The organism is Streptomyces sp. NPDC003077 (assembly GCF_040611095.1).
Classification (GTDB): Bacteria; Actinomycetota; Actinomycetes; order Streptomycetales; family Streptomycetaceae; genus Streptomyces.
In genome coordinates this window covers 115,344-157,863 of sequence record NZ_JBEXNM010000010.1, presented here as the reverse complement: position 1 = coordinate 157,863, position 42,520 = coordinate 115,344, and the positions used below count along the sequence as shown (strand labels likewise).

Here is a 42,520-nt window from a genome sequence, read left to right as displayed (position 1 = left end):
GCGTCGGAGGGTCAGGCGCGTCGGAGGGTCAGGCGCGTCGGAGGGTCAGGCGCGTCGGAGGATCAGGCGCGTCGGAGGGTCAGGCGCGTCGGAGGATCAGGCGCGTCGGAGGGTCAGGCGCGTCGGAGGGTCAGGCGCGTCGGAGGGTGGCCCGCCGGGGGCCTGGGCGGTGGCCACTCCTCCGGTGCCCGGCCCCTTCCGGTGGCCCGCTCACGCGGGGCGGAGCGCCGCCGCGAGTTGCGGGACGCTGAAGACGGCCAGGACGGCGCCGAGTTCGATCCAGCGGTATTTGGCCCGGATGATCGCGCTGGTGTTCCGCAGGGAGGCCAGGAGCGGGGCCGCCGGGTCGTGAGCGGCCCGTTCGAAGGCGAGCAGCAGGCGGTCCGCGCGCCGTACCCGCGCCACGTGTTCGAAGTAGCCGGGGCCGTCCCCGTCCTGCCGGCGCCCCCGGCGACGGCGCGGGGCGATGGCACAGACGAAGCAGACGATGGCCAGAAACGCGGTCAGCACCGCGCTCCACCACAGGAGGTCCGGCCCGCCCCACGGTGACGCCGTACGCCCGGAGGCCGGGGCGCGCGTCACCGTGAGGAAGGTGCCGAGCGCCGCGCCCATGAATCCCAGCAGCACGGCGGCCTTCGTGTCGGCACGGGTCAGTTCCGTGGTGTTGGCGGCGGCGACGCGCTCCATGAGCGCCAGGGGGTCGGCGACCGGTGAGTCGGGAGGGCGGCGGTCCTCATGTGCGGTGGGGGCGGGAGGGCCGCCCGCCGCCACGTGAGGCGGAGGGCTTCTGACGAGGAGGCCCAGAAGATGGCCCGGCGCCGCCGTCCGATGCCTCATGACGGCCACCCCGCGCCGCCGCCCGGGGCCTCGCCGCCGGCCTCCTGGTAGGGGGCGCTCCCTTCGTACGCGGTCTCGCCTGCCCCGTGCACGGTGGGCTGGGGCGGGACACGGCGTCCGAGGGCCACGAGGCGGTCCCGCAGCATTTCCGAGAGTTCCACCCGCTCGGGGTCCGTCAGCCTGCCGAGCAGGCCGGCCACCTGGTCCTGCCAGCTGGCCTCCCCTCGGACGAGGGACTGGTGGTTCACCGACCAGTCCAGTACCTGGCTCACCTGGTCGGGATGGCGCAGCAGCCAGAGGGCCGCCAGTGAGGCGGGCCCGCCGCGTACCGCCTGGAGGCAGAACTCGTACTCCCGGCGGCGCTCGGGGGTCCAGGAGAAGGGCAGGTCGGCGTCCGCGCCCTGGCCCAGCCGCAGTACGTCCCCCGCCTCGCGCGCGCTGACATCCGTGACCCGGTAGGTCAGGCCCGACGCCTCCAGCCGCTGCGGCGCGGACAGGTGGAGCATGACTTCGGGCGCGCCGAAGCCGCGGCCCTCCGTGGCGCCGGCCTCGTCGAGGTGGCGCAGCTGCCGGTCGAGGGCGTGACGCACCACGTCCCAGCCGTTCGCCGTGCCCGTCCGCACGACGCGTACGGGGTCGTGCACCCACCACAGGACTCGCACGTCCACCGGTTCGGTGCCGTACACAGTGGGCAGTTCGACGCCGCGCGTGCCCGACTGTTCACCCATCCGGACGTGGAACGCGGCCTCGTACCCGGCCGGCAGCCTGGTTCCCTTCTCGGCGCCCTCCGGTCCGCCGGCCCCGTCGAAGTCCGCTTCGGAAAGGGGATCGGTGGAGTGACGGCGCCGGGTCCCGAGGACGTGGTAGCCGCCGCTGCGGTCCCGCAGTACCAGGGCGCGGTCCCGCCGACCGGACCAGTGCTGCTTCAGGATCTCGCGCCACGGGGCGTGCGGGGCGGAGACATAGACGGGGGGAGGGGTGCCGGTGGTCATGACGTCCTCTCGTAAGCGGCCGGGTCGCCGTGGGTGGCCGAAGGGGGCGGAACCGTCTCGCCCCGCCGCCAGGTGTCCAGCGCGCTGCGGGCGATGTACCGGCCCACCAGGTCCGGGTTCTCGTCGCGGTCGATCGCGACGAACAGTCCGAGGACGCCGGGCCCCAAGGGGTGGGCGAGGACGGTGAGAAGCGACTCGACGGCCGCCCGCTGCCGTTCGTCCCAGGTGGCCGAACGGCACCACGCGAGGAGGGAGTCGCGGGTCGCCGCGAACGTCTCCTCGTCGTCGAGGGTCCGGCGGATGAGATCGACGATCTGTCCGGCCGTGTCCCCGCCGCCGGTCAGTTCGCCCTGGAACCATGTGGCGTCCCAAAGGAGCCTCGGGAAGACGGTCAGCGCGAGCCGCGCGTGGCCCCCTTCGCGCCCGGCCCAGTCCACCAGGTGCCGGAAGACGAGCGACCGCCTCCCCGCGCTGAACAGGTCCCGCAGGGCCGAGCGCACCGCCCGCTCCACCGTCGTGTGCCGTTCGGTGTCCAGCCCGAAGGCCAGCCGGCGCAGCAGCTCCATCGCGAGGTCGGGCCGGGACAGTCCGAACTCGGTCCCACAGGTGTACGCGACGGTCGAGCGCAGCCGCTCGTCGGCCGCGTGGCTCCAGACGCGCAGGCGCTCCTTGACCTCCGAGGCCAGCACCGGATCGGCCGCCGCCACGCCCAGCGCCTGTGCCGCGATGGTTCTGCTGGTCCAGCGCTCCGACCCGGCGAGCGCCGTGATGTGCTGCAGCGCCCGGCGCCCGCCGCCCCACCCGGCGGCCATGCCCATCACGCGGCCCACGCGCTGGGTGAGGTCCTTCTGGTTGGCAACCTCGTCCATCCAGGTCGTCAGCACGTCGGACAGCCGCCCGTACTCCCGCCACACGTACCGCAGTACGGCCTCCGCCTGCCGGTGCCGCGTGAACCACACCGCCTCCACCGCGTAGGCGTACCCGGCCCCCGTCCGGATCTCCCTGGGCGCGCGCCGCGCGCGTACGGTGTGCAGGAGGTCGTCCAGTGACCGGCGGAAGACGAACGCGGGGTTGGGGCGCGGCGCCTCCCGCCGCCCGCCTCCGCCCCCGCCATCCTGATCGGCGGGGTCGCCGCCCTGGGGGAGGACGGAGTGCAGGCGCCCGTCCGCCAGTTCCAGCAGGCGGTCGGCCTCTTCCCTGACGATGCGGTGGTCCAGGCCCTCGAAGACGCAGGCCGCCAGGAGGAAGGCCAGGCCGTCCGCGTCGTCGTGGAGCTTCGTCAGCAGGTCCGGCACCTCCCCCTCGGCCAGGAAGCTCAGGCGGTCGCGGATATCGGACAGGCCCGTCCCGTCGTCCCCCGAGGCCGCGATGGCAGCGACCAGTTCGGCGACCTCGGCCGGGACCAGTTCGGGGACCAGGAGGTCGTCCAGCAGCCCGGGTTCCAGTCCGGCGAGCAACCGGTCCCGCTCGGCCGGGTCCGGCACCGTCGCGGCGAAGCGGGCGTCGAACACCGCGTGCGGGGACGGTGGCTCGCACCGCACGGGCTCCACGTGGAGGTCGCGTCCCAGCCGCCGGACGAGTTCCGGGTCGTCCGGGAGCACGATCACCATGCGGGCGTCGGCTTCGTGCAGCAGGCGCCGCAGGTTCCCGACGGCTCCCGGATTCAGCGGGTACGGCGGGAGCAGCCCGTCCACCAGGTAACCCCGGGCCTCCCCACGGCCCGGGCGCCAGGAGGCGAGGTCCGGCCCGCTGCTGTCGAGCGCCCTCAGTTCGAGGCTGTCGCCGCTGTGGCGGTACAGCAGGTTCAGGGCCGCCGTCCGGCGCCCGGTGCCCGGCGCGCCGGTGAGGAACAGCACCCTGGAGTCGAGTGCCGTCAGCGCGGCGGGGAACCACTCGGGCTCGGCGAACCCGAACCGCGCGTCCACGATCTCCATGGCGGGGATGGGCCCTTCGTGCGCCTCCACCCGCCGGTCGCCGGGGCCACCCGCGGGACCCTGGTTCCGTACGTGCTGGCCGCCCAGTACGGCCCCGGTGTTGATGTTGCCGTGGGGGGCGTAGATGACGTGGTGCCGTTGCCATCCGCCGGTCCCGGGGCCTTCGGCCCAGTCGTCGAAGTCGGGGTCGTCGAAGCCGTCGGCATCGGTCGCGCCTTGTCCGGCGGCGTCGGCGGATCCGGCGCTGTCTTTCCCGGTGCTGTCTTTCCCGGTGCTGTCTTCCCCTGCGCTGTCTTCCCCTGCGCTGTCTTTCCCGGCCCTGTCTCTCCCTGCGCCGCCGTCACCGCCGTGCGCCGAGCCGTTCCCCCGCCCTTCCGCCTCCGCGCTCTCACCGGCCGACGTACCAGCGGTGTTCCCGGCCTCCTTCCGGGGGTCCGCCCCGGCGGCCACCCCCACCGGTGGCGCGGTGCCGTGTTTCTGCCGCGCCCCCTCCGGCCCCGCCGTCGGCCGCGGACGCTCCGCTCCCGCGCTCACCGGGCACCCGTGTTCTTGTCGCCATGGACCGTGTCGCCCAGATTTCCATGGACCGTGCCCACCTTGTGGCCGCCCACGTGGTCGCCGGCGATGTCCATGTGATCACCGGCGACGTCGATGTTGCTGACGCTCTGGCCGCCGTGCACGGTGCCGGTGTTCACGTTGCCCCGGTCGGCCCGGTTCGTCACCGAGTGCCGCACGGATCGCCGGCCCTCCCGCTCCGGTGCATCGGCGCGTTGCGCACCCTGGGGTTCGTGGTCGTCCATCACCCGATCCCCGAGGATGCGGCGGTCGTACAGGTTCCCCGAGGGAGCCGGTACGTACAGCCACGCCCGCTGTTCGAAGGGCTTGCCCTCCACCGTCGCCGGGACCTCGATGAAGTGATCGCTGTGCCGCCCGGTGTACCCGCCCGCCACCACGTCCTGATAGCAGCGGTCGGAGAGGACGGCCGCCACCTGGGTGATGTTCTCGCTGGACGCCGCCAGCATCGCCTTGACCGGGCGCGAGTCGAGCAGCCGGTGGGTGTCGTTGCGCGGGGTGCCGTTGCCGTCGCCGTCGTCCCCCGCGACGGGCAGCGGCCCGATGTTCAGGCTGACCCGGAGCCGGATGCGAACGGCCCCCAGGGAGTGCACGTTGAACTCCATGAGGACGTCCTGCAGCGTTCCGAGCCAGGGGTGGACGACGAACGGCATCATCGCCGGGTCGAACCCGAACACGTAACCGTCGCCCGTGGCGTTGGGGAACCGCCGCTCCCGCCACACCTCCGCGATACCGGCGCGCTCGAACGAGGTCTCCAGGAGCTGCGGGATCGCCCGGCTGATGACGCCGTGCTCGATGGCGGAGTGACCGGTGAAGTCCTTCGCGTCGACCGCCACGATGCCCTGATAGGGCGGGAGGGGCCGGCTTCGGACGTGGGCGACGGGGGCGTTGGCGGCGGTGCGCTGGTGGTGTTCCGGAATCGTGGGCATGCTGCTTCCCTCGCGGAGTCGTGGTCCGGCCGCGTGGAGCCGGGTACGACGGGGCATCGCCGTACCCTTCGAGGCTCGCGTCGGCACGCGCATCGGTGTGCTCGCCCAGTGCGCATGACGCGTGACGCCCGTCACACCTTTTCCATGGCAACCCGCTCGCTTCAGCGCCCGGGCGGCACCGTCACCCGCCCAGGGCCGTGGCCGCCGCCCGGCGCAGGGCGGGCAGGTCGTTGATGACGATGCGCAGGCGCCGGGCGTGGACCCGGCAGGACTCCAGCTCGGCCAGCTTCGCGGTGACGGTGTTCCGGGAGGTCCGCAGGTGCTGGGCGAGTTCGTCGCGCGTCAGGGCCAGTTCGAGCGGCCCGGTGGGGCAGGTGCCCGGTCGGCTGGAGAGGTCGGCGAGCCGCACCAGGGTCGCCGCGAGGCGGGGCAGGACGTCGCCTCCGCGCCGGGCCTGGTCGGACTCGCGCAGCCGGGCCAGGGCATACCGCACCAGCACGGGTGAGAGATCGTGCGCGGCGATGAACCGCGCGAAGTCGGCCTTGCTCATCACCCCGACCTTGCACCGCGCGAGCGTCTCCACACTCGCCAGCCGCCCGCCCCCGGCCAGCACCGCCACCTCCCCCAGCAACTCCCCCGGCCCCCGGAAGGCGAGCAGGTTCCTCTTGCCGTCGCGTTCGGTCCGCACCACCTTGGCGACGCCGCTGAGCACGGCCAGAACGTGGGTCCCAGGCTCGTCCTGCCGCAGCAGCAACGTGCCGGGCGGGTGCCAGCGTTCGTGCGACTGCCGCACCAGTTCCGCCCACACGTCCTCTCCCGCGAGCGCGCGCAGCGTCCGGTCCGCCGGTTCCGGCACCTGCTCGGTGCGGTGGTCGTGATTGCTCATGCGATGAGCTTAGGAATTCCCTTTTCTCGTGGACGGCGCTGTGGGCGGGGCGGTTGGCCTTTCGTCCGGGGGACGTTCAGGAGGGGCATGTTCCGGAGGGGGATGTTCCGGAGGGGGATGTTGTCGAGGAGGAGAGGTGCGGAGACGGTCGGGATGGGAAAGGCGGTGAAGTGGGGCTTGGTGCCGTTCATTCGGGGTGAACGGCTTGTGGGGGTCATGAAGCATTCCTTGGCCAGAATGGGAGTGGGGACCGGCCCCTGCCTGGGGTGGACGGCTTGTGTGGTGGGTCGTTCGCCGATTGTGGTTGGCGCACCGCGCTCGGGGCGGTTTCGGCTCGTCACTTCTCGCCGGCGTTCGGCTGACCGGATGACGGCCCCACGGCGCGGGAACGGGCCTGATGGAGGCGCACTTTGGTGCGGTTGCCGCAGCGGGTCATCGAGCACCAGCGGCGGTTGCGGGCGGGTGAGCGGTCCACGAAGCGCAGGGCGCATCGGTCGGAACCGCAGACGCGGACGCGTCGTATCTCCGCGGAGAGCAGCAGCTCGATCGCGTCCTGGGCCAGGAGGGCGAGGCCGGCCGTTGGGTCGGTGGGGGTGTGCACCGCGCGGATCGGGGACAGTCGGCCGTCGATGAGGGCCAGTTGCGGCGCTGGGTGGGAGACCGTCGCCGATGCCGCGTTGATCACGGCGATGTCGACGGGCCTCGGCGGCTCGCCGTTCGCGACGGTCAGCACCGAGCGGTCGATGGCCTCCCGAAGGCTCACGGCCGCGCGCAGCACGAACTCCGGCGTTCCATAGGTACGCGTCTCCTTCGTGCGTGTTCCTTTCGTACGCGTTCCCTTCGTACGCGTTCCCTCCGCACGTGCCTCCTTCGTACGTGCTTCCTCCGTACGCGTCCCCACCGTGCACGCGCTGTCGGTGAGGAGGCCGGCGTCGTGCAGCCAGCGCGGCACGTCGTCCGGCTCGTGGAGTGTCTCGCGGGGCTCTTTCCAGCGGTCGCGAAGGGTGTTGACGAAATCCAGGCACACGCGTCCGCCGTACCAGACCCAGTCATCATCCACCGCCATGAGCCCATTGTTCCCCGGGCGGCGAACAACTAACCTCCTCAGACGGTTAGTTGCCGGACGAGGAGGGGAAGTCACGATGAGCACAGCTGTGGCCACCGGCGTGGCCGAGGTCAACGGCATTCGTCTGCACTACACGCGTGCGGGTTCGGGGCCACTGCTGGTCCTCCTGCACGGGTGGCCGCAGACCAGCCTGTGCTGGCGTCCGGTGATGGGACGGCTCGCGGCCACGCACACCGTCGTCGCCCCCGACCTGCGGGGTTACGGGCTCACCGACAAGCCCACCAGTGGCTATGACAAGCGCCAGATGGCGGCGGACATCGCCGAACTCGTCCGGGAGCTCGGGTTCGAGCGGGCGGCGGTGGTCGGGCACGACCGGGGCGGGCGCGTCGCGCACCGCTGGGCCCTGGACCGTCCCGACCAGGTCGAGAAGCTCGTCGTCCTGGACATCGTCCCGACCCGGGAGATGTTCCGCCGGCTCGACGCCTCCGTGGCGTCCGGCTACTGGCACTGGCTCTTCCACGCCCAGCCCGACCTGCCCGAGCTGCTGGTCGGCGGCAACATCCGCGCCTACCTGGAGTTCTTCTTCGAACGCTGGACGCACAACCGGCACGGCCTGGCGCCGGACGCCGTCGACGCCTACGTCCGCGCCTTCTCCCGCCCCGGCGCCCTGCGCGCGGGCTTCGACGACTACCGGGCCCAGGAGCAAGACCTCGCCCTCGACGAGGAGGACGCCGCCGCGGGCCGCCGCCTGACCATGCCCGTCCTGGCCCTGTGGGGCTCGTCCGGCCTGCCCGCCCGGCTGCCCACCCTGGAGATCTGGCGGCAGTACGCCGAGGACGTCGACGGCGCCGAGATCCCCGAGTGCGGGCACTTCATCCCCGAGGAGCGTCCTGACGCCCTCGTCGCTCACCTGCGGAAGTTCCTCGGGTAGGCGGGCGGAGAGGTTCAGAGGGCGGCAGGAAACGGTCAGGAGGCGGCAGGGACGGTCAACGGGGCGCCCGAAGGGGCCCGGAAGAGGTCAGGCCGACGGTGATCGGAAGAGGTCAGGCCGAGGGGACGGCCCGGCCGGCCGGCGGGGCCGCTGCGAGGAGTGCCTCTTCCGCTTCCGCGGCGTCCCCCACCCGGTTCACCGCCGACAGCACCGCCCGCGCGGCAGCCGTCAGCACCGACGGGTGCAGGCCGACGCCCCAGCAGGGACGGCCGCCGTCCACGCGGCACTGGAGGTACGCCGCCGCCGGGCCGTCGTTTCCGGGGGTCGTCGCGTGTTCGCGGTACTCCAGGATTTCGACGTGCACCCCTACCGCGGCGAGCGCCCGTGTGAAGGCGGTCAGCGGTCCGGGACCGCTGCCTTCGGACTCGACCGGGCGCCCGTCGAGCAGGAACCGGCCGGAGAAGCGGTGCGTTTCCGGGGCCTCCGAGAGATCCGGGGTTTCTGAGGCAATCGGGGTCTGTGAGGCATTCGGGGAATCCGAGGTATTCGGCGTCTCCGGGTCCTTCGGCGTCTCCGGGTCCTTCGGCGTCTCCGGGGCATCCGGGGTCTTCGGGTCCTTCGGGGCCTCCAGGACCGGTTCCGCTGTCGGCAGCGGACCGGCTCCCGTCATCGTCCCGTTCCCCCACCGCGCGTCCAGCAGGGCGAGCCGTCCGCTCCGGTCCACGTACTCCGTGCGGAAGAGGTCCCACAGGTGCGCCGCGGTGATCTCGGCGCCGCTGGAGTCGGTGGCGTGCTGCACGGTGCGGGAGAACTCACGCTGGAGCGGGGCGGGCAGGTCCAAGCCGTATTCGGTCTGGAGCAGGTAGGCGATACCGCCCTTTCCGGACTGGCTGTTGACGCGGATGACCGCCTCGTAGTCCCGCCCGAGGTCGGCCGGGTCCACGGGCAGGTACGGGACCGACCAGGGCGCCTCGCTCTCGGGGACGCCCAGTTCGGCCGCGCGGCGCGCGTGATGGGCGAAGCCCTTCTTGATGGCGTCCTGGTGGGTGCCGGAAAACGCGGTGTGCACCAAGTCTCCGGCGTACGGGTGGCGCGGGTGGACGGGGATGCGGTTGCAGTGTTCGACGGTGCGCCGGATCTCGTCGAGCGCCGAAAAGTCGATCATCGGGTCGACGCCTTGCGCGTGCAGGTTGAGCGCGAGGGTGACCAGGTCGACGTTGCCGGTGCGCTCGCCGTTGCCGAACAGGCAGCCCTCCACGCGCTGCGCCCCCGCCAGGACGGCGAGTTCGGCGCAGGCGACGCCGGTGCCGCGGTCGTTGTGCGGGTGGACGGAGAGGATCACGCCGTCCCGGCGGTCGAGGTGGCGGTGCATGTACTCGATCTGGTCCGCGTACACGTCCGGTGTGGCGATCTCCACCGTCGCCGGGAGGTTGTGGATGACCGGGCGCTCCGGGGACGCGTCCCACAGGGCGGACAGGCCGTTGCAGATCTCCAGGACGAAGTCGGGTTCGGTGAGGTTGAAGACCTCGGGTGAGAACTCGAAGCGGATGTCGGCCTCCGGCTGCCGTTCCGCCAGCCGCGCCAGGTCCTCGGCGGCCTCGGTAATCATCGCGTGCACCTGCCGGCGGTCGCGGCCGAGGACGACGTCCCGCCAGGTGGGGGCGGTGGCCGTGTAGAGGTGGACGACGGCGCGCGGCAGCCCCTCGATGGAGGCGAAGGTGCGCTCGATCAGGTCGCGGCGCGCCGGCGTGAAGACCACGATCGTCACGTCGTCGGGGACGAGGTCCCCTTCCGCCAGTTCACGGACGAAGGTGAAGTCCGTGAGGCTGGCCGACGGGTAACCGACCTCGATCTCCTTGTAGCCCATGGCGACCAGGAGGCGGAACATGCGGCGCTTGCGGGCCGGGTCCATCGGTTCAGCCAGCGCCTGGTTGCCGTCCCGCAGGTCGACGGGCACCCACAGCGGGGCGTGCGTGACACGCTTGCCGGGCCAGGTGCGGTCGGTCAGCGGCACCTCGACGCGGTCGTACGCGGAGCGGTAGCGGTACGAGGGCATGGCGCTCGGCCGCTGGCGGTTCCAGTGCGGCTGGGAGGCGGGGATGGGGCCGGCGGGAGTGCGGAAGGTTGCGTAGGGGGCGCTTGGGTGTGTGGCGGGGCGGGCGTTCTCGTGTGCGCCGGGGGCTTGCGCGGGTTGCGGGGCTTGCGGGGCAGGCGCGTGCCCCGTCGCTTCGGGTGCTTGCGGGGCATGAACGCGCTCGGTCGCCTCGGAAGCGTGCCCGGTGGCTTCGGGAGCGTGCCCGGCCCGCGCGGCGGGGGCGGTGCCCTGCGCGGGGGCGTCTTGGGGAGTCGGCGCGGTGGGGGAGACAGGGGGGATGGCTGACGTGGTCACAGCGTGGGTGTCCCTCTCGCGGGTGCGGTTGGACGACCGGCAGCACGGAACCCCGCGGCGGGGTGCCGATCGCGTCAGGCCCCGCCGCGGCGACCGAGAAGAAGCACCGCCCACGACGACATGGCCGGTAACATAGCCGCGAACAACTCCTCAGACAACCTGACAGGTGACAAAGATGTCGCTCGCCCCGCTCCACCGCAGTCCTTTGGTCGACCAGGCCGTCGAACGGCTCCGGGCGCAGATCAGCGCGGGGCACTGGCCCGTCGGCAGCAAACTGCCCGGCGAAACCACCCTCGCGAAGGAACTCGGCGTGGGGCGCTCCACCGTCCGCGAGGCGCTGCGCGCCCTGGCCGGCGCCGGCCTCGTGCGGTCGCGCCAGGGGTCGGGCGTCACGGTCGTCGCCACCGAGCCCGACGAGGACTGGCCCACCCGTTTGCGCCGCGCCGAGGTCGTCGACCTCTACGAGGTCCGGCAGATGATCGAGGTGCAGGCCGCCCGCGCGGCAGCGCTGCGCCGCACGGACGCCGACCTGGCCGCCATGGACGAGGCACTGGCCAAACGGCGCGCGGCGGCCGGTGACACGGACGACGCGGCGTTCGTGGACGCCGACATCGCCCTGCACGCCGCCGTCGTGGCCGCCGCCCGCAACCCCGTACTGGCCGACCTGTTCGCCACCTTCGTCCCCGTCCTGCGACGCGGCCTGATCGACCTGCTGGCACTGACCGGCGAGCGGGCCCGAACCCCCGACCTGGGCGACTCCGCCCACGCCGACCTGGTGGAAGCCGTGCGCCGCGGCGACCCGGACGGGGCGGCCGAAGTCATCGCCACCGAACTCGGCGAGACGGTGCGCCGACTACGGGTCGGGAGGGAATGAAGGGCCAGGGGGAACGAAGGAGGGAGTGATGGGTCGGGAGGCGGCAAAAGCGGCGGGGCCGGACCCGGTGAGCGCGCGGTTGCGTCTTGGGGACAGGGCCGCTCCGGCGTATCCGTCCCCCGGCCGTCGGCCGGCAGGTGCCACCACGCGGCAGGGGGCGCTTACCCGGCGCGAGGTAGTCACCCGCCGTCGCGCCCCTGTCCGCCACGGGGACATCCCGGCGCGTCCCCTTCCACGGGGTGCGCGGCTACCCCTTGCCGTCTCCGGATCGCCCGCAGCCGATCGGTGAGGCCACGCGCAGCCGATCGGTGAGGCCGCACGCGGTCGGCCGGTGAGGCGGTGCGTGGTCGATCGGTGAGGCCGTCCGTGGGCGGCCGGAGGTCGCAGGGCCCCAGGGCCGGTTCCGGCCGGTGCGGGTGCCGCGCCGGCGGGGCGTGCCGGTGGGGGCGTGCCGGTGGCGTCCCGCCCAGGGTGTACTGCGTGCCTCCTGTGCTGCCCAGCTCCCGGAAAAAAACTTTCCGCGCACCGGCAACCCCCACCATCGCCGCACGTCGTCACAGGTGAGGGCGCCATCAGGAGGCGCCACCCGCCGAACGTGGAGTTGCCACCGTGACATCACGCACTTCCCCCGCCTCGTCTTCGTCCGCGTACGCCGCCGACGCCCACGGCGCCGGCACGGCGTCCGGGCCCCGGGCCCGCGCCGGCCGGATGCGCGCCGCGGCGACCGCCGGGCTGCTGGCGGCGCTCGCCCTTCCGGCGCTGGCGGCGGCCGGTCCGGCGTACGCGGACGGGTCGCCCGACGGCACCCGGTACGTCGCCGCCGGCAGCACCGCCCTGTCGGACGGCCCGGCGGCGGCGTCGACCGCCCCGCCCAGCGACCACCGTCCGTCGCCCGAGCCCAGCGCCCCGGGCGGCGCGCAGCCCACCGCCAAGCCGCAGCCCTCCGTCTCCGTCCCCGGCGACCACCGTCCGTCGCCCGTGCCCAGCGTCCCGGGCGGCGCGCAGCCCACCGCGAAGCCCGTGCCCTCCGTCTCCGTTCCCGGCGATCAGCAGCCGGCGCCCGTTCCCTCCGTCTCCGTCCCCGGCGACCAGCAGCCGGCGCCCGTTCCCAGCACCCCCGGCGGCGCGCAGCCCGCCCCGGCGAAGGACGAGCTGGCCCACACCGGGGCGTCCACCACCACGGTCGTCCTCGGCGCCGGTGCCGCCGCGCTGATCGCCGCGGGTGCCGGGGCGCTCTACACGGTCCGCCGCCGCGCCCAGCGCTGACGCCCCACCGTCCGCTCCGGTCCCGGGAATCCATGGATCATCTGGCCGCCCTGCCCAGCGCCCCGGCACGGTTCGCCGTGCCGGGGCCTTGGCGTGCGCTGTGGCGACGCCTGTCGCGCGGCGCGCACCCCGCTCCCCGCCCGTCGCGACTCCTCACACCCGCTCGCGAACCGGCGCACGAGCCCGGACGCGGACCGGGATATGAACCGGCGTACACATCCGCGTACGAACCGGCGTACGGGCCCGCGCGCACATCCACGTACGCGCCCGCGCCCGCCCACCCGGACACGGCACCGGCATCCCATGGCCCCCTCTGGGACCACTGGGCCCACCGTCGCTCCGCCGCGTACGACTCCCCGTCGGCCTACGGGCCCACCCCGACCCACGGGCCCGCCCCGGCCTACGGGGCCACCCCGACGTACGTAGGGGGCATCGATCCGCCCACCGCGTCCTCGGCGTCCGACCCCCGGCCGACGATCAGCGAGCTCTACCACGCGCACCGCCTCACCATGGTCCGGCTGGCCGTCCTGCTCGTGGACGACCGGGCGACCGCGGAGGACGTCGTGCAGGACGCGTTCGCCGCGCTCTACAAGCGCCACGGCGAGCGGCTCGACGAGGTCGACAACGCGCTCGCCTACCTGCGCACCGCCGTCGTCAACGCCGCCCGCTCGGTGCTGCGGCGCCGGCGCACCGCCCGCGACTACGTCCCTCCGTACGAGGCGGACGCGCCCTCCGCGGAGGAACGCATCGTCCTGGACGAGGAACACCGCGAAGTCCTGGCCGCCCTCGGCCAGCTGACCACCCGCCGCCGCGAGGTGCTCGTCCTGCGCTACTGGGGCAACCTGACCGAGGCGCAGATCGCGGTCACGCTCGGCATCAGCCGCGGTTCGGTGAAGTCCCTGGCCAGCCGTGCCCTGGACGCCCTGGAGAAGATCTTGGAAGGCCGGTCGTGAACACCCCCGAAGCACCGGGCCCCGCAAACCCGGCCGACGGTCCCCACCCCTACGGGTACGGGGCGGCGGCCGACGGCGCCTCGCCCGCCGAACGGCCCGTCGAGGTCCGGCTGCGCCGCGCCTTCCAGGCCCGCACGGACCTGATCGACATCCGCGACCTGCGCCCGGCCGCACCACCCGGCAGCGGGCCGCGCCGCGGGGTGCGGCTGCGCGAGGCGCTGCGCCGGTGGACGCGCCCCCGTTTCACGCTGCCGCTCGCCGTCGCAGCGGCAGCCGCGGCGGCCTTCGGCTACCTGGCGCAGCTTCCGGACGACGCACCGGCCCAGCGGGAGCCGGCCGCGCCGCCCCACTCGGTGTCGCCGTCCCCCTCCCCCTCTCCGACGCGCACGCCGGAGCACTCCCCTTTCCCCTCGCCCTCCCGTCCGGGGCCTCCGGCCACCCGCTCCTCGGAGCCCCCGCGCACCACGCTGCCGGGCGCCGTCCCGACCACACCGCCCACCCTGCCCTCCACCAACACGCGGCCTCCGGTCCCGACGCACGAACCGTTCGCGTCCCCCACCCTCCCCGGTCCGAACGGCCTGCCGACCGCGCTCCCCACACCGGACGCGAGCGTCGCCGCCCGCCCCCGGCACACCACGTCGCCGAACGGCTGAGAAGGGGGCCCTGCCGGATGCTCTGCCCTGCCACTCGCCTGGCCCGGGGCAGGGCCAAGACCCGGGCCGGGGCCAGAGCTGGGGCCAAGGTCTCCGGTAGGGGCTTCTCCACTTCCCCCAATAAGGAGCAGGCCGCTCCTCTCCTCGTAAAGGACGTGCCGCCCCCGTAAGGGGAGCACCCCGTAAGGGGAGCACCCCGTAAGGGGAGCACTACGCGACACCGCGCCGAGCCCAACGCACGTGCCCGCAGCGGAGCACTCCAGGGCCCACGGCAAGGCGCCCCGGGGCCCACGGCGCGGCTCTCGTGACCTCGTCGGCCCCGTTCCACCCCGCCCCTCCCCAAATGCCGCCATTTGTCACCTACGGACTCCTGTGGCATGGCTGCGCCCGGAGCCGCTCGCCCGGTAGGCTTTCCGTGTGATCTTCAAGCGCATCGGAAATGGGCGGCCGTACCCTGACCACGGCCGGGAGAGCACCCGCCAGTGGGCGGATGTCGCCCCTCGCCCGGTACGCCTTGACCAGTTGGTGACCACCAAGCAGCAGCTCGATCTGGAGACGCTGCTCGCGGAGGACTCGACGTTCTACGGCGACCTCTTCGCGCATGTCGTGAAGTGGCAGGGCGATCTCTACCTGGAGGATGGGCTGCACCGCGCCGTGCGTGCCGCGCTGCAACAGCGCCAGGTACTGCACGCCCGCGTCCTGGAACTGGGTTGACCGCTCCGGACACCCACGCACGCCGCGACCGGGGCGCACGCATGCCACCACCAGGTCGCACGCACGCCACGGCCGGGTCGCACGGACACCGCGACAGACACCACAGACAGCGCGGTGGGTCCCACAGGCGTCCCCCAATCCCCACAGGCATCACGCCCGGCCTCGCGCACACCCCACCCGGCACTGCGGCTGACGCGATGTCAGCCCTCGTGAAGCGGTACCAGCGCGCATATTGGCCCTTTTGGGTCGGGTCTCGCGCCACGCGTTGATCGTTTAGTAGGCATGGCCCCCAGCCCGCACTACGCTGCGGCCATGAGCATGCTGACGCCCCCGGGCATGGGCGGTAAGAAGTACCGCGTCACGGGCGACAGGTATCCGCGGCTGCGCCGTCCCCGCCACCGTCGGCGGATCGTCCTCGCGATCGTCGGCGCCGTCTGCGCGCTCGCCCTGGCCGGTTGGGGCACCCTTCAGCTCATCGACGTCTTCGACGGCAAGGAAAGCGCTCCCCGCGCGTCCCACAAGAAGGAGTGCCGCCAGGTCGCGGGCGGGAACGCCGCCCGCCCCGCCACCGTCCGGCCGCTGCCCCGGCCCGCCGACATCACCGTCAACGTCCTCAACGCCACGCCGCGCGGCGGTCTCGCCAAGGCGACGGCGGACGAGCTGCGCAAACGCGGTTTCAAGGTCGGCAAGGTGGGGAACGCCCCGGCCGCCCTCGACAAGAAGGTCAAGGGCACCGGCGTCCTGCTCGGCCCGGCGGCGGCCCGCGAGGGCGCGCTGAAGGTCCTGGGCACCCAGCTCGCGGGCGCCGAGCCCCGGACCGACGGCCATGCGGGCGCCGACATCGATCTGATCATCGGCGACACCTTCAAGGAACTGGTCAAGCGCCCGGACGCCGACAAGGCCCTGGCCGCCCTGAACCGCCCCGCGTCCCCCGCCCCCAGCCCGACGTGCTGAGCCCACTGCCGCGCCGTCGCTGAAGTTCCCGGGAAGCCTCGACGCTCCGAAAACACTCCGAAAAACGCTCCGAAAAACGCTTTGCAGAACGCTTCGAAGAGCGCTCGGAAGCAATCCCCGAGCCACCACGCCCCGGGGCCCTCAAAGACCGGCGTTCAGCGCTCCTCAGAGACCGGCGTTCACCCCGCCCCGCGTCGTCACCGAAGCCCCAGAAGGAGCTCAACGCCACAGAAGCCCCGGGACACCGCGTCCCGGGGCTCCTCGGAGGCCGACGCTCAGCCCGCCGTCCCGTACATCCGGTCGCCCGCGTCGCCCAGGCCGGGGACGATGTAGCGGGCCTCGTTCAGGCGCTCGTCCACGGAGGCGGTGACCACGGTCACCGGCGCCCCGCCGAGTTCGCGCTCCATGACGGCCACGCCCTCCGGCGCGGCGAGCAGGCAGATCACGGTCACGTCGTCCGCGCCCCGCCCGATCAGCTCGCGCACCGCCGCGACCAGCGTGCCGCCGGTGGCGAGCATCGGGTCGACGACGTAGACCTGCCGGCCGGAGAGGTCTTCCGGCATGCGCGTGGCGTACGTCTGGGCCTCGTACGTCTCTTCGTTGCGGACCATGCCCATGAAGCCGACCTCGGCGGTGGGCAGCAGCCGCACCATGCCGTCCAGCATGCCCAGACCGGCCCGCAGGATCGGGACGACCAGGGGGCGGGGGTGGGACAGGCGGACACCGGTGGTCGTCGTCACCGGGGTCTCGATGTCGACCTGCTCGGTGCGCACATCGCGGGTGGCCTCGTAGGCGAGCAGGGTCACCAGCTCGTCGGCGAGCCGCCGGAACGTGGGGGAGTCGGTGCGCTTGTCGCGCAGCGTAGTGAGTTTGTGCGCCACCAGCGGGTGGTCGACGACGTGAATCCGCATGACATCGACAGTAACCGAGCCCGGAACCCCCGGCTCCCGGCGGCGCCCTCCCGCCACGGTGGTATCAAAACAGCGGCCGGGGGAAGGTGATCCCTGACGCCCGGTCGGCCGAATCGGTGACGGGCGGTGACCCTCGGCCCGAGGCGGTGTGAAGCGGTGCCCGATCGGAACGACGCTAACAGCCCCGACGACCCGAACGGCCGGCCCGGCCGGAAGGCCCCCGGCCCCCCGAAGCCCCCCACCGGCCAGGACGGCCCCCGCACGCGGAAACGCCCCAACGCCCGTGGGACGACGGCCGACCGGAACACCGCGGACGACCGGGGCCCCACCCGGAAGCGGGCCGCCCCGGCCGACGCGGACGACGCCCCGAGCGGCGGCGAGAGCGACGCGGCCCGGCGCCGGCGACGCGCCCAGTTCCTCCGCGAGCTGAGCGAGGCCAAGGCGCTGCGCGACCGGGTGCAGCCGCGGCGGGCACGGGCCGCGCGTATGCGACAGGCCATGCGAATGCGGACGTTCCGCTGGTAGCGGACGTTCCGCTGGTAGCAGAAAGCCACTTCCGCCCCCTCCGTCACAACGGACATGAGCGACATCTCTCACAACGTCCGCACGACGCAGCGCCGAAGACCCCGCGCGAAGGCGTTGTTTCTGCCACGATTCCGATGGGCGGGGACCTACGGCGCCGCAACCGCCGTCCCGCCCGGCCCGGCACGCCTATGACCAGTGGGAGAGTCACGGTGTACTTCGCCGCACTGCTCGCGCGCACCGAAGACGGGTGGGAAGCGAGCGACACAGAGCTCGACGATGTGGAAACCCTGACCGATCTGGCCGATCTGGCCCGAGAGGCGGCGGTGGACGACGACACGGTGGTGGCGTTCATCGAGCAGGAAGGCACATGGTTCGGCGTCGTCCGCGTGGACGGCGAAGACGATCCGCGCATCTTCATCTCGAACGCCGCAGCCGCAGCCCGCAGCTCGTACGGTGCCATGCTGACCGACGAACTGCTCGGCCGCGACGAGGACGGCACGGACGACCTCGACACCCTCGACCTGGACGGCACGGAGGACGGCGAACCCACGGCGGCGGACGGAACCCCGCCCGGCTACCCAGCCGCGGCCGACACCGACACGCCGGCCGCCCCGCCCCACGGACCGCTCGGCGACGCCGGGCTCCTCGCCGACCTCGGGATCGACCAGAGGGAGCTGCTGTCCCTGGACAGCGACGCGCTGACCCAGATCGCCGAAGCCCTCGGATGCACGGAGGTCCTCGAAGCGGTGAGGTGACGCGCGTCCCGATGCGGGGGGCTCCTTCGGCACCGGGGCCGTCCTCGGCGCGACGGGCTTCCCGGCGGGCGCTGGGGCCGTCCCGACGCGACGGGCCTTCCCGGCGGGCGCCGGGGCCGCCCCGACACGGGGGAGACCTTCCCGGCAGGCACCGGGAGGCTGTCTCCCACACCGGGGGCCGTCTCCGACACCGGGAGGCTTCACCAGGGCCGGGAGACCTTCACCAGGACTGGGAGACCATCCCCGACGTAGGAAGGCCATCCCCGACGCAGGGAGATCGTCCCGGCACCGGAAACCCTTCCCCGACACTGGGAGGCATGACCGCCCCCCTCCCCCATCCTGATCCCGATCCCGACCCCCTCATCCCCCCTCCGGCGCCCGACCCGCTGCGCGATCCCTGGACCGCACCGATGCGGCGGGCGCTGGGAGAGGCCGCGCGCGCCCCCGAGACCGGTGACGTCCCGGTGGGCGCCGTCGTGCTGTCCGCGGACGGAACGGTCCTGGGCACCGGCCACAACGAACGGGAGGCCACCGGAGACCCCACCGCACACGCCGAGGTCCTGGCCCTGCGCGCCGCCGCCCGCACCACCGGCGAATGGCGCCTGACGGGCTGCACCCTCGTCGTCACCCTCGAACCCTGCACGATGTGCGCGGGCGCCATCGTCCTCTCCCGCGTGGACCGCGTCGTCTACGGCGCCTACGACGAGAAGGCCGGCGCCGTCGGCTCCCTCTGGGACGTCGTACGCGACCGGCGCCTCAACCACCGCCCGGAAGTGATCACCGGCGTCCTGGCCGAGGAGTGCGCGGAACTGCTGACGCGGTTCTTCCGGGGGCGGTGAGAGCGGGTGCGGGATCTGCGGCTCCCCCAGCCCCGACCTTCCCGCAAGCCGCAGCACCCCGGCTCTCCAAGAACATCCTGGCCGTCCGTCCGCCCTGCTCAAGACGATCACCCGCCCGCGCACCCCGCCCGCCGATCGAACCGATTTCGGCGCACGGCCCCCAGTGGGCTAAGCTCTGTCTCGGTAGCGTGTCCGAGCGGCCGAAGGAGCACGCCTCGAAAGCGTGTGAGGGGGCAACTCCTCCGTGGGTTCAAATCCCACCGCTACCGCTTCCAACACCCCTCCGATCTGCGGAAACGCGATCGGAGGGGTGTTTTGCGTGGTGCGCGCGCAGCTCGGCGGTGTCGCACGTGCAGCACGCGTGACCCGGCTGGACGCCGCGCCCCCCCGGGCACGCGGGGCATCGAACGGTCTCCTCGGTGGGATCCGGTCCCGCAGATCCCACCGGGACTTCCCGCCCGGCGGCCGTCCGCTACCGCCGCCAACCGCTAGAGCAGCCGCAACACCGGCCGGGTGTCCGGCATGCCCAGCAGTTCCCTGACCCGCGAGGGCTTCCAGGCCAGTTCGTGGGCCAGTTCTCGAATCGTGAGCCCTGTATCGGATGCGGCAAGTTCGAATGCCCGTCGCAGCATCACCGGCTGCTCGCCCGGATACCCCCGTACGGGCTCCGGCGCGAACCCGGGCTGCGTACTCAGTGCTCGCAGTCGCTGGTAGGCGCGGCTTATAGTCGCGTCGGACACAAGACCGAACTCGCGGTAGCGGTAGATCAAAGAACTCACCGACACCCCCCACGTCTGAGAGAGCACCGCAAGCCGCGAGAGATCTATGCGTTCAGGAAGCAACGGCCGCAGGGACTTCTGCGGTGTCAGGAACTCCGCGGCAAACGCGTCGGCCTCGCGCTCCTGCCTGCTGTCACCGGTGGAAGACGAGTGCAGCACCAGATGCCCCAGTTCATGCGCGGCGCTGAACCGGTACCGCAGCACGTCGTCGGCCCGGTTAGGGGTCAGCACCACCATGGGGCGCAGAAGCCCGGCGCTGGAGAACGCGTCCACCTTGGCGGCAGCGTGATCGGCCCCGGATGGGGCAACGACGACGAGCCCATGTGATTCCAACCGCCGGGCGAGGTGCTTGACCGGACCGTCACCCAAGTTCCAGAAGCGCCTCAGCTCACGAGCCGCGCCCACGGGGTCCGCCGGAAGATCCACTCCGGGGTGGACTTCCCCGCCGGTGAATCCGGGCAGGTTGACCAAGGGTAGTTGTACTCGCTTCTCCAGTGCGTGGGTCAATTCCCACAACTGCTCCACGAACCCGAGGGCCCGTTCCCGTTGGGCCCCGAGGTGGAGCGAAGAACACGAAAGTGCGCCATTGACACATCGAGCTTGCCCATCGGACGCCCGGCAAGGAAAAAGCTCGTCAGCTACGACAACCGACTACTCGATGCCGCTCGGGCAATTGGAAATCCTGTTACAATCCACAGGGCCAACCCTGGAGATCCATATCCGCCATCACCCAATGGAATCACTTGGAAAGAAGCCTTCCGGAAACGCATGAATTCCGGGCTCAACAGAGACGCCCAAGGCAATCCTGTACCTCCCACAGGGCTCACAGAACGTCCGCCACATACACATGTGTCAAAACGTAAGAGGAAGAGCGGATGCCAGAAAAAGAGTTGACCGCGATCGAGCACCTCTGGGAGCACTACCAGCTTCCGGAGCTCGACGGGCTGCACTTCCCTGACGGACGATCATATGAAGTCGCCCTCTGCTCCGATGCAGCGAGCGGGATTGCTATCGGGGAAGCATTCGACCTCGAAGAGGTACTGACGGAGGACCCGGATTGGGTGACTGACATCGGAAAGATCCGGTCGGCCCCCCTGCCGGATGGAGGTGCACTCTGGGCAGGCGAGGGAATATCTCACGGCTCATACGGATTCTGTGTGCGGCTGCACGCCGATGGTTCCTTGGCGTGGGTTCTCTTCTTTGAGGATTCCAACCCTTTCACCGAAATTCAGGCTTCGGCTAACTCCGCAGTATTCCTTTCCACTTCCGGAGTGTCGATCACTGTTGACATCAACGATCCGCTGCACTCCTGACCTTCGTGAGCTGCCTCATTTCTCGATCCAATAAGACGACAAAGGATCCAGCAATATCGAATCGGCATGATTTGTCCGGTTCTTAGGGAAACCCGCAGGTGATAAGCGTCATCCTGACGGGTTCAAATCCCACCGCTACCGCTTCCAACACCCCTCCGATCTGCGGAAACGCGATCGGAGGGGTGTTTTGCGTGGTGCGCGCGCAGCTCGGCGGTGTCGCACGTGCAGCACGCGTGACCCGGCTGGACGCCGCGCCCCCGGGCACGCGGGGCATCGCACGGTCTCCTCGGTGGGATCCGGTCCCGCAGATCCCACCGAGACTTCCCGCCCGGCGAACTGTCCGATACCGCCGCCAACCAACTGGGGAGCGCTTCGGCTCAGCGTCGTCGGCCGCGTAGTGGATCATGAGTGCCTGCCCGTATTCGCCCGAGTATGACCAGGACCTGTCGTGCCACCCATCCTGTTCCGCCCCGACGTCACCGCTTCCGATCGCGAGGCGGTGGAAGCCCTGCCGCCGGAGCGCGTTCCCCCGCACGGCGAGTCGGCTCCGCCGCGGCCCGACTGGGCGCCCCAGCCCTGGGGCCTGGGAGGGCGAGTGCTGGTCAATGGCACTCTCACCGTCTTCGTGGGTATCGGCACGGCTCTGATCGTGCTCGCGTGCTTGCTCTTTGTCTGGTGGCCGTGGTGGGCGGCGCTGATACCGGCTCTGGTGCTCGGTGGCTTCGGTGGTGCCTTCGTCCTCCCGGTCATCGAGAAGCTGCTCTTTCCTCGCCGTAACGAGCCGGCCAACGTACGGGATTACCGCAACTGGGAAACGGCGGTGCGCTTGTGCGACGCCTTCGTTGTCACCGATCGGCTCCGGGCGGACTTCCGGGATCTGGTCCGCCGGGCGGACGACAGCGTCCACGAGGTCCTGGCCTCGCAGGCGCATGCCCGAGGGCTGCTCGACACGGCACGTGACGCGACCGAGCTCCCGGAAAGGGTCTGGCGGATCGCCTTCGACCTGGCCGCGCTGCAGAAGCCCATGGATCTCCTGGCGGACGCGGAACGCGATGTGTCCAGCGCGGAAGGCCGTGCCGCGCTCCGGCAGCGCCGGAAGCCGCTGGGCGAGGCTCATCGCGGCCTCGTCGCACGCGTCGAGGTGCTGGAGGCCTACGCGCGACGGGTACGCGAAGTGGATACGGCGCTCGCCGAATCCGAGGCACTCGCTCGCTTGGGAGCCGACAACAGCGGCGTGGACGCGCTGAGCCGAATCGCCGGCAGCGCCGCCGCGTATCCGCGCGAAGCGGACGCCGGCCGCGACATGGACAGCCAGGCGGCTCTGAACGGAGCCCTGGAGGCCGCACGCGCGGCGGCGCGGGGGCTGGGCTGATCTCCGAGGGCGTATTCAGGGCCGCCCGGTGCGTCGGACAAATGCTGCGTCTACTGAGCGTGTTCCCCGCGCCCGGAGGCGGCGTCGCCACGTTGCGGCACACGCGATCCGGACGGGCGCTGTGTCCCTTGCGGACTCGGACCTTCGCACCGTCTCCTCCGTGGGATCGATCCGAGCCCGAAGATCTCGCAGGAGCCCCCGCCCGACAGCCGTCAGCCGTCAGCCGACAGTCGTCAGCCCAAAGGCACCCCAGGGTTCCGCCGGTGACCGGCACCGGGGCCGGGAGTCCGTCAGCGTGTCGGGCCGGTGACTTCCTGGGTGCCGAGGACGGCGAGCAGGTCGAGAAGGTCGGCGCTGTCGGTGCCGACCGCGGGGGTGAACCAGAGCAGCCGCTGCCGGCCGTCCTCGCTGAACAGGTTGAGGCAGTTGACCTCGATCAGGCCGAGGGTGGGGTGGAGGAGGCGTTTGCGGTCGTCGCGTCGGAATGCCACGTCGTGGTCGGCCCACAGGGCGGCGAATTCGGGTGAGGTGTCGAGCAGCTCGCTGATCATCGTGCGGGCTTCGGTGTCCTTGGCGTCCCGTCTGGCGGCGGCTGCCCGCAGGTCGGCGACGAAGGCCCGGGACTGGCCCGCGTGGTCGGCTTCGGGATACAGCCGCCGGGCCTCGGGGTCGGTGAACCACCGGTGGATGAAGCTGGCCCGGGCGCCCCGGAGGCCGGAGTGGTCCCCGAGCAGTGCCACCGCCAGTGGGTTCTGTACGAGGGTGACGTGCAGGTCGGTGATCACCTGTGCGGGTGTCGAGGTCAGGCGGGTGAGCAGGTCGAGCATGCCGGGGTGGACGTGCGAGGCGGGTCCGCCCTGCGCGGGCACCGGGCGGTCGGCCAGGCGGTAGAGGTAGTCGCGCTCGTCGGCGGTCAGGCGCAGGGCCCGCGCCAGCGCGGCGATCATCTGCTCGGAGGGCTGGGAGCCGGCGCCGCGTTCGAGTTCGTTGTAGTAGTCCACCGAGGCGCCGGCGAGCTGGGCGACCTCGTCGCGGCGCAGCCCCGGCACACGGCGGCGGGGCCCGTGGGGAAGCCCCACATCGGCCGGGCGGATGCGTGCCCGTCGCGAGCGGAGGAAGGCCCCCAGCTCGGTGTATCTCACAGAACCCATGCCCGCCATTCTGCGTTCGGCCGGGCCGCCGACACAGGGGATGGCGTCCCCTGGTTCCGTCGGCCGGTGCCGCGCATCGTGGGGACATGACCACCAACCACCCCACTTCCAGTCCTTCTCCGGCGGCCGGGCGGGTCGCCGTCGTGACCGGCGGATCACGCGGTATCGGCCGGGCGGTCTCCCTCAAGCTCGCCCAGGACGGGCTGGCCGTCGTGGTGAACTACGCCCGCGACGCGGCTGCCGCCGAGGAGACGGTGGCGGCGGTCACCGCCGTCGGCGGGCGGGCCGTCAGCGTGCGGGCAGACGTGGCGGACGAGCAGGCGGTCGCCGCCTTGTTCGACCAGGCGGAGCGCGAGTTCGGCGGCGTGGACGTCGTCGTGAACTGCGCCGGCCGACTCGCTCTGTCGCCGATCGCCGACCTCGACCTGGCGGTGCTCGACGCCGTGTACCGCACCAACATCCGCGGCACCTTCGCCGTCGCCCAGCAGGCCGCCCGGCGGCTGCGCTCCGGAGGCTCGTTCGTGGGGTTCTCGACCTCCGTGGTCGGCACCCGGTTCCCCGCCTACGGTGCGTACGCGGCGAGCAAGGCGGCCGTCGAGTCGCTCACGCTCATCCTCGCCCGCGAGCTGCGCGGGCGGGACATCACCGTGAACACCGTCGCCCCCGGCCCCACCGCCACGGACCTGTTCCTCGAAGGCAAGACGCCCGAGCAGATCGACCAGCTCGCGAAGACCCCGCCCCTGGAGCGCCTCGGCACCCCGGAAGACATCGCCCAGGTGGTCGCCTTCCTCGCCAGTCCGGCGGGGCACTGGGTGAACGGGCAGGTGCTGCGGGCCAACGGGGGGATGGTGTGAGGGAGTGAGGGAGTGAGGGCGCTTCCGGACGTCGTGGGGGTAGCGGCACGTCCGGCGGCTCCTCAACTCGGTCCCTGACTCGTCATCAGCCGACGAACGCCCTGCGGCCACGCATTCCCGACGCGCACTTCCGACCGCACTTCCGACCGCACTTACGCGTACGGAAGCGATCCACTCATCAAGGAGAAACAGCCCATGCCTTTCGCCCACTTCAAGGTTCCCGCGGGCACCGTCACGGCCGAGGACAAGAAGAAGATCGTCGAGCGCACCACCGACCTGTACGCGGAGATCTACGGCGAGCGGGCCCGCCCCACCACCGTCGTACTGATCGACGAGGTCGCCGACGGCGGCTGGGGCGTCGCCGGGAACGTCCTGACGGCCGCCATGCTCAACGGTGACGCCTGACCTCACCTCTGTCGGGGGACGGGGAACGCCCAGCATCCGAGCCGCCGGGGCACGTCTCACCGTGGCCGCGTCCGCGCGAGCCGAGGGCCGTCCCGTAGGGGGTGGGCATCCGGCGTGACGTGACCGGCCCCGGCGACCTGGCGTGCCCGTGTGCCGGTCGCATGGCTGCCATCGGTCCTGGCGTGCCGGCCGCATGGCTGCCATCGGTTGCGCGGCCTGGATCGCCGGCCGCCGTGAGCGCGCCACGCCCGCCTAGAAACCTGCCACGCCCGCCTTGAAACCTGCCGCTTTACGCGAACCGACCCGGCCTCTCGCCGCGCGACAAGCGACCGGGTCGCCGGGACGCCGGGACGCTCGGACGGGCCGAACGGGCGTGGCCGGGGTCGGGGCGCCTGGTGTGCGGGGCTCGTTCGCGCGGGAAAGGCCGGGTGGTGGGGCGCGTCTCAGGGGCGCGTCTCAGGGGCGCTCGGGGCGCTTCAGTCGTCGGTCCGGGTGGCGTTCCACCTGTTCGTGGAGCTGCGGCCCTGCAGCGTCAGCGGGGATTCGGTGACGCCCGTTTCCTTCGGGCCCACGACCAGGGAGTAGTTCTTCCAGGGGACGAGGTGGTAGGTCCCGTTGCCGGCCTTCCTGAAGAGCCAGTACTGGCCCTGGTTGCCCCTGCTGGGGTCGCAGGTCTTCTGCCGCAGTTCGGCGCCCATGACGGACTTGCCGACGGTCACGCACAGGGTGCCGTTGGTGTGGGAACGGATCTGATACACCGCCACGGCCTGGTCATTGATCGTCCACTTGCCGCGCGCCGACACCAGGTCCCAGGACCGCTCGCCGGTCGCGTTGCCTCCGTAGGCGGTGACGGGAGCGCCGTCCTCCTCGGACCACTCGTACGGGATCATGTTCTTGGTGGGGTCGCCGGCCAGGCTGAACTCGTAGGCGCCCTCGTCCGGTTCCGCGTAGTTCGGGTGCCGGGCCGTCTCGACCTGCTGGGCGTTGCCGCCGGGGTCCTCCTCGGCGATGGCCGGTGCGGCGGTGGCCGCCGACGCGGCCAACAGCGCGGTGGCTATCAGCACGCTGGTGCGGCGGGTCGCCCTGCGGGCGGTGCGGTGTTCCATGGCTCTGCTCCTGGGCTGGCACGGGGCCCGGCCTTTCCGGGCCTGTTCCCACGCTCCCTCCCGGACCGGCGGGGCGCTCGGACGCCAGGGCCATACAGGTGAGGTACCTGGTCAACGGCTCGTGGGAATCGGCGGGTTGGCGTGTGCCGTTGGCCGGGTTCCGGTAGGCGGGGCGCGTCGGGCGCCGGGCGGGCGACGAGGCGTTCGGGCGGTTCGGCGTACGGGTTTCGGTCCGCCCGCCCGTGCGCTCGTTGTCCGCCCGGCACCGTCCGCCTGGCACCGTTCGCTCGTCGTCCGCCCGTCCGTCCGCTCGCCGCCCGTCCGTCCGCTCATCGCCCGTCGGTCCGCTGGGCAGCGCGCCGCCGGTCCGGCCGCTCCCGCGTTCCGGCTGGTCAGGCGGTGGATTCGGCCCCATGCAGGGCGGATGACCGGGCCGTCACCGAGCGCACCGCTTCCCTCGCTTGGCGTAACGAGCCATGCGGGAGCCCCATCGCCTCCGCAGCGTGGAGATGGGTCGGCGTACCGGCCGATCCGTCTCAGCTCTCCTTGAGGAGGCAGCCATGCAGCACCGCATCACCCGGTCCCGGGGACGCCGCGCGGGCGTTCTCATCGCGGCGGCCGTCGCCGCCGCCACCGCGGCCACCGCCGCACCCGCCACCGCGGCCACGGGGGACCACCCTGGCTACGGAGCCCCGGAGGAAGGCCAGTACCAACTGGAACTCACCCACCACTCCGGGGTCATCCTGGCCGTGGACGGCTTCGGCACGACGAGTGGTTACGGCATCCAGTTCGACGGCGCGGTCGTGAACGACAAGGACCGGTACTGGAAGATACAAGAAGCGCCCAAGCCGAAGACCGTCGACGGCAAGGCGGTGCACGTCTACCAGATCAGTTCCGTGCCGAGCGACGACATGTGTGTGGTGCCCCAGACGGACAACACACACCTGTGGCAGAAGCCCTGCAACGCCAACTTCAAGAACACCTCGCAACTGTGGGCGTTCAAGAAGAGCCAGACCAGTCAGGGGAGCTACCGCATCGTGCCGATCGACGACCGGGGCCGGGTGATCGGCCCCGAGGTACCCTCCGCCACCGATACCTGGGCGACGCTGCAGGGCCCGGGGCGGCTGGCGGACATCACCCTCACCGCCCGCGAGAGCTGACTCCCGCCCCGGACGATCAAGCCTCCCGCCCGCGCCCTCCTGTCCGGGACGGGAGGCCGCCGCGTCCCCCGGCACACCGGGCCCGTCCGGCCAACCGCCATGACCGGCCCGGCCTCCCATGGACCACGCGTCACCGTCGCCCACCCCTGTGTCCCCGCCACCGCCGTTCATCCCCCTGTATGCCGGGTCGGCACGGTTTCCGCCCCGGCCTCGGCGGTGCCCGTCCTGGAGGAGCGCCCCCGAGGTGACGCGTACGACGAAAGGACAGAGCGATGTCCCCGAACACGAAGCGGCGCACCGGCGCCATAGGTGCCCTCTTGGCCACCGGTGCCGGTCTGGCGCTCGGGCTGATGCCCCAGACGGCCACCGCCGGACCCCTGCCCCGAGTGGCGTCCGGCGGCTGGCACCAGTCCAGCGGCAACCGGGTCGCCGCCGTCTCCGTCGCCGCCGGCGCCGAGCAGCGGCGAGGCGACACCTGCTATGCCGAGGGCCCGGATTCGTACTACGCCGGGCCGAGCACCGGCGATCTCCGTATCGGTCGTCTGAACCCTGGGGAAGGGGTGGAAGTGGGGAAGAGGCTGGAGCAGGAGGACGGGGAGTGGGCCCGGTTCCGGTTCCTGGACCGTGAGGGGGCCGGGTGGGTCCAGTCGGAGCATCTGTACTGCTCCGGCCATCACTGAGGGGGCAGGTGATCAACGCCCCTCCGCGCCACGGGAAGTGGCACGGAGGGGCGTGTCGCATGTCGTGTGCGTGATCCGTAGGGCGGCCCGGGCACACATGGGTTCTTCGTGCTCGTCGCCTGGTACGGCACTCCCCCCGCCGCCCTCCGTTCGGGACACTGGCGTTCGGGCGGGCGGCACGCTTCCCGGCGTGCTCCGCGGCCCGCTTCCGGTGCCCCGGGGAGGGGAGGCGGTCCCATGGCGGCGCGTCGCGGCACGTGGTGGGTGGCTCTCATGGCGGGGGTGGTCCTCGTTCCGTCGTTGGTGGTGGGGTGTTCGGACGACGGCGGCTCGCCGAGCGGGGGTGGCGCGTCCAGCGGTGGACGGGTGACCACACCGGGCGGCGGCCCGTCAGGGGCACCGGGCGGCGGCCCGCCAGGGGGACAGGCCGGATCGCCCGGCGGGCAGCGCCTGGACGACGCGTGGCAGACGGAGGCCCGGGACGCCGTCGGGGTGGTGGACCGTTTCTGGCGGACGAACTGGAACACGTACTTCACCGGCGTCTACCGGTCCCCGAGGGTGATCGGCACCTACACCCCGGGCACCCCGCGAGCCCCCGCGTGCGGCGGTCAGCCGGCGCTCGCGAACAACGCCTTCTACTGCTCCGCCGGTGACTTCATCGCGTGGGACGGCAAGCTGATGCGAGACGGGTATGCCAAAGGGGACTCATGGGTTTACCTGGTCATCGCCCATGAATGGGGGCACGCGGTGCAGCGCCGCGTCCTGGGGATCGAGGCACCCGCCCAGGAGCTCCAGGCGGACTGCCTGGCCGGGGCCACCCTCTTCGGGGCCCAGGACCTGCGGTTCGAACCGGGAGACACCGACGAACTGGGCGCGGCGCTGACCGAGCTCGCCGATGAGACGCCCTGGACCAACGCCCAGGACCACGGGAACGCCCAGCAACGCGTGTCGGCGTTCAGCGACGGCGGACGGAACGGCGTCCGCGCCTGCCTGCCCGCTTGAGGGGGCGGGAGGCGAGGGCGGGCGGACTCGGCTCGCGCGCGGCGCCGCCTGCCGGTGCGGTGCTGTGCGGTGCTGTGCGATGCGCCGTTGAACGCGGCGTTCGCGGGCATCAGTGCGCTCTGAGGATGCACGCGGTGCACTGAACGGCCGTACGGGCACGCCGGGTCGGGCGAGCATGGTGCTGCGAGCGGCGCTGCTCGTCGTCCGCGTGGCAAGGGGCTGGTCGCCGTCCGCGTACCGAAGATCCGGCGTCCGCACGCGCACGTACCGAACCGGCCGTTTCCGTGCGGACGTTGTGCCGAATCGGACGCGTACCGGATCGGACGGGTATCGACTCGGGCGCAGACCGACTCGGGCGCGTACCGAATCGGAGGCGTATCGGCTAGGGCGCGTACCGACTCGAACACGTACCGACTCGAACGCGTACCGAATCGGGCGCGTACCGACCCGAACGGGTCCGGTCTCGGTCTCGATCAAGGAAAAAGTGCCGGACGTCCCTCGTCCACAGGATCCACAGGAGGTTGTCGAAGGTGTCGACTGTGCCGGTCGGCGGGTTGGTTCCGCAGGCCACTGACGAGGCCGCGGACCTGATCGTCCGCAACGCGAAGATCCACACCGGGGATCCGGGCCGGCCGCGCGCCGAGGCGCTCGCCGTCCGGGACGGTGTGATCACGGTCGTCGGTGACGACAGGGACGTGGCCCCGCACATCGGGCCGGGCACCAAGGTGGTCGACGCGCTGGGGCGCCGGATGATCCCCGGACTCAACGACTCGCACCTCCACGTGATCCGGGGCGGGCTCAACTACGTCCTCGAACTGCGGTGGGACGGCGTTCCGACGCTGCGCCAGGGCCTGGCGATGCTGCGGGAGCAGGCCGCCCGTACGCCGAAGGGCCAGTGGGTGCGGGTGGTCGGGGGCTGGTCGGCGGAGCAGTTCGCCGAGCGGCGGCTGCCGACCGTCGCCGAGCTGAACGAGGCGGCGCCGGACACCCCGGTGTTCGTCCTGCACCTCTACCAGTCGGCCGTGCTCAACCGCGCCGCCGTCCAGGCCGCCGGGTACACCAGGGCCACGCCCGACCCCAAGGGCGGCCAGATCGTGCGCGGCCGGGACGGCGAGCCGACCGGCATGCTGCTGGCCGCCCCCAGCGCCCTCATCCTCTACTCGACGCTGGCCAAGGCGCCGGTGCTGGAGGGCGCGGACAAGGAGGTATCGACCCGGCACTTCCTGCGCGAGCTGAACCGGTTCGGGCTGACCTCGGCGATCGACGCCGCCGGCGGGTTCCAGAACTTCCCCGACAACTACGGCACCGTCATGGCGCTGGCCGAGCGCGGGGAGCTGTCCGTCCGCATCGCCTACCACCTCTTCCCGCAGACGCCGGGCCAGGAGATCGACGACCTCGCCCGCTGGGTGGAGACGGTGCGCCCCGGGGACGGGGACGCGTGGCTGCGCCTGAACGGCGCGGGCGAGAACCTGACCTGGGCGGCGGCCGACTTCGAGAACTTCGCGCAGCCCCGCCCCGAACTCACCGCCGACTACGAGGTGGAGTTCGAGAAGGCGGTGCGCATCCTCATGGCGAACGGGTGGGGCTTCCGGCTGCACGCCACCTATGACGAGACCATCCGCCGCGACCTCGCGGTCTTCGAGAAGCTCGCCGCGGAGGGGCTCTTCCCCAACGGGAACCGGTGGCTGTTCGACCACGCGGAGACGGTGTCCGCCGACAGCCTCGACCGGATCGCGGCCCTCGGCGGGGCGCTGTCCATCCAGAACCGCCTGTCCTTCCAGGGCGAGGCGTTCGTCCGGCGCTACGGCACCGGCGCCGCCGCGGACGCCCCGCCGCTGCGGGCCATGCTGGAGCGCGGGCTGACCGTGGGCGCCGGCACCGACGCCACCCGGGTCTCCACGTACAACCCGTGGGTCGCCCTGCACTGGCTCGTCAGCGGCCGGACCGTCGGCGGCCTGGCCACCCGCTCGGCGCAGCACCGCGTGGACCGGGAGACAGCGCTCGCCATGTACACCCGCGCGGGCGCCGCGCTGACCGGTGAGGACGAGGTCAAGGGCGTGCTGCGGCCGGGCTGCTACGCCGACCTGGCGGTCCTGTCGGAGGACTTCTTCGCCGTGCCGGAGCCGGACATCGCGCACATCGAGTCGCTGCTGACGGTCACCGGCGGGCGGATCGTGTACGCCGCCGGTGAGTACGAGGGCCTGGACGAGGAACTGCCGCCCGTCTCCCCCGCGTGGAGCCCGGTGGCGCGGTTCGGCGGCTACCAGGCCGCCCGCCCGGAGGGGCGTTCCGGTGCCCGTCAGGCGGAGTTGATCGGCCAGGTCGTCGCCGAGTCGGAGCAGCACCGCCAGTGGCGCGCCCGGCGCGCGCTCACGCCGGACGCCGGCGTGAGCGCCGGGGGCGCGGGCGCCGCGAGCGCGGATACCGCGAGCCCGGGCGCCGGGAGTGTGCCCTTCGACCCCTGCTTCGCGCTCTGAGCCACCTGGCCCTCCTGACCCACCTGCTCCACCTCGGCCACCTCGGCCACCCCGGCCACCTCAGCCACCCCGGCCACCCCGGCCACCTGAACCATCCGAGCCACCGGGACCGGCCGCCCGGCCCTGACCCCGCCGGTCCCGGCACGTTCCATCACCGCACCGCAGCGGGCGGACGACCGTCCGTACCGCCCTTACGGGACGCCCCCACCGGGCCGCCCCTCTACGAAAGGTCACCTCTCATGGCCAACACCGCCACCCTCACCGACATCTCCGCCGTCACCGCCTCCCCCAGCCCCGACCTGCTGACCCCCGACAACTGCGCGGTGCTGTTCATCGACCACCAGCCGCAGATGTTCTTCGGCACCGGCAGCGGCGACCGCACCGCGATCATCAACGCGACCGTGGGCCTGGCGAAGGCCGCCAAGACCTTCGACGTGCCCACCGTCCTGAGCACGGTGGCGGCCGAGTCGTTCTCCGGTCCGCTCCTCCCGCCGCTGGCCGCGGTCTTCCCCGGTCAGGAGATCGTCGACCGCACCTCGATGAACGCCTGGGAGGACGTCCCCTTCGTCGAGGCCGTCAAGGCGACCGGCCGCAAGAAGCTCGTCATCGCCGGTCTGTGGACCGAGGTGTGCGTCGTGCTGCCGACGCTCTCCGCGCTGGCCCAGGGTTACGAGGTCTACGTCGTCACCGACGCGTCCGGCGGCGTGAGCCCGCAGGCCCACGAGCACGCCGTCCAGCGCATGGTCCAGGCCGGCGCGGTGCCGGTGACCTGGCTGCAGGTGCTCCTGGAGTTCCAGCGCGACTGGGCCCGCACGGAGACGTACGGCGCCGTCACCGACGTGGTGAAGGAGCACGGCGGCGCCTACGGCCTGGGCCTCGTCTACGCGCACGCCGTCATCGGCGAGCACGCCGCCGGCTGACCCCGGCACCGGACGGACACACAGCAGGACTCCGGGCTCGGACGGCGACGAACGGGCACGGACAGGAACGGACGAGAACGGGCGGGAAGACGATGGACGCGGGACTGTTGGTCCTCCGGCTGGTGGCGGGGCTCCTCATCGCCGGCCACGGAGTGCAGAAGGTGAGCTTCCGGCTGGGGGGCCACGGCCTGGCGGGCGGGACCGAGGAATTCCGGCAGGACGGGTTCCGCGGCGGCCGTCTCACCGCCCTCGTCGCGGGGGCCAGCCAGATAGGCGCCGGCCTGTTCCTGGCCGCCGGGCTGCTCACGCCCGGGGCGGTCGCGGCGGCCATGGGCGTGATGACGGTCGCGACCATCGTCAAGTGGCGCCATGGGCTGTGGGTGCAGAACGACGGTTACGAGTACCCGCTGGTCCTGGTCGTCACCGCCGCGGTCCTGGCCCTCACCGGGCCGGGCCGCTGGTCGGCCGATCACGCCCTCGGTCTGACGCCCTGGCCGCTGTGGATCACGCTCGCGGCGATCGTCCTCGGGCCGGTGGGCGGGCTGCTCGCCAGGGTGGTGCTGGGCCGGGGGCCGGTGGGGGGTGCTTCGTCCGCAGGTGGGTGAGGGGGCGGCCGGGGGCGCCGACCGTCGGCGAACGGAGGCCGGGGCAGGCGCCGACCGTCGGCGGACGGAGGCCGGAGCAGGCGCCGACCGTCGGCGGACGGAGGCCGGAGCAGGCGCCGACCGTCGGCGGACGGAGGCCGGAGCAGGCGCCGACCGTCGGCGAACGGAGGCCGGAGCAGGCGCCGACCGTCGGCGAACGGAGGCCGGAGCAGGCGCCGACCGTCGGCGGTTGGGCGGACCCTCCGGCCCCGGCCCCGCCCGTCCGGCCGCCCCCGACCAGGCCCCTTCCCCCGTGACCCGTCCCCGCCGCCTCGGCCTACGATCGAAGCGAAGCGACCCTGTTGAACCGGCAATCACCCGTCACGGGAAGGCCCCGCACGTGAGCAACGTCGAAGAGAACCCCGCCGAGCTGCGCTGCCCCGCCGAGGACGACGACCGGGTGCCGGGGGTCGAGGTGCTCTCCGCCCGGGACGTTCCGCTGGGCGGGCCGCGGGCGATGACCGTGCGCCGGACGCTGCCCCAGCGCTCCCGGACGCTGATCGGCGCCTGGTGCTTCGCCGACCACTACGGCCCCGACGACGTCGCCGAGACGGGCGGCATGGTCGTCGCGCCGCATCCGCACACCGGCCTTCAGACGGTGAGCTGGCTGTTCGGCGGGGAGATCGAGCACCGCGACAGCCTGGGCAGCCACGCGTTCGTACGGCCGGGCGAACTCAACCTCATGACGGGCGGCCACGGGATCAGCCACTCGGAGGTCTCGACCGAGCGGACCACCGTCCTGCACGGGGTGCAGTTGTGGGTGGCGCTCCCCGAGGAACACCGGCACGCGGCGCGGGACTTCCAGCACCACGTGCCCCGACCCGTACGGGTCGGCGGCGCGGAGATCAGGGTGTTCCTGGGGGCGCTCGCCGGGGACGTGTCCCCGGTGCGGACGTTCACACCGCTGCTCGGCGCCGAGATCGTCCTGGAGACCGGCGCGTCGGTCACGCTCGACGTGGACCCCGCCTTCGAGCACGGCCTGCTCGTCGACCAGGGGGACGTACGGATGGCCGGCACCCTGCTGTGTCCGGGCGAGCTCGGCTACCTGCCGACCGGCCGCGCCACTCTGACGTTGACGAACGTCTCGGACGGCGCCGCCCGTGCGGTCCTGCTCGGCGGGACGCCGTTCGGGGAGGAGATCGTCATGTGGTGGAACTTCATCGGCCGGAAGCACGAGGACATCGTCCGGGCACGGGAGGACTGGCAGAACGCGTCCGACCGCTTCGGCACCGTGAGCGGCTACGACGGGGAACGCCTCCCCGCCCCCGACCTGCCGCGCCACGTCACCCTGGCCCCGCGCGGCGATCGGCCGCGCCGCTGACAGCTGACATCCGGCTTGCGGATTCGGCGACTCCAGGCGCACGCACACGGGCGCCGGCTTCCCACCGTGGGGAGCCGGCGCCCGTCATGCGCCGCGCACTTCACACCGCCGCGCGCCGGCGCGCGCGACGCGCCGTTACCGGCGGTACGGCGTCACTTCCGCAGGAAGGCGAGCAGCGCCTCGTTGACCTCCTCCGCGTGGGTCCACAGCAGGCCGTGCGGAGCGCCCTCGATCTCCACGTACGTGGCGGACGGCAGCGCCTGGTGGAAGCGGCGCGCGGTGCCGTCGATGGGCAGGGTCCGGTCGGCCGTGCCGTGCAGGATCAGGGCCGGCACGTCGATGGCCGGGATATCGGCCCGGAAGTCGGTGTACCAGGTGGCCGGCGCGGCGGACGCGGCGAAGAACCCGCCACTCGCCGCGGTGTTCCAGCTGTTGCGGACCGCCTCCTCGCTGATCCGGGTGCCCAGGTTCTCGTCGAGGTTGTAGAAGTCCTGGAAGAAGGCGGTGTAGTACGCGTACCGGTCCGCCTTGGCGGCGGCGACCACGCCGTCGAAGAACTCCTTCGGCGCCACCCCGTCCGGGTTGTCGTCGGTCTTGAGCATGTACGGCTCCAGCGAGGCCAGGAAGGCGGCCTTGGCGATCCGTCCGGAACCGTAGGTGGACAGGTACCGGGCGACCTCGCCGGTGCCCATCGAGAAGCCGACCAGGACGGCGTCCCGCAGGTCGAGGGTCTCCAGCACGGTGTTCAGGTCGGCCGCGAAGGTGTCGTAGTCGTAACCGGTCGTCGGCTGGCCGGACTGCCCGAAACCGCGGCGGTCGTAGGTGATCACCCGGTAGCCGGCGTCGAGCAGCGCGGCGCTCTGCCGCTCCCAGGAGTGGCCGTCGAGCGGGTAGCCGTGGATGAGGACGACCGGCTGCCCGGAGCCGTGGTCCTCGTAGTAGAGGTCGATGTCCGTGGTGTTTTCCTGGCCCACGGTGATGTACGGCATGGGATGTCCCTTCGTCCGGAATGCCTGTTGTGCGCACATTGCACGACCACGGGTCCGCCCGAGGGGCGACACCGTACGGGCCATAGCGGCCTCTGGGTGCCGAGATCCGGGCGTCCACGGCGCGCGTGGCACGGAATGCCATGACGCTAGGGCCGGCGCCCGCCCTCGGTTGTCCCAGAGTGCACCACCCCTTGCGCGGGCGCGCCAAGAGCGCGCGGACGATGGCGTGTGAGGCAGGTGAGCACAGAGAGGCCAGCGAGTACAGGGAGCACAGGGAGCCTGTTGAGCACGGGGAGGCGCGGCCTGTCGGTGCTGTGAGGGCGGGGCCTCCCCCTCGTCCAGGCTTCTCTCCCACCGTCAGGCGCCACCCACTGAGCCCAGTGATGCCCGAGGGACCCCCGTGACCGGATCCGCCCTTCACGACCGGCGAACCGACGACCGGCTCACAACCTCTGGCCGGTGCCGGCCGTCTATGTCAGTACGAGGGCTACTTCCGTGCACAGCCGTGTGGACGAGGGTGCTTATGGCGGCGGGCAACCGGACGACAGTGGGCGGTCACGGTGGGCGTCGGCCCTTGCGGGCGGTGGGGCTGCTGTTGCTGTCGCTGCTGGTGTTGTTCGCCGTGGGGGCGGGCTGGATCTACTTCAAGATCGACGGGAACATCACCACGTTCGGCGCGGAGGGCATGAGCCCGGACCGCCCCGCCGTGGCGGTCGGCGGCCGGAACGTCCTGCTCATCGGCACGGACTCGCGCGCCGGCGACAACCACGCGCTGGGGGGCGGGCGGGGCACCGTCGGCCGGTCGGACACCGCGATCCTGCTGCACGTCCACGAGGACGGCCGGCACGCCGTCGCCGTCTCGATCCCGCGCGACACCCTGGTCGACATACCGCCGTGCCGACTCCCCGACGGAAGCTGGACCGCGCCGCGCCGGAACGCCATGTTCAACTCCGCCTTCTCGGTCGGCCGCACCCGCGCGGGCAACCCCGCCTGCACGCAGAACACCATCGAGCAGATGTCCGGCGTCCGCGTCGACCACACGGTGGTGATCGACTTCCAGGGGTTCGCCCGGATGACCTCCGCCGTGGGCGGCGTGCCGGTGTGCGTGCCCGAAGACGTGTACGAGGGCGACCTCAACCCGCGCCGCGGCTCGCGCGGCCGTCTGGTGCTCCCCAAGGGGCCGCAGACCGTCTCCGGGCAGCACGCCCTCGACTACGTACGCGTCCGGCACGGCATCGGCGACGGCTCGGACATCGGCCGCATCCAGCGCCAGCAGGCCTTCCTGGCGAGCCTGCTCAAAAAGATCAAGGGCCAGGGCTTCAACCCGACCACCCTGTTGCCGCTCGCCGACGCCGCCACCAAGTCCATGACCGTCGACCCCGGCCTGGACTCCCCGAACAAGCTGCTCTCCTTCGCCCTGTCCCTGCGCGACCTGGACCTGCGCGGCACGACGTTCGTGACGCTGCCGTGGCACTCCCTGGGCGACCGGGTGACCGTCGCCCAGCCCGCGGCGGACGAGCTGTGGGCGGCCATCAAGGCGGACCGGCCGGTGGAGTCCCCGGGCGGGAGGAACGGGCAGGGGACGGGGCACGCCGGGACTCGGACCGGGGGCGCTCCCGGGGCGGAGGCCAGGGGTGATGGTTCTCCCGGGACCGGTGATTCCCACTCGTCCGCGCCGGTGGACGGGGCGCGCGCCGCCTCGGACGACCTTTGCGCCGGACTGTCGCACGGTTGACGCGCGGGGCCCGGGACAGGGGACGGCAGCAGGAGGCAGTAGCGGGGGCGCCGGACGAGGACTCGGGCCCGCCCGCGACAGGCCGACCGGTGGCATGGCACCAGCACCCCCAAACGTCACCAGCGCCCCAGAAGAAGTGTGCGGGGGAAGCGGCACCGGGGGGACAAGCCGCTTCCCCCGGGGTACCGGACCTCCAAGCCCACGCCGCCGTCAGGGGGAAAGCTCACGGCGTGGACCCCGCAGTGAGGTCACGGTCGCGGCCGTCGCGGATTCCTGCCAGATCCGCGGGCGCTTCCCCCATCCTGCTCTTCCCGAACACCCCTACGGGTGGCCGAAGGGCCTCTCCTGTACGAGGCTTTGGTCCCGAAACACGCTGATCAGCACCCCTGTGCCCGGCCCGGGGCGGAGCCGGGAAGCGGTTCGGAAGATCACCTCCGGTGTGATGAGACGCCTACCACCCTTTGGGACCCCGCGCCTGACGTGCGGTTTCTGTGGTTAGACTCGCCCGACCGCGCCGGGACGCGCGCGGGCTTCCGCGGGGAGACGGGACAGGTAGGGGAGACGGGAGAGATGGCACACGCGAAGAAGATCGCGATGTACGTGGTCATCGTCTTCGTGCTGTACACGATCATCACCTCGCCGGCGCGGGCCGCCGACCTCGTCCAAATAGGGTTCGAGGGCATTTCGTCCGCGGCCCACGGCGTGGGTGAGTTCATGACGCAGCTCGTCGCCTAGGCACCCGATGGAACAGCCCGGACCGGCCCGCGGGGCCCGGCCACCCGCCCGTCCCGGCACCGCCCGTACGTACGGAGGAGCGCCCCTGTGATTCGCCACCTGGTCCTGTTCAAGCTCAACGACGGTGTCCGACGCGACGAGCCGCGCGTCGAGGCCGGCGTCGAGGCGTTCCGGCAGCTCGGGGGGCAGATCCCCGAGCTGGACGTCTGGGAGTGCGCCTGGAACATCACCGACCGGCCGATCGCGTACGACTTCGCCATCAACTCGGCCGTCGCCGATCGCGACGCACTCAAGCGCTACATCGAGCACCCGGCGCACCAGGCCGCCGCCGGGCAGTGGCGCGAGTTCGCCACTTGGGTGATCGCCGACTACGAGTTCTGAGCCGACACCCCCAGATCACACCCGGGGCGCCCCTGAGACACATCGGGGGCGCCCCGGACCCGTGTCGGAGCGCCCTGGGCCACCGGGCCGGAGGCCACCCGCCTGCCTGGCCCGCCCGGACCCGTGTCGGGGCACCCCGGGCCACCGGGGCCGGAGGCCGCCGCCCGCCTGCCCGAAGACCCAACCCGGCCACCTGAAGGCCCACCCGCCCCACAGATCCCGGGGCCTCCCCCGCGCCTCCACCGCACCCCCGTCGGCCACTCCACCGGCGCCACCACGCTCTCCCCATCCCCCCACCGGCCATTTGGTCCCCCTCCCGTCCCCGTACGGGTCCTGTCACCGCTTCCCCTGCGGGCCCGTCACCGGCCACGCCCCGGCTCATCGGCCCACCGCGCGGACCACCCGGCCTCACCCGTCCGGCCCAGCCGGAACACCCCCTCACGACCCTCTTCGCCGCGCCCGCCGAGCGTGGGACAACACCGCGCACCGGCGTTCAACTCTGCGACCAACACGGCGTTATACGGTGCTTGCACACAGTGCACATGTCTTGTGATGCTATGACCGCTTTTGCCGGATGAATGGACTGTGACCGGATGGTCTGTGAAGGGTGGCGTGACCGTGACGGCCCGAACTGCGCCCAAGGCACCCTCCCGCGAGGGCAGAGGTGAGGGCAGGAGCGAGGGCCGGAGTGCGGACACCCGGGCGCTCACACAGGTCCTCTTCGCCGAGCTGGCCGGTCTGGAACCCGGCACACCGGAGCACGCCCGGGTGCGCTCCGCCCTCATCGAGGCCAACCTCCCGCTGGTCCGCTACGCGGCGGCGCGTTTCCGTAGCCGCAACGAGCCGATGGAGGACGTCATCCAGGTCGGCACGATCGGGTTGATCAACGCGATCGACCGTTTCGACCCGGACCGGGGGGTGCAGTTCCCCACCTTCGCCATGCCGACGGTCGTCGGGGAGATCAAGCGCTACTTCCGGGACAACGTCCGCACCGTCCACGTCCCGCGCCGGCTGCACGAGCTCTGGGTGCAGGTCAACGGGGCCACCGAGGACCTGACCGTGCTGCACGGCCGCTCCCCCACCACCTCGGAGATCGCCGAACGGCTGAAGATCGCCGAGGACGAGGTGCTGGCCTGCCTTGAGGCCGGGCGCTCATATCACGCCACTTCCCTGGAAGCCGCCCAAGAGGGGGACGGGCTGCCCGGCCTGCTCGACCGGCTCGGCTACGAGGACCCTGAGCTGGCAGGAGTGGAGCACCGGGACCTCGTACGGCACCTGCTCGTACAACTGCCCGAGCGCGAGCAGCGGATCCTTTTGCTCCGGTACTACAGCAACTTGACGCAATCACAGATCAGCGCGGAGTTGGGGGTGTCGCAGATGCACGTGTCGCGGCTACTGTCGCGGAGCTTCGCCCGTCTGCGGTCCGCAAACAGGATCGAGGCGTAACCGGAACGAGCGACCCGTTCCTGCACGGATATGTCGACTTGGCGCTACAGCGCGTTGCCGACATGTGACATTCTGCATGAACCGCGTTTGCCGCGGCGCAGCCTCCGGTATTCAGGTGGAGGCAAAAGTTCTCGACCTGACCTGGGCCGAGAGCGCCAACAGCGTTCCGACCGCGACCTCAAGGGGGTGGCATGTCCGCAGAACTGGGCAGCTCGAAGGTGCTTCCCGCGATTCCCGCGCCGGCACCTCACGCGCACGACGACGACGCCATCAACACCCGCACGCTCTCCCGCTCCCTGTTCCTGCGACTGGCCACGCTCGACAAGGACAGCCCGGAGCGCACCTACGTCCGTGACACTCTCATCGAGTTGAACCTCCCTCTTGTCCGTTACGCGGCGGCACGTTTCCGCAGCCGCAACGAGCCGATGGAGGACATCGTCCAAGTCGGAACGATCGGCCTCATCAAGGCCATCGACCGTTTCGATTGCGAACGCGGCGTGGAATTCCCGACGTTCGCCATGCCGACGGTGGTTGGCGAGATCAAGCGGTTCTTCCGCGACACCTCGTGGTCGGTCCGCGTCCCGCGACGCCTCCAGGAGCTCCGGCTTGCGCTGACGAAGGCCAGCGACGAGCTGGCGCAGAAGCTGGACCGCTCCCCCACCGTGGCCGAACTGGCCACCTGCCTGGGCGTGTCGGAGGAGGACGTGGTCGACGGCCTGGCGGTGGGCAACGCCTACACGGCCTCGTCCCTGGACTCCCCCTCGCCCGAGGACGACGGCGGCGAGGGCTCCCTCGCGGACCGCCTCGGATACGAGGACAGCGCGCTGGAGGGCGTCGAGTACCGCGAGTCCCTCAAGCCGCTCCTGGCCAAACTCCCGCCCCGCGAGCGTCAGATCATCATGCTGCGCTTCTTCGCCAACATGACGCAGTCCCAGATCGGCGAGGAGGTCGGCATCTCCCAGATGCACGTCTCCCGGCTGCTGACCCGTACGCTCTCCCAGCTCCGCGACGGGCTCATCTCCGACTGAGCCGCGACCCACCAGGCGGCACGACCGTGGCCGCCTGACTGCACCGGACGGTTCGGCGGGCGGCGAAAGCCGCCGCTCCGCGACGGGGGCCGACCGGCAGGCAGCGCACGCGGCGCCCGCAGCGCTCGTCTCCGCACGACTGTTCCATGGAAGCGTCCGTGGAGGCGTCCGTCCCGACGGACGGCCGCACCCCCGACTCGCCCTCTGGGGCGCTCCCGGGCCCCAGCACTCCGCAGACGCAGCGCCCCCGGGTCACAGGCGACACCCACCCGGCGGCTCGCGCTTTGCCCGCTCCGGGAGCCACGGCTCCGTAGGGATCCGTAGGGATACGAAGCGGCTGCATCGTCATCCGTAGGGCGAAGTGGGCGGGTTCCACCCGCAGTTCATCTCTACCGTCACACCAGCCGCAGCCGCCGTACCAGCCTCGGCCGCCATACCCACCACGGCCGCCACTCGCGAGGCGTTACGACGCCGGAGCACCCGCACGACGCGCGCCTCCCCCGGTCGCTCACGCCCGCGTCCACGCCGGCTCCCGCACGAGAGCCCGTGCCCGCGTTCACGCCCGCGTCCGGCTCACTCCCGCGCCCGCGTTCACGCCCGCGCGTCTCACGGCCGAGCGCCCCACCACGGCGCCCCACCACAGCGCGCCGCGCACACAGCGACGAGCGGATCGCCGCGGAACACCGCGACGACGCGAACCGGTCGGCCAAACTCCCCGGCGCAGCGACCCCTATATAGAGGTGCGGGGCGCCCTCTCCGTAGATCCGTAGAGGCCACCGAGTCACCTACAGACAGTGCGCAGCCCGCCACCACGGCTCCCGTTCGGCGCCCCCGGCACAGCCCACCGAGACGAGCTCGCCGCGATCAGCGCACCGACGCCCCAGCACCGCGATCATCACCGACAGGACGCACGGCCCGCACACGCCGACACGCGACGCGCGCCCGCACCCTCCCGCCGGACCGCCGGATCAGCGCAGCGCCAGCCACACCGCTCCGGCGACGATCAGGATCGCGACCACGATGCCGACGATCAGGCCGACCTTCGGGCCGGACGACGCCTGCCGGCGGGCGGCCCGTCCGCCGGTCTGCGGGGCGCCCTCGTCCACGAAGGCGCGGAACATCTGCGTACTGCCGGCCGGGTCGTGGTGGCCGTCCGACGGGTTCTGCTGGTAGTTCGCCATAGGCCAGGACCCTAGCGAAAACGGGGTCCGAGGGGCACGCCAGGGCCCGGTGTGGCTCGCGTTCACGGTGGTCACGGGTGCCTTAGGCGGCTTGACCTGCCGCAAGCACAGTCTTTTCGTTCCCTTTACCTCATACGCCCGATTTAGTTTGCCTTCAGCAACCAAGTAGCCTATGGTTGCCCTAAGCAACAAATGAATGCGTGGAGGTGCCCATGGCCGCTCAAAGTCAGTACGAGGAGCTGGCCCGGCAACTCAGTGCCATTGGTGCTGTCAAGCGTGAAATGGGGCGCATTCTCCCCCACGACTGCCCGCCCGCCTCGGCCGGCGTCCTCACCCTCCTCGACACATACGGCGAGATGCGGATGAGCCGGATGGCCGAGCTGCTCGCGATCGACATGTCGGTGACCAGCCGGCACGTCGCCCACGTCGCGGAGCGGGGCTGGATCGAACGGGAGCCCGACCCGCTGGACAAGCGGTCGCGGCTGCTGCGCCTCACCCCGAGCGGCCGGGAGCTCCTGGCGGAGCTGACCCGCCGCTCCACCGCGTCACTCGCCCGGTATTTGGAGGACTGGTCCGACGCCGACGTCGGGCGCCTGAACGAACTGCTCGCCAGGCTCCGCGCGAGCTTCGGCGACTGCCGGACCCGGGCGCACCACGATCCCTCCACCCGTACACCCGCAGGATGAAAAGGAATTACATGGCTACGACCACACCAGCCGGTGTGCGGGGCGGCCACGCCAAGCACGGGGGAGCGCCATCCCCCGACGGGGCCCCCATGTCGCACCGGCAGATCATGGAGGCGCTGTCCGGGCTGCTGCTCGGCATGTTCGTCGCCATCCTGTCGTCGACGATCGTCTCCA

At 72.0% G+C, this 42,520-nt stretch carries 40 protein-coding genes, 1 tRNA gene and 1 pseudogene (1 of these 42 running past the window's edge); 29 read left to right on the top strand and 13 right to left on the bottom strand.

Features of this window, described 5'->3' with window-relative positions; translation table 11 throughout:
* Nucleotides 1–210: 210 nt before the first annotated feature.
* From ABZX96_RS10140 to ABZX96_RS10115, 6 genes are all read right to left on the bottom strand, one after another.
* The gene (locus ABZX96_RS10140) at nt 211–687 is read right to left on the bottom strand and encodes a Pycsar system effector family protein (RefSeq protein ID WP_355540869.1); all 477 of its coding nucleotides are present in this window, start codon (nt 685–687) and stop codon (nt 211–213) included.
* A gap of 146 nt (nt 688–833) precedes the next feature.
* Nucleotides 834–1,829, bottom strand: a complete 996-nt coding sequence (locus ABZX96_RS10135; protein ID WP_355540866.1) for a hypothetical protein — start codon at nt 1,827–1,829, stop codon at nt 834–836.
* Complete coding sequence (locus ABZX96_RS10130) at nt 1,826–4,297, bottom strand: hypothetical protein (protein WP_355540863.1); 2,472 nt, start codon at nt 4,295–4,297, stop codon at nt 1,826–1,828. The genes ABZX96_RS10135 and ABZX96_RS10130 overlap by 4 nt, the downstream gene beginning before the upstream one ends.
* Nucleotides 4,294–5,265, bottom strand: a complete 972-nt coding sequence (locus ABZX96_RS10125; protein ID WP_355540860.1) for a hypothetical protein — start codon at nt 5,263–5,265, stop codon at nt 4,294–4,296. Before ABZX96_RS10125 ends, ABZX96_RS10130 begins: the two co-directional genes overlap by 4 nt.
* Before the next feature lie 181 nt (nt 5,266–5,446).
* Nucleotides 5,447–6,151, bottom strand: coding sequence for a Crp/Fnr family transcriptional regulator (locus ABZX96_RS10120; protein ID WP_355540857.1), 705 nt, complete (start codon nt 6,149–6,151; stop codon nt 5,447–5,449).
* Between the two features lie 337 nt (nt 6,152–6,488).
* On the bottom strand, nt 6,489–7,217 hold the full coding sequence (locus ABZX96_RS10115) for an ABATE domain-containing protein (protein ID WP_355540854.1): 729 nt from the start codon (nt 7,215–7,217) through the stop codon (nt 6,489–6,491).
* Between the two features lie 76 nt (nt 7,218–7,293).
* On the opposite strand from ABZX96_RS10115, the gene ABZX96_RS10110 reads away from it, so the two are divergent.
* Nucleotides 7,294–8,148 (top strand): alpha/beta hydrolase, encoded by an 855-nt coding sequence (locus ABZX96_RS10110; RefSeq protein ID WP_355540851.1) that lies wholly within the window; start codon nt 7,294–7,296, stop codon nt 8,146–8,148.
* A gap of 112 nt (nt 8,149–8,260) precedes the next feature.
* On the opposite strand, the gene ABZX96_RS10105 is transcribed toward ABZX96_RS10110, so the two are convergent.
* Nucleotides 8,261–10,204 (bottom strand): 2-isopropylmalate synthase, encoded by a 1,944-nt coding sequence (locus tag ABZX96_RS10105; protein ID WP_355540848.1) that lies wholly within the window; start codon nt 10,202–10,204, stop codon nt 8,261–8,263.
* Nucleotides 10,205–10,712: 508 nt separating this feature from the next.
* Between ABZX96_RS10105 and ABZX96_RS10100 the strand changes: the two genes are divergently transcribed.
* From ABZX96_RS10100 to ABZX96_RS10075, 6 genes and pseudogenes are all read left to right on the top strand, one after another.
* Nucleotides 10,713–11,411 carry an FCD domain-containing protein gene (locus ABZX96_RS10100; RefSeq protein ID WP_355540845.1) on the top strand — a complete coding sequence of 233 codons (699 nt, stop codon included), beginning with the start codon at nt 10,713–10,715 and terminating at the stop codon, nt 11,409–11,411.
* 609 nt (nt 11,412–12,020) lie between these two features.
* On the top strand, nt 12,021–12,677 hold the full coding sequence (locus tag ABZX96_RS10095) for an LAETG motif-containing sortase-dependent surface protein (RefSeq protein ID WP_355540842.1): 657 nt from the start codon (nt 12,021–12,023) through the stop codon (nt 12,675–12,677).
* Nucleotides 12,678–13,141: 464 nt separating this feature from the next.
* Nucleotides 13,142–13,630 (top strand): annotated as a pseudogene (locus ABZX96_RS10090) (sigma-70 family RNA polymerase sigma factor); the annotation flags it as partial.
* On the top strand, nt 13,627–14,283 hold the full coding sequence (locus tag ABZX96_RS10085; RefSeq protein ID WP_355540839.1) for a hypothetical protein: 657 nt from the start codon (nt 13,627–13,629) through the stop codon (nt 14,281–14,283). The pseudogene ABZX96_RS10090 and the gene ABZX96_RS10085, both read left to right, overlap by 4 nt.
* A 417-nt stretch (nt 14,284–14,700) precedes the next feature.
* Entirely contained in the window at nt 14,701–14,997 is a 297-nt protein-coding gene (locus tag ABZX96_RS10080; RefSeq protein ID WP_003986294.1) for a type II toxin-antitoxin system VapB family antitoxin, read from the top strand.
* A 312-nt stretch (nt 14,998–15,309) separates the two neighbouring features.
* The gene (locus tag ABZX96_RS10075) at nt 15,310–15,951 is read left to right on the top strand and encodes a LytR C-terminal domain-containing protein (RefSeq protein ID WP_355540836.1); all 642 of its coding nucleotides are present in this window, start codon (nt 15,310–15,312) and stop codon (nt 15,949–15,951) included.
* A gap of 275 nt (nt 15,952–16,226) precedes the next feature.
* Here ABZX96_RS10075 and upp read toward each other — a convergent pair whose 3' ends face one another.
* On the bottom strand, nt 16,227–16,862 hold the full coding sequence (upp, locus tag ABZX96_RS10070; RefSeq protein ID WP_355540833.1) for a uracil phosphoribosyltransferase: 636 nt from the start codon (nt 16,860–16,862) through the stop codon (nt 16,227–16,229).
* Between the two features lie 156 nt (nt 16,863–17,018).
* On the opposite strand from upp, the gene ABZX96_RS10065 reads away from it, so the two are divergent.
* The 4 genes from ABZX96_RS10065 (at nt 17,019) to ABZX96_RS10050 (ending at nt 19,250) form a co-directional block, all read left to right on the top strand.
* Nucleotides 17,019–17,387, top strand: coding sequence for a hypothetical protein (locus ABZX96_RS10065; protein ID WP_355540964.1), 369 nt, complete (start codon nt 17,019–17,021; stop codon nt 17,385–17,387).
* A 188-nt stretch (nt 17,388–17,575) separates the two neighbouring features.
* On the top strand, nt 17,576–18,142 hold the full coding sequence (locus ABZX96_RS10060) for a hypothetical protein (protein WP_355540830.1): 567 nt from the start codon (nt 17,576–17,578) through the stop codon (nt 18,140–18,142).
* A gap of 317 nt (nt 18,143–18,459) precedes the next feature.
* Nucleotides 18,460–18,981 (top strand): tRNA adenosine(34) deaminase TadA, encoded by a 522-nt coding sequence (gene tadA / locus ABZX96_RS10055; protein WP_355540827.1) that lies wholly within the window; start codon nt 18,460–18,462, stop codon nt 18,979–18,981.
* Nucleotides 18,982–19,163: 182 nt separating this feature from the next.
* Nucleotides 19,164–19,250 (top strand) — tRNA-Ser (locus tag ABZX96_RS10050).
* 219 nt (nt 19,251–19,469) lie between these two features.
* Here ABZX96_RS10050 and ABZX96_RS10045 read toward each other — a convergent pair.
* Nucleotides 19,470–20,285 carry an ImmA/IrrE family metallo-endopeptidase gene (locus ABZX96_RS10045; RefSeq protein ID WP_355540824.1) on the bottom strand — a complete coding sequence of 272 codons (816 nt, stop codon included), beginning with the start codon at nt 20,283–20,285 and terminating at the stop codon, nt 19,470–19,472.
* Nucleotides 20,286–20,635: 350 nt separating this feature from the next.
* Here ABZX96_RS10045 and ABZX96_RS10040 point away from each other — a divergent pair, with 350 nt between their 5' ends.
* Together ABZX96_RS10040 and ABZX96_RS10035 are read left to right on the top strand one after the other, a co-directional pair.
* A complete protein-coding gene (locus tag ABZX96_RS10040; protein ID WP_355540821.1) occupies nt 20,636–21,073 on the top strand; it encodes a hypothetical protein in 438 nt (145 codons plus the stop codon).
* Nucleotides 21,074–21,521: 448 nt separating this feature from the next.
* Nucleotides 21,522–22,445 carry a hypothetical protein gene (locus ABZX96_RS10035; protein WP_355540818.1) on the top strand — a complete coding sequence of 308 codons (924 nt, stop codon included), beginning with the start codon at nt 21,522–21,524 and terminating at the stop codon, nt 22,443–22,445.
* Nucleotides 22,446–22,735: 290 nt separating this feature from the next.
* Here the strand turns inward: ABZX96_RS10035 and ABZX96_RS10030 are convergent, their stop codons facing one another.
* On the bottom strand, nt 22,736–23,605 hold the full coding sequence (locus ABZX96_RS10030) for a helix-turn-helix transcriptional regulator (protein ID WP_355540815.1): 870 nt from the start codon (nt 23,603–23,605) through the stop codon (nt 22,736–22,738).
* A 77-nt stretch (nt 23,606–23,682) separates the two neighbouring features.
* Between ABZX96_RS10030 and ABZX96_RS10025 the strand changes: the two genes are divergently transcribed.
* Complete coding sequence (locus tag ABZX96_RS10025) at nt 23,683–24,450, top strand: SDR family oxidoreductase (RefSeq protein ID WP_355540812.1); 768 nt, start codon at nt 23,683–23,685, stop codon at nt 24,448–24,450.
* Between the two features lie 195 nt (nt 24,451–24,645).
* Nucleotides 24,646–24,855, top strand: a complete 210-nt coding sequence (locus ABZX96_RS10020) for a 4-oxalocrotonate tautomerase family protein (RefSeq protein ID WP_030639585.1) — start codon at nt 24,646–24,648, stop codon at nt 24,853–24,855.
* A 476-nt stretch (nt 24,856–25,331) separates the two neighbouring features.
* On the opposite strand, the gene ABZX96_RS10015 is transcribed toward ABZX96_RS10020, so the two are convergent.
* The gene (locus ABZX96_RS10015; protein WP_355540809.1) at nt 25,332–25,961 is read right to left on the bottom strand and encodes an RICIN domain-containing protein; all 630 of its coding nucleotides are present in this window, start codon (nt 25,959–25,961) and stop codon (nt 25,332–25,334) included.
* A gap of 560 nt (nt 25,962–26,521) precedes the next feature.
* Here ABZX96_RS10015 and ABZX96_RS10010 point away from each other — a divergent pair.
* The 7 genes from ABZX96_RS10010 (at nt 26,522) to ABZX96_RS09980 (ending at nt 34,165) form a co-directional block, all read left to right on the top strand.
* Complete coding sequence (locus tag ABZX96_RS10010) at nt 26,522–27,121, top strand: hypothetical protein (protein ID WP_355540806.1); 600 nt, start codon at nt 26,522–26,524, stop codon at nt 27,119–27,121.
* Nucleotides 27,122–27,393: 272 nt separating this feature from the next.
* Entirely contained in the window at nt 27,394–27,801 is a 408-nt protein-coding gene (locus ABZX96_RS10005; protein ID WP_355540803.1) for an SH3 domain-containing protein, read from the top strand.
* A gap of 237 nt (nt 27,802–28,038) precedes the next feature.
* A complete protein-coding gene (locus ABZX96_RS10000; RefSeq protein WP_355540800.1) occupies nt 28,039–28,803 on the top strand; it encodes a hypothetical protein in 765 nt (254 codons plus the stop codon).
* 530 nt (nt 28,804–29,333) lie between these two features.
* On the top strand, nt 29,334–31,280 hold the full coding sequence (locus ABZX96_RS09995; RefSeq protein WP_355540797.1) for an amidohydrolase: 1,947 nt from the start codon (nt 29,334–29,336) through the stop codon (nt 31,278–31,280).
* 239 nt (nt 31,281–31,519) lie between these two features.
* Complete coding sequence (locus tag ABZX96_RS09990; RefSeq protein WP_355540794.1) at nt 31,520–32,200, top strand: hydrolase; 681 nt, start codon at nt 31,520–31,522, stop codon at nt 32,198–32,200.
* Nucleotides 32,201–32,292: 92 nt separating this feature from the next.
* Nucleotides 32,293–32,805 (top strand): DoxX family protein, encoded by a 513-nt coding sequence (locus ABZX96_RS09985; RefSeq protein WP_355540791.1) that lies wholly within the window; start codon nt 32,293–32,295, stop codon nt 32,803–32,805.
* A 379-nt stretch (nt 32,806–33,184) separates the two neighbouring features.
* Nucleotides 33,185–34,165 carry a pirin family protein gene (locus tag ABZX96_RS09980; RefSeq protein ID WP_355540788.1) on the top strand — a complete coding sequence of 327 codons (981 nt, stop codon included), beginning with the start codon at nt 33,185–33,187 and terminating at the stop codon, nt 34,163–34,165.
* 152 nt (nt 34,166–34,317) lie between these two features.
* On the opposite strand, the gene ABZX96_RS09975 is transcribed toward ABZX96_RS09980, so the two are convergent.
* A complete protein-coding gene (locus ABZX96_RS09975; RefSeq protein ID WP_355540785.1) occupies nt 34,318–35,154 on the bottom strand; it encodes an alpha/beta hydrolase in 837 nt (278 codons plus the stop codon).
* A gap of 523 nt (nt 35,155–35,677) precedes the next feature.
* Here ABZX96_RS09975 and ABZX96_RS09970 point away from each other — a divergent pair.
* The 5 genes from ABZX96_RS09970 to ABZX96_RS09950 all read left to right on the top strand — a co-directional run bounded on the left by ABZX96_RS09970 (nt 35,678) and on the right by ABZX96_RS09950 (nt 40,479).
* On the top strand, nt 35,678–36,889 hold the full coding sequence (locus ABZX96_RS09970) for an LCP family protein (protein ID WP_355540783.1): 1,212 nt from the start codon (nt 35,678–35,680) through the stop codon (nt 36,887–36,889).
* 570 nt (nt 36,890–37,459) lie between these two features.
* Complete coding sequence (locus ABZX96_RS09965) at nt 37,460–37,624, top strand: hypothetical protein (protein ID WP_355540780.1); 165 nt, start codon at nt 37,460–37,462, stop codon at nt 37,622–37,624.
* An 87-nt stretch (nt 37,625–37,711) separates the two neighbouring features.
* Entirely contained in the window at nt 37,712–38,005 is a 294-nt protein-coding gene (locus tag ABZX96_RS09960; protein ID WP_355540777.1) for a Dabb family protein, read from the top strand.
* Between the two features lie 612 nt (nt 38,006–38,617).
* The gene (locus ABZX96_RS09955; RefSeq protein ID WP_355540774.1) at nt 38,618–39,451 is read left to right on the top strand and encodes an RNA polymerase sigma factor SigF; all 834 of its coding nucleotides are present in this window, start codon (nt 38,618–38,620) and stop codon (nt 39,449–39,451) included.
* Between the two features lie 191 nt (nt 39,452–39,642).
* Nucleotides 39,643–40,479 (top strand): RNA polymerase sigma factor SigF, encoded by an 837-nt coding sequence (locus tag ABZX96_RS09950; protein ID WP_355540771.1) that lies wholly within the window; start codon nt 39,643–39,645, stop codon nt 40,477–40,479.
* A gap of 968 nt (nt 40,480–41,447) precedes the next feature.
* On the opposite strand, the gene ABZX96_RS09945 is transcribed toward ABZX96_RS09950, so the two are convergent.
* Nucleotides 41,448–41,660 (bottom strand): hypothetical protein, encoded by a 213-nt coding sequence (locus ABZX96_RS09945; RefSeq protein ID WP_355540768.1) that lies wholly within the window; start codon nt 41,658–41,660, stop codon nt 41,448–41,450.
* Between the two features lie 212 nt (nt 41,661–41,872).
* On the opposite strand from ABZX96_RS09945, the gene ABZX96_RS09940 reads away from it, so the two are divergent.
* A complete protein-coding gene (locus tag ABZX96_RS09940; RefSeq protein WP_355540765.1) occupies nt 41,873–42,346 on the top strand; it encodes a MarR family transcriptional regulator in 474 nt (157 codons plus the stop codon).
* An 11-nt stretch (nt 42,347–42,357) separates the two neighbouring features.
* A protein-coding gene (locus ABZX96_RS09935; RefSeq protein ID WP_355540763.1) for an MFS transporter crosses the window boundary here: on the top strand, nt 42,358–42,520 show its beginning. 2,402 nt of this gene lie beyond the right edge of the window; the window shows 163 of its 2,565 coding nt (coding positions 1–163); the start codon lies at nt 42,358–42,360; its stop codon lies beyond the right edge, outside the window.

Bases quoted from the DNA above. Each gene is read 5' to 3' on its own strand.
- ABZX96_RS10100 (WP_355540845.1), top strand. From the start codon at position 10,713: ATGTCGCTCGCCCCGCTCCACCGCAGTCCTTTGGTCGACCAGGCCGTC.
- ABZX96_RS10020 (WP_030639585.1), top strand. From the start codon at position 24,646: ATGCCTTTCGCCCACTTCAAGGTTCCCGCGGGCACCGTCACGGCCGAG.
- ABZX96_RS10105 (WP_355540848.1), bottom strand. From the start codon at position 10,204: ATGCCCTCGTACCGCTACCGCTCCGCGTACGACCGCGTCGAGGTGCCG.
- ABZX96_RS10040 (WP_355540821.1), top strand. From the start codon at position 20,636: ATGCCAGAAAAAGAGTTGACCGCGATCGAGCACCTCTGGGAGCACTAC.
- ABZX96_RS10120 (WP_355540857.1), bottom strand. From the start codon at position 6,151: ATGAGCAATCACGACCACCGCACCGAGCAGGTGCCGGAACCGGCGGAC.
- ABZX96_RS10015 (WP_355540809.1), bottom strand. From the start codon at position 25,961: ATGGAACACCGCACCGCCCGCAGGGCGACCCGCCGCACCAGCGTGCTG.
- ABZX96_RS10125 (WP_355540860.1), bottom strand. From the start codon at position 5,265: ATGCCCACGATTCCGGAACACCACCAGCGCACCGCCGCCAACGCCCCC.
- ABZX96_RS10140 (WP_355540869.1), bottom strand. From the start codon at position 687: ATGGAGCGCGTCGCCGCCGCCAACACCACGGAACTGACCCGTGCCGAC.
- ABZX96_RS09965 (WP_355540780.1), top strand. From the start codon at position 37,460: ATGGCACACGCGAAGAAGATCGCGATGTACGTGGTCATCGTCTTCGTG.
- ABZX96_RS09990 (WP_355540794.1), top strand. From the start codon at position 31,520: ATGGCCAACACCGCCACCCTCACCGACATCTCCGCCGTCACCGCCTCC.
- ABZX96_RS10005 (WP_355540803.1), top strand. From the start codon at position 27,394: ATGTCCCCGAACACGAAGCGGCGCACCGGCGCCATAGGTGCCCTCTTG.
- ABZX96_RS09945 (WP_355540768.1), bottom strand. From the start codon at position 41,660: ATGGCGAACTACCAGCAGAACCCGTCGGACGGCCACCACGACCCGGCC.
- ABZX96_RS10060 (WP_355540830.1), top strand. From the start codon at position 17,576: ATGACCAGTGGGAGAGTCACGGTGTACTTCGCCGCACTGCTCGCGCGC.
- ABZX96_RS10025 (WP_355540812.1), top strand. From the start codon at position 23,683: ATGACCACCAACCACCCCACTTCCAGTCCTTCTCCGGCGGCCGGGCGG.
- upp (WP_355540833.1), bottom strand. From the start codon at position 16,862: ATGCGGATTCACGTCGTCGACCACCCGCTGGTGGCGCACAAACTCACT.
- ABZX96_RS10075 (WP_355540836.1), top strand. From the start codon at position 15,310: ATGAGCATGCTGACGCCCCCGGGCATGGGCGGTAAGAAGTACCGCGTC.
- tadA (WP_355540827.1), top strand. From the start codon at position 18,460: ATGACCGCCCCCCTCCCCCATCCTGATCCCGATCCCGACCCCCTCATC.
- ABZX96_RS09970 (WP_355540783.1), top strand. From the start codon at position 35,678: ATGGCGGCGGGCAACCGGACGACAGTGGGCGGTCACGGTGGGCGTCGG.
- ABZX96_RS09940 (WP_355540765.1), top strand. From the start codon at position 41,873: ATGGCCGCTCAAAGTCAGTACGAGGAGCTGGCCCGGCAACTCAGTGCC.
- ABZX96_RS10030 (WP_355540815.1), bottom strand. From the start codon at position 23,605: ATGGCGGGCATGGGTTCTGTGAGATACACCGAGCTGGGGGCCTTCCTC.
- ABZX96_RS10115 (WP_355540854.1), bottom strand. From the start codon at position 7,217: ATGGCGGTGGATGATGACTGGGTCTGGTACGGCGGACGCGTGTGCCTG.
- ABZX96_RS09985 (WP_355540791.1), top strand. From the start codon at position 32,293: ATGGACGCGGGACTGTTGGTCCTCCGGCTGGTGGCGGGGCTCCTCATC.
- ABZX96_RS10110 (WP_355540851.1), top strand. From the start codon at position 7,294: ATGAGCACAGCTGTGGCCACCGGCGTGGCCGAGGTCAACGGCATTCGT.
- ABZX96_RS10000 (WP_355540800.1), top strand. From the start codon at position 28,039: ATGGCGGCGCGTCGCGGCACGTGGTGGGTGGCTCTCATGGCGGGGGTG.
- ABZX96_RS10010 (WP_355540806.1), top strand. From the start codon at position 26,522: ATGCAGCACCGCATCACCCGGTCCCGGGGACGCCGCGCGGGCGTTCTC.
- ABZX96_RS10135 (WP_355540866.1), bottom strand. From the start codon at position 1,829: ATGACCACCGGCACCCCTCCCCCCGTCTATGTCTCCGCCCCGCACGCC.
- ABZX96_RS09975 (WP_355540785.1), bottom strand. From the start codon at position 35,154: ATGCCGTACATCACCGTGGGCCAGGAAAACACCACGGACATCGACCTC.
- ABZX96_RS09950 (WP_355540771.1), top strand. From the start codon at position 39,643: ATGTCCGCAGAACTGGGCAGCTCGAAGGTGCTTCCCGCGATTCCCGCG.